Genomic DNA, 56,661 nt, shown 5'->3' on the forward strand with positions numbered 1-56,661 from the left:
CCACCGTGGAAAACACCCTGTTTGAGGACGGTGAGCAGGCCAACACCTTCAAGGCGTTCGAGCCCACTCAGGAAGAAGAGACCTATTCCATGGTCACCGCCAACCGCTTCTGGAGCCAGATCTTCGGTATCGCCTTCTCCAACAAGCGCTGGCTGCACTTCTTCATGCTGTTCGTGCCTGTGATGGGCCTGTGGACCAGCTCCATCGGCATCATCGGCTTGGCCCTCAACCTGCGCGCCTATGACTTCGTGTCACAGGAAATCCGTGCTGCAGAAGATCCCGAATTTGAGACCTTCTACACCAAGAACATCCTTCTGAATGAAGGTCTGCGTGCCTGGATGGCACCGGCTGACCAGCCGCACGAAAACTTCGTCTTCCCTGAAGAGGTTCTGCCCCGTGGTAACGCTCTCTAATCCCGGTCTTGGCGCCACTGGCGGCAAAGACCTCTCCTCCACCGGGTATGCCTGGTGGTCTGGAAACGCCCGTCTGATCAACCTGTCAGGCCGTCTGCTTGGTGCCCACGTGGCCCACGCTGGTCTGATGGTGTTCTGGGCCGGCGCAATGATGCTGTTCGAGGTGAGTCACTTCACCTTTGACAAGCCCATGTACGAGCAGGGCTTCATCTGCATGCCCCACGTCGCCACCCTTGGCTATGGCGTGGGACCCGGCGGTGAGGTCACTGATCTCTTCCCCTTCTTCGTGGTCGGTGTTCTGCACCTGATCAGCTCCGCCGTGCTCGGTCTCGGCGGCCTTTATCACGCCCTGCGTGGTCCGGAGATTCTGGAGAACTACTCCTCCTTCTTCTCCCAAGACTGGCGTGACAAGAACCAGATGACCAACATCATTGGTTATCACCTGATCCTTCTGGGCGTCGGCTGCCTGCTGCTGGTCTTCAAGGCCATGTTCTTCGGCGGCGTATACGACACCTGGGCCCCCGGCGGCGGTGACGTGCGCCTGATCACCAACCCGACTCTCGATCCGGGTGTGATCTTCGGCTACCTGTTCCGTGCCCCCTTCGGTGGCGAAGGCTGGATCATCGGTGTGAACTCCATGGAGGACATCATCGGTGGTCACATCTGGCTTGGCCTGACTCTGATCTTCGGTGGTATCTGGCACGCCATCACCAAGCCCTTCGGTTGGGTGCGTCGCGCCTTCATCTGGAACGGTGAGGCCTACCTGAGCTACAGCCTCGGCGCATTGAGCTTCATGAGCTTCATCGCTTCGGCTTACATCTGGTTCAACAACACCGCCTATCCCTCCGAGTTCTGGGGCCCCACAAACGCTGAGGCTTCCCAGGCACAGAGTTTCACCTTCCTGGTGCGAGACCAGCGCCTCGGCGCCAACATCGGTTCCGCCATGGGCCCCACCGGCCTTGGTAAGTACCTGATGCGCTCACCAACGGGTGAAATCATCTTCGGTGGTGAAACCATGCGCTTCTGGGACTTCCGTGGTCCCTGGCTGGAGCCCCTGCGTGGCCCCAACGGTCTCAGCCTCGACAAGCTGCAGAACGACATTCAGCCCTGGCAGGTGCGCCGTGCCGCTGAATACATGACGCACGCCCCCAACGCCTCCCTGAACTCCGTGGGCGGCATCATCACCGAGCCCAACTCGGTGAACTACGTGAACCTCCGCCAGTGGCTGGGTGCAGCGCAGTTCGTGCTCGCCTTCTTCTTCCTGGTTGGTCACCTCTGGCACGCAGGCCGCGCTCGCGCTGCTGCTGCTGGCTTCGAGAAAGGCATCGACCGCAAGGCTGAGCCTGTGCTGGGCATGCCCGATCTCGACTGATCCACCGGTTCAATCCAAACGATCGTCAATTAACCCCCGCCTCACGGTGGGGGTTTTTTATTGGGCGGGGGGAGGCGATTTCTTAGCCTGTTCGGATCGACGGATCGTCCGTGAACACAGGTCTGAACACCCGCGTGATCCACCACGGCGACAGCTACGCGGACGGCACCGGCACGGTGATGCCGCCAATCTTTCCCACCAGCACCTTCGCCCATGGCAACCCCGGTGGGTTTGATTACACCCGTTCCGGCAACCCCAACTTCCGCATCCTCGATGGGGTGCTCGCCTCGGTCGAGGGCTGCGCTCACGCCACCGTCTTCGCCTCCGGCGTCAGCGCTATTACCGCTGTGGTCTCCCAGCTAAAACAGGGCGATCTGGTGCTGTGCGAAGAGAACCTCTACGGCTGCACCGTGCGTCTGTTCGAACAAGTCTTCGCCAAGTTCGGGCTGAAAACCGCATGGGTGGACTTCACCCAGCCGGAAGCGCTGGAGGAGATCCAATCCCGCAAGCCCGCAATGGTGTGGCTAGAGAGTCCCACCAACCCGCTGCTCAAGGTGATCGACCTGGAGGCGGTCTGCGCCATCACCCAAACCCTTGGGATCCCCGTGGTGGTGGACAACACCTTTGCCACCGCACTCGTTCAGCGTCCCCTGGATCTGGGCGCCACGCTCTCGCTCACCAGCACCACGAAATACATCAACGGCCACTCCGATGCCCTCGGTGGAGCCGTCTGCACCAACGACCCCGACTGGCACCAGAAGATGGTGTTCTCCCAGAAGGCTCTGGGCCTGCAACCCTCCCCCTTCGACTGCTGGCTGATCACACGCGGCATCAAGACCCTGCCGCTGCGGCTCAAGCAGCAGATGGCCAATGCCGCTGCTCTCGCGGATCAACTGGCCCAGCACCGAGCGGTGAACTGGGTGCGCTACCCCCACCGCAGTGATCACCCTCAACATCAGGTGGCGACCCGTCAGATGAAATCCGGCGGCGCCATCGTGACGGCGAGCTTCAACGCCAGCCAGGAGCAGACCTATGCCCTCTGCAAACAACTGCGCTGGTTCACGATGGCAGAAAGTCTGGGCGGCATCGAAAGCCTGATTTGCCACCCTGCCACCATGACCCACGCCGCTGTGTCTGCAGAGGTGAAAGCCAAGCTGGGCATTGACGATGGCCTGGTGCGCTTCTCGGTGGGCTGTGAAGACCTCGCCGATCTGCAGGCTGACCTGCAACAGGCCCTGGAGCTGCTGGCGTGAGTGCCCGCAACCTGCTCAACGATCCGGCCTGGCAGGGCTGCGATCTTGGCCATCCTCTGCCGGACTCACCCCATGCGGTGTCCGTCGCGCTGCCGCGCTGGCTTGATGTGGTTGCCTACGAAGAGAACGATCCGGCCTGCCGCGATGCACTGAAGACCGTCTATCCCCGCTTCGGGCTGCATCCACTGATCCGACAACTCACTCAACCGTCCGAGATTGCGGGCAGCACGGTCTGGCCCTACCCCACGGCGGCAGCAGCTCAGGCGGCCCTGGCCCACTGCCGCCGCAAGGCACCAGACAGCCGTTCGGAGTTGATTGCTATCGCGAGCGTCTCCTGCCTGCGCAGCGATACATCGGCCACTCCCCACGCCAAAGCGTTCTGGCAGCACACCGGCCTTGGGCTGTCGTCCCGCCAGGCCGCGATCGCCCTGGGGCAGGAAGCGCCTCCCACAAGCGAAGACGGCGAAGCCGCACGGCGTGCCATTCGACAACGCCTAGCCGACATCCACGACGTGGGGCCTGACCACATCAGCCTTCATCCCTCCGGCATGGCGGGGCTCCATGCAGCCCTCACTGCGGTGCAAAACCTGCGGCCAGGACGCAGCACACTGCAACTGGGCTTTCCTTACGTGGATGTGTTGAAGCAACCGCGGGTGGTCTTCCACGGCGGAGACCTGCTTCAACCGCAAGACATGGCGGACGTTGAAGCAGCGCTGGATCAACTGGAGCCTGCCGCCGTGATTGTGGAGCTTCCCAGCAACCCGCTCCTGCGCTGTGTTGATCTGCCTGCCGTATCGGCCTTGGCCCGCGTCCGCGGCATCCCTGTGATCGCCGACGACACGATTGGCACCGGAATCAACCTCAATGCCTTGCCCTATGCGGATCTGATCTTCACCTCCTTGACCAAAAGCTTTGCTGGGCGTGGTGATGTGATGGCTGGCAGCTTGTTGGTGAGTCCCCAGTCACCCTGGGCCAGGACATTGCTCACCGCCTGCACGACGGTGGCTGGGCTCGGCGATGCCGATGCCATTGCCTTGGAGGAAGCCAGCCGAGATGTAAAGGAACGGGCACCAAAGCTGGATGCCCACGCGCTCCTTCTCGCCGAACGGCTGAAAACCCATCCAGCCGTCGAACGGGTGCTTCATCCCAAAGACTGCCCCAATTTTCGAGCTCTGATGCGCAGCGGAGCGGGCTATGGCTGCCTGCTCTCGTTCGAACTGAAGCAAGGTCGTCAGCAGGCACAGGTGGTGTACGACGCTCTAAGCGTCAGTAAAGGGCCCAGTCTTGGCACCAATTTCACCTTGGCTTGCCCCTACACCCAGCTTGCCCACTACGACGAACTGGCCTGGGCCGAGCGCTGTGGCGTCGCCGCTGATTTACTCAGGGTGTCGGTGGGTTTAGAAGACCCTGACGAACTTTGGATGCGCTTTCAGCGAGCCTTGGATAGCTAAGAGTCCGGTGAGACTCTGAAAAAGCCCTTAACAACGGAGGGGGGAGCCGCTCAACATCATTAGTTTGTTTTCTTCGGGCCCCTCCTACAGCAGCAGCTCAATGTCCCGCATTTACGACGACAACAGCCAGGCCATCGGCAACACCCCGCTGGTGAAGCTGAACAACGTCACCAAAAATTGCAAGGCCACCGTGCTGGCCAAAATCGAGGGGCGCAACCCCGCGTACAGCGTCAAGTGCCGGATCGGCGCCAACATGATTTGGGACGCTGAAAAAAGCGGAAAGCTCACCAAAGGCAAGGTGATTGTTGAACCCACCTCCGGCAACACCGGCATCGCTCTGGCCTTCACTGCGGCTGCCCGGGGTTACAAGCTGATTCTGACGATGCCTGAATCGATGTCGATCGAGCGTCGTCGGGTCATGGCGGTTCTCGGCGCCGAACTGATCCTCACGGAAGCCGCCAAGGGCATGCCTGGCGCCATCGCCAAGGCCAAAGAAATCGCCGATAGCGACCCGGCCAAATACTTCATGCCTGGTCAATTCGACAATCCCGCCAACCCTGAAATCCACTTCAAGACCACTGGTCCGGAGATCTGGAACGATTGCGATGGCGCCATCGATGTGCTGGTGGCAGGCGTCGGCACGGGCGGCACAATCACCGGCGTCTCCCGCTACATCAAAAATGAAGCCGGAAAAGCCATCGAAGCTGTGGCCGTCGAACCGACCAACAGCCCGGTGATCACCCAGACCATGAACGGTGAGGACATCAAGCCCGGTCCCCACAAGATTCAAGGCATCGGCGCCGGCTTCATCCCCAAAAACCTCGATCTTTCCGTGGTCGACAAGGTGGAGCAGGTGACCAACGAGGAATCCGTCGCGATGGCCCTGCGCTTGGCCCAAGAGGAAGGGCTGCTAGTCGGCATCTCCTGCGGTGCTGCCGCCGCTGCGGCGATTCGTCTGGCCGAGAAAGATGAGTATGCCGGCAAAACCATCGTGGTGGTGCTGCCTGACCTGGCTGAGCGTTACCTCTCGTCTGTGATGTTCGCTGAGGTGCCGACCGGCATCATCGAGCAACCGGTGGCTGTCTGAGTTCACTCCGCACCACAAGCACCAGCCCCGTCAAGGACGGGGCTTTTTTATTGCGTTGCCAAGCCAGTGGGCGCCGCATGGGGCTGCACCGCCGCAGCATCAATCCACATGGCATCGCCATAGGAGAAAAAGCGATAGTTCCTCTCAATCGCTTCCGCATACAGCTTCAACAAGGTTTCCCGGCCGATGAGGGCACTCACCAACAGAAGCAAAGAGCTTTTGGGCAGATGAAAGTTGGTGAGCAAGGCTTGAATCACCTTGAACTGATAGCCGGGCTGAATCACCAGATCCACCGGCCCCGTATACGGCATCAGAACGCCGCCATGGGCCTGAGCGGCTCCCTCCAGAGCACGAACACTCGTGGTGCCCACGGCAATCACGCGACCCCGACAAGCCTGCACCGCTTTCACCACAGCGGGGCTGACATCGACCCATTCGCTGTGAAGCTCCAACGCGGTGAGATCTTCCGTTTCGACGGGACGAAAGGTGCCAAGGCCCACATGAAGGGTGATCCGAGCCAGGTCAACCCCTTTCTGCTGCAAGGCCTCCAAGAGCTCATCGCTGAAGTGCAGTCCAGCCGTCGGCGCAGCCACAGCCCCGGGACGATCGGCATAGCGAGTCTGATAACGCTGGCTGTCACTGGGATCGTGCCGTTCGATATAAGGCGGTAGAGGCACTTCGCCCACTTCATTCAGCAAACCCTCAATCGTTTCAGCATCGCTGCAATCACTTGGGAACTGAACCACCCGTCCACCGCTCGCTGGATCTTCAGCGAGCACCTTCAGACAGATCGAGGTTCCCTCAATCGTGAGGCTGTCTCCTGGCCGCATGCGCTTGGCGGGGCGCGCCAGACACAGCCAGCGTCCCTCCCCCCGCGGCTCAAGCACCAGCAATTCGGACAGCCCACCCCCGGAACGACGCACCGCCAGTCGCGCCTTCAGCACACGGGTGTCATTCACCACCAGCAGATCTCCGGGCCGCAGCTGCTCGAGCAGATCCCACACCGTGCCATGAGCTGCTGCCGTTGATGGCTCACCCTGGGGGGGAACCATCAACAACCGAGCACTGTGACGGGGCTCGACCGGTGCCTGGGCGATGCGCTCTGGCGGTAGAGGGTAGTCGTAGCTGCTGAGTTGATGGTCCCTGGGGTCAGGCACGCGGACGACCGATCAGAGCGCCAAGCTCTCCGGACGGGTCTCGATCAGTTCAGCGAGATCCTTCAGGAATGCAGCGCCATCGGCGCCGTAAATCACCCGGTGATCCGCCGTCAGGTTGACCTGCATCTGACGCTTGACGGCGATGGACCCGTCTTTGCCCGCCACCACCGTGGGCCGTGAGGCTGCAACAGCAAGGATGGCTCCCGTGCCTGGGGGAAGGATCGCGTCGAAGCGATCAACCCCGAACATGCCGAGATTGGAGAGGGTGAAGGTTCCCGTGGAATATTCCTCGGGCTGCAACTGCTTACTGCGGGAGCGCTTGACCAGATCGCCCCACTGACGCGACATCTCATAGAGGTCGGTGCGATCAGCGTTGCGCAGCACAGGTGTAATCAAGCCACCATCTTCCATCGCGACAGCCACGGCGACGTTGACCTCAGCGGGATAGGCCATGCCAGCCGCGGTCGTGGCGGCATTCACCTGAGGGTGACGCGCCAAGGTGACGGCCACCGCCTTGGCAAGCAACGCCGTCATCGTGACGCCCTTCGGCTTCACCTGTTTGTAAAAGGCATCCAGCTTGTCGGTGGTGATGGCGTAGCCGACGCGGAAGCAGGGAACCGCCAGGCTCGCCTCCATGTTTTTGTTCACCGCACCCTGCATGGTGTTGAAGGCCACGGTCTCGCCGGGCCGACCAAAGCTGTTTCCAGCGGGCGCAGCAGGGGCCGAGGATGCAGCCGCAGGCTGACCCGTAGCCGCAGGAGCGGAACCCTCCGCCACACGGGGGACAGAGATGGGCTGTCCAGAGGCTTGTTCAACGTCTTCGGCCTGAATCCGGCCATGGGGCCCGCTGCCACGCACCGTGGCCAAATCCACACCCATCTGGGACGCGAGCTTTTTGGCCCGGGGGCTCGCCACGATGCGGCCATCGTTCACAACCGGCGCCGACGGAGCAGGGGCGGCGATAGGTGCTGGAGCTGGAGCTGGAGCAGGCGCAGGAGTCGGAGCTGAAGCCTGAACCGCAGCTGGTGTGGGAGCCGGTGCAGGGGCTGGTGCAGCCGCAGGGGCGCTGGGAGCCTTGGCCTGCGCGTCAGCAATCTCGGCTTCGGTTTCGACAATCAGACCGATGGTTTCGCCCACCGGTGCCGTGCTGCCGGCAGGCATCAAGACGGCGGCGAGATAACCGTCCTGAAACGACTCAACGTCCATATCTGCTTTGTCGGACTCAACGACAAGGACAGACTCACCCCGAGCAACCTTGTCGCCGGGCTGTTTCAGCCATTCCACGATCTTCCCCTCCGTCATGGTGGAGCTGAGGGCAGGCATGAAGATGTCCGTGGTTGCCAAAACCGTCTCCGAAGGGGCAGATCAGGGGAGTTTACGAGTCAGCAGAAGGAAGCCGATCAGGCCTCCTCGATCGACTGAACAACGCCGTCCTTCACAACGATGGCCACCTGCATCTTCTGAACCAGGTTGTCGCCGACCTTGAGCTCACATGTGCTCTCCAGCTGCCCCTGCTCAACGATCTGATCCATGTCCAGTTCACGGACCTGGGCCTGCTGCTGAAGCAAGTTGCGCTTCTGCTCCTCCAGTTCGGCACGCTTGGCCGCCACCTGCTGTTGAATCTGCGCAACCTGATCCTGCACACGGGGATCCAGCGGATTGGCGCTCTGACGACGCACCTGATCCACGATGTCCTGACCCTCCTGTTCCAACTGCGCCAGCTGCTGGTCAGCAGTCGCAATACCGCTGCTGAGCTCGCGCTCTGCTTCCTCTTTCCAGGTGGGCGTCACCACGGCTCGGACGGTGATCGGACGCTTGATCGTCAAGGAGGTGCCGTCGGACATGGATTCTTGGGAGACGGCCAAAGCGTGTCAGCACTTCCGCGTGTGGTCAATCACCGGTAAACCGACCGCCTCACAAGCGTCTTAAGCCGCGTTCAACGTCCGTAGAGAGCATCGATCAAGTGCTGATCGCGGCTGGTGATGCGATCACGACGCTGCTTCAGGGTCTGGGTCAAAAGTCCGTTCTCGATGCTGAAGAGACTCACCAGCACCACCCCGGTCAAGCGCTCATCTCCCCGAGATCCAGCCCTCTGCTTCAGCAACCTGTTGCATTCGCGCATCAAGAGTTTGAGCAGGGCCGGTTCTCCAGGCTGGCCGCCCAGATCTTGAGCAACGGTCACTCCGGCTTCTGCCGCCCAGGCAAGGATCGCCTCCGCACGAGGCACGATCAAAGCACCGAGCTGGCGTTCGTCCTGACCCACCAACATCACCTGCTCGATGAGGGGGCTGGCCATCAAGGCCTCTTCCAATGGGCCTGGCTCGATGTTCTCGCCACTGCTCAACACGATGGTGTCCTTGGCCCTACCGGTGAGTGCCACGGAACCATCCGGCAGGAGCATGCCCAGATCACCGGTGTCGAACCAACCCTCTGCATCAAGAACTTTGGCGCTGGCCTCAGGCTTCCCGAGATAACCCGCCATCACCTGGGGACCCCGCACCATTACCCGACCCCGTTGCCGGAAGCCCAAAGGCTGACCGTTGTCGGGATCCACAATTCGGAATTCGGTCTGTGGCATGGGTAGCCCCGAACTGCCACGAATGTTGCGCCAAGGCCTCCTACAACTCACCACAGGGCTGGTTTCCGTAAGGCCGTAACCCACCAACAGTTCAATCCCCACGGCTTCAAAGAACGCATCGATGTGAGGAGCGATGGCACCGCCACCGCTGATCGGATAGGCAAGCTGACCACCACTGAGCTGCCGCCGCAGCTTGGGCCAGATCAGGGCCGAAGCCAGAGCATGCATGGGCCAGCGCAGCGCAGCAGAACCGAAGGCACGCAACCGTCCGGAGGCTGAAACCGGATCGAGCAGGAGGTTGCGAGCCGTTCGCATGGCGTTGCGCTGGGCAGCACTGTTGGCCAACGCCGCCCGAAGCAAGCGCTGTCGAGACGGAGGGAAGGTCTTGAGCACATCCTCAAATCCGGCTTGAACTGCCTCCCACAGCCGGGGGACGGTGGCCATCGCAATCGGCCGGACCCGCGGCAGATCCTTCTTCAGTTGCTTGATGGTTGTGTAGGTCTGCGTACAACCGCAGGAGAGAAAGTAGTAGCTGGCGCTGCGCTCGTAGGCATGCCAGATGGGCAGCACACTCAGCACCGGAGCACCGGGCTCGGGATAGGCCACGCAAGCCAGTGAGCTCATCTGATGCAGCAGGTTGGCGTGGGTCAATGGGACCCCCTTGGGCTGCCCGGTCGTCCCGGAGGTATACAAAACAGTTGCGACGGCCTCTCGCCCCCCAGCCGGGCGAACGGGATCACATCCAGCACCCGACGACAGGAACATTTCCCAGCCGATAGTCCCCTCGGCTGGCTCCCCTTCCAGCTGAAGCACAAAGCGCAACAGAGCCCGTTGTTCTGGGGGAAGGTCCAGACGACGCCACACGTCTGCGTTCTGAACAACCAGGGCTGTCGCCTGGCAATCCAGAAGGATGTAACGCAGCTCCTCCACTGGGGCAGAGGCACCGCGCACAGCATCAGCGGCGCCGGCACGCATCAAGCCTTGATCGGCCACAAGCCAGCGGGGGCTGTTCTCAGCAAAGAGAGCCACCACATCCCCTTCCTTGACGCCATGGCGCCGAAATGCAGCGGCGGCGGTGGCGATGCGCTCAGCCAGTTCGCCGAAATTAAAGCTTTCGGGATGAGCCGCATGGGGCGCATCCACGGCAGCAATGACCCCATAGCGGTCAGCGAGCCAGGGCCAAACCGCATCAACCCTTGGCAACGTCTGAACATGGGCGTGACGTTGCAGAGCATCCGTCTCGCGGGCTATCGGGCTCCAGCTGGCCGTCATCCGATGCAGGGGTTCAAACAGCTCAGGTCTATCTCGCTTCGTCCTCCCAGACCAGACCGAAGCGATGGGCCAGTGCCTGCCGCAGCAGCGGCTGCACCTCAGCCATCGTTAGTCCCGGCAACCAGTCCGCCAGCCTTCCCACAGCACGACCGGTGAGACCACAGGGGGTGACCTGCTCAAACCCCTGCATCGCGCAATCCACGTTTAGGGCCAGGCCGTGCTGGGTGATCCAGCGGCGACAGCCAACACCGATGGCGGCGACTTTGCGGTTGTCTAACCAGAGGCCTGTCAATCCCGGCAAACGCTGACCCTCCAAGCCCAACTCCGACAGAACATCCAGCACGACCTGCTCCAGCTGACGCAAATACCAGTGCAAGTCGGGAGTGCGCCGCCGAAGGTCCAATACCGGATAGGCCACCAACTGACCGGGAAGGTGATGGGTGACCTCACCGCCCCGATCAATCCGGTAAAGGGGTGCGGGTGGATCGACAGGGTCAAAATGCAGGTGCTCCTCACTCGCGCCGCGGCCGAGGGTGTAGCAGGGCTCATGCTGAAGAATCCAGACCGCCTCGGGCGCCAACGAGTCAGCCAAAAGGCTGCTCTGCCAGCGCTGTTGCGCTGACCAAGCCGCATCGAACCGAACCGGATGATCGGGCTCGAAAAGAAATGCACGCTGGGGGTGGGCCGAATCGTGCGCCGTATCTAGCTTGCCGATGACAACCGGCACAGGAGCGAGGCATGAAGTTGCTGATCCATGGTCGCAACCTCGAGATCACGCCTGCATTGCGGGACTACACCCAAACCAAACTGGAGCGGGCAACAGCGCACTTCGATGGTGCTGTGCGGGAAGCGGACGTCCATCTCTCGGTAGCCCGCAACCCCCGCGTCCCGCAGCAGACTGCCGAAGTGACGGTCTTCGCCAACGGGACCGTAATCCGGGCCCAGGAACGCAGTGAAAACCTCTACGCCAGCATCGATCTGGCCGCTGGCAAACTCGCCCGCCAGCTGCGCCGCTGGAAGGAACGCCACAGCGATCACCACCACAGCCATGGCCACAGCGCCAGCCACACCCCCAGCACGGATGTCGTCAACGACGACATCCCGGTTGAGGAATCCCTGTTGCAGGGGCGACAGGCGGAACTGCCGGATCCGGGTGTCCGACGGAAATATTTCGCCATGCCACCGATGAGCCTGGACGACGCTCGTCGCCAGTTGGATCTCATCGACCACGACTTCTATCTCTTCCGCGAGAAGGACAGTGACCAACTGCAGGTGATCTATCGACGCAACCATGGAGGATATGGCGTGATTCAGGCTCGTGACTGACCGCTTGGCCCGCCATGGCTGATCCAGCCCAAGAGCTCCCCGACCTACCGCCAAGGCTTGATCAGGCGATCCTGGACCCGTTGCTGCCCCGAGACCAACTCCAAGCCCTTTCTGACTCCGGGGTGCAGGAGGGCGTGCGTGCCATCTGCACCACTCCGCGGCAGTTGCCGCTGCTGCGTGAACGACTCGGGGGCACCGACTCGGGCCCTCGCCTGGTGGCCGCCATTGGCTTCCCGTTCGGTGCTATTCCAGCCAATCTCAAGCTGGCGGAAGCGGAGTGGTGCGCCGCCCATGGCGCCCAGGAGCTCGATGTCGTTCCAGACTTCCTTGCCTTGGCAAACGGCGATTCAGGAGCATTTGCCGAAGAGCTCTCGGCTCTCTGCGACCTGGGGCTTCCTGTGCGGACCATCCTCGACATGGCACGTCTTGAAACGGAACAACTGGAGCTGGCCGTGGAGGCCGCCATTGATGCAGGCGCTGCTGGTCTACAGACCGGAAACGGCTTTGGTCCGGCGTGTCATCCCGATCAGATCCGTCAGTTGAAGCAACTGAGCCGCAAACGCTGCGCGATCAAAGCAGCCGGTGGTATTCACAGCCTGAGCCATGTGGGTGAACTGTTGTTGGCGGGGGCCGATCTACTGGGCACCAGCAGCGCCCCTGCTCTGCTTCAGGCCCAACGCCGCCCCGCTGCCTAAATGGCAGAACGACGCCTCACAGGACTCGCCCTCAAGGTGGGACCCCTGGGCGAGCATGACCGCCTGCTGAGCCTGCTCAGTGATGGGGAAGGTGTCAGCCGCTTCGCCGTTCCCGGAGCGCGCCGGCCCAAGAGCAGTCTCGCTGCCGCGGCACCCCTCACCCTTTTGGAACTCCAAGTAGGAGGACGCAGTGGCCTGGCACGAGTGCGTCAACTGCGGGTTCTGCGCAGTTTCTCCGGTCTCGGACAACAGCTTGAAACCCTGGCTGCGGCCCAGGCTCTGTGTGATTTATGCCTTCAGCTGGCGGCGCAGGACCCCGTGGAAGGCTTGCTCGCCACGATGCAACTGCACCTGGAACGTCTCGAGAGCCACCGAGCCGAGCCTGAGCTGGTGCTGGCCGGCACGGTCCAGGCCTGCATCCATCTGCTCACCCTGGGCGGTTATGGATTGCCACTGCAAACCTGCTGCATAACGGGCAATCCCCTGGAACCACCACTGGGTCAGTGGGACTGGCGCTGCAGCCTGCTACCGCAGGACGGCTTTGCCATCGACGAGCAGCCTGGGGCGGCTATCCAGCTGAATCCCTCCGAACTAGCGCTGCTGCAGCGGCTGACCCGTGCCGATCTGCCCCGACGCCGTGACGGCAACCTGATGGGTCCACCGGCCGTGTGGCGTCGCCTGCTGAGCGTGGTCGACATCTGGAGCCGGACGCATCTCAACCGCCCGAGCAAAGCCCTGGCGATGCTGCGGGAGACGCTGCTGGCAGGTGCGTGAGCCATCATGGCCGCGATGCAGTTACCCCTTGAGCGGACCCAGCCTGTCCACCCCTGAACCCGCTCTGCCCACCGGCAGCAATCCCGAAGGGAAACGCGGGTTGGAAGCCGTGCTTCGACTGAACGATTTCCGCAAGCTGTGGCTGGGCCAGATCTTTTCCCAACTTGCGGACAAGTTCTACATCGTGTTGATGGTCTTTCTGATCGATCAACACCTGCTGCTGAAGGGGCAGGGCAATGGCGTGCTGGTGGAGATGGCGTCGGATTACGGCCTGGACATCAGCACACGCACTCAGGTGATCACCCTGCTTGCCACAGGCATCTTTGTTGCCAACACCATCCCCGCCATGGTGCTTGGGACAGTGGCTGGGGTCTGGGCTGACCGCTGGCCCAAGCGTCGGGTGATGGTGGCCAGCAATGCCCTGAGAGCCCTTCTCGTGGTGTTCGCACCGATCTGTCTCCTCTCAGGCCCGGTTTGGCTCGGGCTTCCCTGGGGCTACTGGGGGCTGGTGGGAATGACCTTCCTTGAGTCGATCCTGACCCAGTTTTTCGCCCCCTCTGAACAGGCCACCATTCCCGTTGTGGTGCCTGGGGAACACCTCTTGGCCGCCAACTCCCTCTATCAAGCCACCAGCATGGGAGCCACGATCCTGGGCTTCGCCCTGGGGGAACCAATTCTTCGAACGCTGCACAGCAGCCTGGCGTCCCTCGGCATCGATGGCGGCGAGTTTCTGTTGCTTCCTCTTTGTTACGGCCTCGCTGCCCTCAGCCTGTCGCGCCTGAAACTTCAAGAAGCCCCCAAGCCCCCCTCCAACACCTCGGTTTGGACAGAGATCGGTGAAGGGCTGCAGGTGCTGCGACGGGTTCCCTCCGTACGGGGCGCCATGATTCATCTGGTGCTGCTCTACAGCCTGTTGGCGGCGCTCTACGTGCTCGCGCTTCAGCTCGCTGCCCTGATCGACAACCTGGGCCCCTCGGGGTTTGGCGCACTCCTGGCCATGAGTGGGCTGGGAATGGCGATCGGAGCCGTCGTGATCGCCCAACTGGGACATCGGTTCAGCCGACGTCGACTCACAGCCACAGGCCTGGGAACCATTACCTGGACGTTGGTGCTGCTCAGCCAACTTCAGGGCTCCCTGATCTTCACCCTGAGCCTCTGCGGCATTCTCGGAATTGGAGCAGCTCTAGTAGCGATTCCCGCTCAGACCACCATTCAGGAGGAAACCCCCGAAACAGAGCGGGGAAGAGTGTTCGGACTCCAGAACAACTTGATCAACATTGCCCTGAGTCTGCCGCTCGTTCTGGCAGGGACCCTGGTGAGCAGCATTGGCCTGCAACCAGTGCTGTGGCTGCTGGCTGGATTGGCACTGGTTGCGGCTTTGATCGAACGACCGTGGCAACGCTGCTAACTTGCCGGTTCGCATGAAGAGGCCTAACCCGCTTGGCGCAGATTGCCTGGCTCGGCAAGAAGTCTCCCTTCTGCGGGAATGTGTCCTACGGGATCAGCACCACCGAAGCGCTGCGGCGTCGCGGGCATCAGGTGCACTTCATCCATTTCGACAACCCGCGCAGCCCTGAGCGTGACAACACGTCACTGCTGGCCAACGACCCTGACGTCAGCCTGCCCTATCTGGTCAAATCGCAGGTTTACACGATTCCCTCCCCTGGAGCACAAAGGGAGCTGAGGGAATCACTCGAACGGCTGCAGCCTGACCTGGTTCACGCCAGCCTCACCCTTTCGCCTCTGGATTTCCGTCTGCCGGAGCTCTGTCAGCAGCTAGGCGTCCCCCTCGTCGCCACCTTTCATCCCCCCTTTGATGCGGGCCTACGCAATCTGACGGCGGGAACCCAACAGCTCACCTACCAGCTGTATGCACCGGCTCTGGCCCGCTACGACAGGGTCATCGTGTTCTCGCAGCTTCAGGCGGATTTCCTGGAGCGCCTCGGCGTTCCAGGAAATCGTCTGACAGTGATCCCGAATGGTGTTGATACCGACCGCTGGTGCCCAACAGCCCCAGGGACCCTTTCGCTGATGCATCAACAGGTTCGGCAGCGGCTGGGCCGAGAACGAATCGTGCTTTATATGGGGCGATTGGCGACGGAGAAGAACGTCGAGGCCCTGCTGCGAGCCTGGCGTCTTGTCTCCCCAGAGGGGTGTCGACTGGTGATCGTTGGCGACGGACCGCTTCGCAACAGCTTGATGAACCAGTTCAACGACGACCGGATTCTCTGGTGGGGCCATGAGCCGGACCAGGACACCCGGGTGGCCCTGCTCCAGTGCGCTGAGGTCTTCATCCTTCCGAGCCTTGTCGAAGGCCTGTCGCTGGCCCTGCTAGAGGCGATGGCCACCGGAACAGCCTGCGTTGCCACCGATGCTGGTGCCGATGGCGAGGTCTTGGAGCAAGGAGCGGGGATCGTGTTGAGCACGCAAGGAGTCACCACCCAGTTGCGCACCCTGCTCCCAGTGATCAGAGACCAGCCGGTGCTGACAGCGGAACTGGGCCGGCAAGCCCGCATCCGCGCGCTGGAGAGATACACGATTTCGCGCAACATCGATGCCCTCGAACAGCTTTATTCAGATCTGATGCTGCGCAGCAGAGTCGCCGCCTGAACTTGTCGATCAGCGCCAGTCGAGACCCGGCATCCAGCCGACAATCGCCGGAGTGACCGCGGCGTATTGGGTGTAATTCGGATGCACCGCCCTTAAACCCTCCTCCTCAAAGCGGGCTTTACCCCGCAGCACCACCGCCAAACTGAACAAGAGCAACAGATGCAGCAAGCTGCCGGTGGCCAGCACAACACCTGCTGAACAAAGCAACAGGGCCCGGTACAGAGGATGCCGACAGATGGTGTAAGCCCCAGTAGCAATCAGTTGATTCGACAGCTTGGGCGCCGGCAGCGGCGAGAGGCTGGCCCCAAGAGAACGAAGGGCCTCGATGACCCGAAACAGACCCAAAGCCAGCAACAGCAAGCCAAGCCCAAACAAGGGCAAGGGCCAGATCAGCAGACCGAAGCTGGCCGGGGAAGGCCAGACAGGGAGCAGATGGGCCGTGATCAGCAGCAGCTGAGCCAGAAGCCACCACTCACCGCGGCGGTTGTCCAACCAGCCACCCCAACTGAAGCCCCAATCCGAGAACATTCACTCACTCACCACCAATGTTCGGACGTTACGGCGCTGCACAAGGCCCGCCAGGGCCTGCATGTCCTCCCAGCGAATCAACCCCACACAGCCCAGCGTGCCGCTGTTGGCATTGCGGTTGGCGCTGGGATCGAGATGAATGCCCAAATGTCCTCGCCCTGTTGGAAACTCCGGTTCAATCCCGATCCAGATCGGCCCGAGCTCGCTCGGATCAGCGGGACCCAGGGCTTCCACCGGCCCGAGGCTGTAACGACCGGCAGGAAGCGGCGCACGGGTGCCGGAGCGATGACGATCGGCGTTCTGACGGTGGGCTCGACCGCTGACGGCATCAAAGTGCTGCACAGGCTCGCCAGGGGTTTCAAGACGAAGACTCCAGATGGGATCTCGAGTGTGTGTGAGCGATCGCATGGTGCGGTTCAGCACCAGAACCGACTCACCAGTGGATGGGGGAGTGGATGGGGGAGTGGATGGGGAAGTGGATGCAGAGGCCAGATCCATCTCAGCCGCAGAACATGGCACCGATAACAGCGCCAGCAGATTCAAGGCGAGACAAGATCGAACGACCACAGCAGCCAGGCAAGGAGGCCGGAACCCTATGGGCGGTTTTTATTCGCTGAGGAAATAAAAGCCAGCCGTCTCACCGTCCCCTTCTGAGACCCGCCACGAGAAGAGCTCAGAGTTCGTTTCCAGCGAGCTGCAGCGCTTCAGCCTCCCTCTTGGGATCCAAGGCACAGCTGTCATCAAGCAAGAGCTGAAGGCGTGGGCTCACGGCCTCCACCAGGGGGTTGGTCAGCACACCCCGGCTGATGCCCAGCTCCTCCAGCGTGTTGACCAGCGCTTGGTTGGCTTGGCTGCGTCGAAGACGTCCCTTCTCCACGAGGCAATCGCTGCTGGCCTTGGCCATGGCGGCATAACTTCGAATTCTGCGGGCCAGCACCACCACGGCGACCCGCCGTTGAACCTCTGGTGCCAGGGGAGCATCCTCTGCGGCATCAGCCATCACTCCGGCGACAGCCATCACTGACGCCAGGGGCAGACCCAAGAGCAGCCCAGCGAGAGATCGGGGGAAGTGCATCAACCTGCCTGGAAAGCTCACTCAGTCAAGCCTGGGAAAACGCTGGGCGATGGTGCTGCCGCTGTACTGAGCCACCCATCCCTCAGGATTATTGAACCAACGCACGGCACAGAACCGGGGGCGCTGGCCCATATCAAACCAATGACGGGTCCCTGCCGGAACACGAATCAGGTCGCCCTGTTCACAGAGCACGCTGAGCACCTCAGAACCGATGTGCAACACAAACAAGCCGCACCCTTCCACAAAAAAGCGCACCTCGTCTTCAGCATGGGTGTGCTCCTCAAGAAACTTGCAACGCAGAGTCTCGCGATCGGGGTGATCCGGGGTCATCCGAATCGCATCGACCGTGGCGTAGCCGCCATCGCGCTGAACCCGGGCAATGGCTGCGGCATAAACCTCAAGGATGGAGGCTTGATCAGCACCCTCAGGAAGGGGCTGATCGGCGGGCCATTGCTCAAAACCGATGCCCCGGCGCTGAAGTTCCGCCTGAATCACCGCTGGATCACCGCTCTCCAGCTCGGGTAGAAGCCCATTCGGGTCATTTTGTGCTGTTTCGTCTGGAAAGATGCTGAGACGACTCATCGTCTGGACCCCGGGCGCATCGACTGCTGACCATCATCGATCCCACCATGACTGGGGGTCTCACGCTGGTGGGAGTCGGCCCGGGCGATCCATCTCTGCTGACCCTCGCCGCCGTTGAGGCCATCCGCCAAGCGCAGGTGGTGGCCTACCCGGTCGGACGACCGGGAGCCGACAGCATGGCCGCCCGCATCGCCACCGATTGGATCCGCAGCGACCATCAGTGCCTGCCGCTGTTATTCCCGATGGTGGAGGCCGCCGAGCCACGTCGAGCCGCCTGGGAGACGGCGGCGCAACAGCTGCAAAACATCGTCCGTTCTGGCCAGCGAGTTGCGCTGCTGTGTGAAGGCGATGCGTCTCTGTTTGCGAGCTGCAGCTATGTCCTGCTGGCCATTCTCCAGGAGTGGCCCAACTGTCCCGTCACGGTGATTCCCGGTATCACCTCGTGCTCCGCCGCGGCCGCTGCCGGCCTCTGGCCCCTCGCCCTGCAGCAGGATCAATTGCTGGTGCGCCCCTGCCCCGACACCCCTGAAGAGCTGGGGGTGGTTCTGGACACCGCCGCCACCACAGGGCAGGTGCTCGCCCTGCTGAAACTGGGGCGACGCTGGAGTTGGGTGCAACCCCTGCTGAAGCAACGCTCGCTGCTGGATCAAGCACTGTTCGCCGAGCGAGTCGGTTGGCCGGAACAACGCATCTGTTCAGCGGATGCCGTTGATGCCGAACCACGCCCCTACTTCTCACTACTGCTCATTCGTCAGGGATGGCCTGATGTGTTGCCCTAAGCCAGCTCCCGACTGCGTTCCGCGGCTGCGATGACAGCTTCGATCAAGGCGGAGCGCAGACCGATACGTTCCAAGGCACGAACGCCAGCAATCGTCGTTCCCGCCGGTGAAGTGACCATGTCCTTGAGCTGGGCAGGGTGCAAATCGCGACGATCCAGCAGTTCAGCCGTTCCAGCCAGGGTTCGGTGGCTCAGCCGCAACGCCAGATCCCTTGGCAGACCGGCAGCCACCGCTCCATCAGCCATGGCCTCAGCCACCAAAGCCACAAAGGCTGGACCCGAGGAAGTCAACGCCAAGAAGGCATCAAGCTTGGCTTCAGCCAGCTCAAGCACTTCGCCCACATCGGCGAATAGCTGCTGCACCTGATCCCGTTGCGCTGGAGCGATCCCTTCACCCCAGGCCAAAGCCGTCAAACCGGCTCCTACCAGCGCAGGGGTATTGGGCACCGCCCTCACACAGCAGTGGCCAGGAAACAGATGCTGCAACCGAGCCAGAGACACTCCCGCCAAAACAGAAATGAGCAGCGGCCGATCCGTGACGGGTGGAGCTGCTGCAGCAACGGAATCCAATTGCTGCGGCTTCACCGCAAGCAACTGGACCGGTGCGGTCCAAACCTTGGGAGCTGAAGGATCGTCAGCAGAAACCAGTCCGATGCCAGCCGGCAACTCCAAGCGGCGTTGCTCCAAGGAGCCGCTCCCCCCAACAACGGCCAACAGCTGGTGAGCCGGAATCCGACCACTCTCCAGAAGTGGAAGCACAAGGGCCTGAGCCATGCGGCCCAGACCGATTACACCGAAAGCTGGCTGCACAGGAGAATTCAGAGAGCGGCGGCTCCCCAAGCGGGCGAAGGAGCGCTGGAGGATTCCCCAGCATCTGCCACATCGGCCTCACGGCTCACAACCGTGGGGGCCGAGGCCTCGTCCTGGCCCGTGTTGGTGACGGTGACGCAACTTGGGGCGAACAGGAAGATGCTCTCTCCGACGCGCTCCTGATGACCATCAATCGCGAAGGTGCCACCAGCAACGAAGTCAACGGCACGCTGCGCCTGGTCGGGCTCCATCATCGTGAGGTTGAGAATGACCGTCTTGCGTTCTCGCAGGGCCTGGATGGCCCGAGGCATTTCATCGAAACTGCGAGGTTCCATCACATTCACCTCAGCAGACGCAGTGCTGATGCCCGGCATCCCGATCACATTGGATCCAGGCAGGTCACTACCGAGATCAAATGGGTTGGTATCACCAATGGTTGCCAGTGCACCACCATCAGCCTGCATGGCGCGCTGGTCCTGGTCGTCTTGCTCGTCTTCGTAAGCGAAATCATCCAATTCGCCATCGAGATAGTCATCGCCAGCGACGACAGCACGGAGACGGGAGATCAGCGACACCTTGGGATTCCTCTCGGTCTGAATGTGGTTCGAAAACCATGTCCCTGGATACCGTTTTCGCCGGTGCGGGGCAAGTCAATTAGCAGAGTCTGTTGACACCAATCTCGGGCCGAACAGTGCCGAGCCAACCCTGAGCCAGGTGCTGCCCGCCTCCGCAGCCTCTTTCCAGTCGCTACTCATCCCCATCGAACACTCCGCCAAGTCGAACCGATCCGCCAGGGAACGGCAGTCGGAAAACAACTCTTTGCGCTGCTTCGCGGCCATGTCGAATGGCGCCATGGTCATCAGGCCCGAGATCCGCAACCCCGGCAGAGCTTGCAGGTCTGACCAGATAGCGCAGAGTTCATCGGCAGACAGCCCCCCTTTACTGGGATCTGGGCGCAGTTTGACCTGAAGCATCACATCGGGCTGCCGGGCCTCCTCCACAGCAATGCGCGACACCCGTTCAGCGAGCAGCAAAGAATCGACGGAGTGGATGAAATCGAAGGCCTTCACCACGGGCCGCACTTTGTTGCTCTGGAGGCGGCCGATGAAATGCCAGCGCAGCTGCAGATCGATCAGCTCCTTCTGCTTAGGCAGCGCCTCCTGAACACGACTTTCCCCGAAATCAAACTGACCGAGCTTTGCCACGGAACGGACGGCCGATGCCGGGTGGCCCTTGCTAACCGCCAGAAGCCTGGCGGAGGAGGGGCGGTCAACTTGGAGCGCCTGCCAACGCGCAGCGAATGAATCCGTCAAGAGTTCAGATGAACGTCTGATCGAATAGCTGAGTCCAGGAGTTCAGGTCCTCTGACCGGTCCCGCCGGCACCGGCCCAGATGCACCTCAGCGTGGTGACGTGCGTCGCCGTAGGGGATCACTTCGAACTGGGCGCCACGGGGCTGCAAGGTGACCAGGAAGAACATTCTCTGGGCATACAACGTGGCGTAAACGTCACGCCCCTCACCAGCCGGAGCTACCCGATAGAGCATCCCGAAGGTGGGGTGATTCAGATATCGCTCGGACGCCATGCCGTGATCAGCCTTGATCAGAGGTCATAGAGCACCGTACTGACCCCTGAGCCCGATCACCAACAAGAGCAATGTCATCGCCAGGCCATTCAGCAGGTGAGCAGGACGTTCAGGAGGCATGCGGAAATACGAAGGGCCAAGAATCCGACCCCCACGGGCCACCAGTGCATCCGCTCCCTGCTCAGCTCTTAGAAGGATGTTGGCCAACAGCCTCTCTCCCACGGCCAGCACCAAGCCGAAGCCGGCCTTGAAACCCAGCTGGCGCAGATTGACGGCACGACTGGCAAGAGATCGCAGCAGATTCTGGAGCTCTTCCTGAACGAGAGGCAGAAAACGAAGGGCCAACAACAGTTGAAACCCCAACCGCTCCACAGGACACCCCAGCCACTTCAAAGGAGTCAGACACCAACTGAGAGCCCAGACCAGATCCTCCGGAGGGGTTGTGATCAACATCAAATTGACGCTGTGAATCACCGTGAAGATCAAGGTCGACGTCCGCAGCCCCAGCACTGCAGAGGCGCGGTCCACCACCAGAGGACCCAGCTTGAGACCACCCAACTGCAGGGGGCCTAGGCGCAGCAGATCCCAGGAGGGTCCTTCCGTCTCGAGCCCAGGAAGCTCGGCCGGATTACGAAGGGGGAAAGCCGCAGGGGGATCAACAGCAGGCAACAGCATCGACAACAGGCCCACCACAAGCGCCAACGCCGTCAGCAGAAGAACAGACCGCCACCACAGCGACCGGGCCAGACCACTGGCCAGGGTGATCACCACCAGAGCAACCACAAGAGCGACGCGCCACAAGGGGCCGGCCAAAACAGGTGTGAGCAGAAAGACGAGGGACCAGGCCAGCTTCAGTCGAGGGTCCAACCGCCTGAGCCAACCACTGGAGCCATCGACGTATTGGCCCATCGGGACCTGACGTAACCAGTCCATGACTCAGCCTTTACGGCTCTGTTGACGGGCCAGATCGCGTTCAGCGTCGCGCTGTTGCTTGCCGCGCCAGAACAGACGCAACGGACTTCCATCGAAGCCGAGGCCCTCGCGGATCTGGCGCTCGACATAGCGCCGATAGGTCTCCCCGAAAAGTTTGGGGTCGTTGACGAACAGGGTGAAGCTGGGGGGTCGACTTGCGACCTGCGTGCCGTAATACAACTTGCCTTGACGCCCCCCTCGGGTGGTGGGCGGACTACGCCAGCTGAGTGCTTCCTTCAGCACCTCATTCACAACGGAGGTGCTAACACGGCGACGATGCTGTTCAACCGCCAAGGCGGCCAGAGCGAAGATGCTGTCCACCCGTTGGCCGGTGAGTGCCGATGTGAACAACATCGGAGCCCAATCGAGGAAGTACAGCTTGGAGCGCAGCTCTTTTTCCATCGCCGTCATGGTGTGGCTGTCCTTCTCGACGGCGTCCCATTTGTTGACAACCACCACACAGGCTCGTCCGTCCTCTTCAATGCGGCCCGCCAGGCGCTGATCCTGCTCGGTCACGCCATCCATGGCATCAATCACCAGCACGCAGACATCGCTGCGTTCGATCGCCTTGAAACTTCGGTTGATCCCGAAAAACTCCGGCCCGTAATTCACACTGCGCCGCCGGCGGATGCCCGCTGTGTCCACCAGACGCCAGGGGCGTTGCTCCCGGATGATGCTGGTGTCGATCGTGTCGCGCGTGGTGCCGCGAATCGGACTGACGATGGCCCTCTGCTCTCCACAGATGGCATTGAGAAGACTGGATTTCCCGACATTCGGCCGGCCGATGATGGCCATCTGAATCGGTTCCTCCTCCTCCCCCTCTTGATCCTTCGGCGGGAGAAACGTGAGCACCTGATCAAGGAGTTCACCGGTTCCGGCCCCGTGGATGGCCGAAATCGGATGGGGCTCACCAAGCCCAAGACTCCAAAATTCGCCGGCCATGGCCAGGCCCTGTTCAGGCGACTCACACTTGTTCACCGCGAGAAGCGTGGGACAGCGATGACTGCGCAGAAATTCAGCGATGGATTCGTCAGCGGCCGTTAGTCCCTGCTGACCATCCACGATCACCAAGGCCACACTGGCTTCCTCGAGAGCAAGAGCCGCCTGCTCCCGGATCTCAGGCAGAAATTCACTGTCGTCATCAAACACCAGTCCGCCGGTGTCGACGACCTTGAATTCCCGATCACCCCAATAGCCGTCCTGATAGGTGCGATCACGCGTCACGCCGGGCTCATCGTGAACGATGGCTTCTCGGCTGCGGCACAGCCGGTTCACAAGGGTCGACTTACCGACATTGGGGCGTCCGATGATTGCGACGACGGGACGCGCCAAGGGTCTGTTCAGGCCAATCATTCACCCTACAGAGACGCCTTTAGTGCCGATGAGCCTGGTGCCCATCGCGAGCAAAACCGAAATTCTTTCCGGGCGAGACAAATGAGTCTCAGCTGAGACAGCTAGGGCGGGTGAAGTGTGTTCCCTCGCCATGCTCGAGCTCGTCGCCAGCCTTGTGGTCGACCTCTCCGACCAGCGCCTGACGGTTTACAACAGCCAACAGGAAGTCGTCCGCGTGATCCCCGTCAGCACCGGCAAGGCCTCAACGCCAACACCGACCTTCAACAGCAAGGTCTTCACGAAGTACCGCTCCACCACGATGTACGGACGCACCTACACCGTTCCGGGCGTGCCTTACACGATGTGCGTCAGTGCCAACGAGGCCATCTGCCTCCATGCAGCGCCCTGGCAGGAGAACGCCGGGCAACCCTTCGGCGTCCCCCGCAGCCATGGCTGTGTGCGCATGCCCATGACCCACGCCCGCTGGTTGTTCCACAACACGCCGAAGGGCACGCCGATCACCATTCAGGCCTGAATCACCCCACCGGCAGATCGCCGGGGTGCCCCTGCACCGGATCGGCTGGAGCCGGAAGCTCTGGCCCTAAAGGCCCCTGTTCCGGCAGGGGCTCCCCTTGCTGTGCCAGCCAGGCCAAGAGCCAGTTCACCGCCGTGGCACGACGGGTCCGTCGGGGGAAAAGCTCACCGATCCGGTAGCCCGCAAAGTTGAGCTGCTGCTTCAGCAGCTGCTTGTATTCCTTGGGAATCGATCGGGTCAAACGAACCGATGCCGGCCGCTCGGCGATCAACTCGGGAGCCAAGGGGAAGGCATCCGCCCAATCCGTTGGCGTGTCTGGACCGGCGCACCATTGGAGTTCATTGGGCCGGTATCCCAAGCGTTCCCAAACCCTTTCGCAGACAAAGCGATCACTGCAGCGGTCCTCCAGGATCTGCAAGAGCAACGAACGACTCAGCGGCCAGGGCATGTCGATTGCGTTGTGCAGCATGGACCCATGATTGCTTCATCCCCTCTGCAGCTTCCCGGCAATGGAATCGCACGTCAGCTGCGGTGCCGTGTTCTGCAATCGCCGCTTGCGGGGGTGAGCGACCGGGTGTTTCGTGGCTTGGTTCGACGATGGGCTCCTGACGCCCTGCTCTTCACCGAAATGGTGAATGCCACCAGCCTCGAAATGGGGCATGGGCGCTGCAAGGTGGAGTCACTGGCCGACGAGTCCGGACCCATCGGCGTGCAACTGTTCGACCATCGCCCCCAGGCCATGGCCGATGCGGCACGGCGGGCCGAAGCCAGTGGAGCCTTCCTGATCGACATCAACATGGGATGTCCCGTTCGGAAGATCGCTCGCAAGGGGGGTGGTTCCGGATTGATCCGTGATCCCGAACTGGCGATCCGGATCGTGGAAGCGGTGGCGGATGCCGTGGCATTGCCCGTCACCGTGAAGACGCGCCTGGGATGGTGCGGAGGTGATGCTGATCCCGTGCGGTGGTGCCAGCAACTGGAACGTGGAGGAGCTCAACTGCTCACGCTGCATGGACGCACCCGCGAACAGGGCTTCAAAGGCCCTGCCGACTGGAGCGCCATCACCCAGGTCCGTGAGGCCCTCACGATCCCCCTGATCGCAAATGGCGACATCAACACTCCCGAGGATGCGCTGCGCTGCCTGAATCAAACCGGCGCAGCCGGCGTGATGGTGGGCCGAGGGACCATGGGGTCCCCCTGGCTGGTGGGACAGATCGATGCCGCGCTGACCGGTCGTGCCATCCCCTCTACGCCCAACCCGACGGCACGGCTTGCGCTGGCTCGGGATCAATTGGACGATCTTGTGAAGGATCGCGGCGACCATGGGCTGTTGATCGCGAGAAAACATATGGGCTGGACCTGCACGGGCTTCCCCGGGGCATCGCGACTGCGTCATGACCTGATGCGGGCCCCCACACCCGCCCAGGCCAGGGACCTGCTCAATCAGCAGATCGACGCCCTTGCCGCGTCCGCTTGACTGGACGCTCCGACGGTCAGGGCGTGGCGCCTTCAAGCGGCAAGGACAACACGCTTGATGCCAATGCCTGGGAGCGCTGGCGGTCTGGCCTCGCCAACGCCGAAGAGATCGAGCGTTGGCAGCAACAGCTCCACCAGCAGCTGCCCCAGCTCCCGCAAGAGCTGCTGGATCCGTCTCTGCTGCCCATCGCCCTATTGCGCGACCCGATCCATTGGTCCCCCGAAGACAGCGGGCTGGATCCGGTCGATCTGTTGGCATCCCACAGGGATCTCACGCACGCCAACCAACTGCTTTCCAGCGGCCGCCTGCGCGACATCGCCCTCGGCCACCGCAGCCTGTTCACTGATCTGCCGCCGGTTCACCTCCAGGCCTACCGGGATGGGCTGAGACCAGGGGCATGTCAGGACGGCCTCAGCGCCCTGGAGCACCTGGGCGGCATCGGCCGTCAACGCTTCCAGCGAGGACTGCCCCTTGGCAAGGATCTCGATCGGTACCAGCCCCCCGCTCCAGACCCAGCACCAAGCGAGTTCATTCCCTCAGCGGCCTCGATGCTGGTGGTTCTCCACCAAACACAAGCGGAGGTCGAGGCCGACCACATCCAGCCAGGGCAGGGGTGGGGCCAGATCCGCCACGCCTCTCTGGAGGATCCTTCCGGTTGGATGAGCGAGCCAATCCTCGATAGCGAAACCCTGGTCAGCTTCTGCCATGCCAGTGATCAGCTGGATCCCCAGGCGGCCCTGCGCATGGCGCAGTGTGCGATGAAACACCCTGCAGCGGTCTTGCTAACCAGTGATGAAACGCTGCGCTGGAGCGACGACCCAGGGATTCCGGCGGGGAACCGCCAGAACAGAACCGCAATTACACCGTTTCGTCTGCTCTGCAGGGGATGCCTAGGCGGCCTGGTGACAATCCGCTGGTCAACGCTGCAACAACTGACGCTGCTGGCGTCCACCGGCTCGCAGCACGCCCTGCTCCTGGATCTGGCGCTGCAGGTTTGCGAACGCGGGGACGCCGTCGCCCACTGTTCAGAGGTGTTGCTGCAGCGATCGATTCGGGCGAACCCGACCGTGCCCGACGTGGCCTCGCCGGCCGACCGCCATTGCTGGCCCCCTGAGCTCAGCGCTGAGATCCTGGCGATCACCCAGCGACACAGCCCAAGCTTTCTGGTGCCCGGTGGGCAGCTCACTCCCGTTGATTCGCTGAGCGCCTGCCATCAGCTGCAACTCCGCACCGAAACCACCGTTCTGGTGTCGGTTCTGATCCCGTTTCGCGACCGGGTCGACCTCACACAAAGCTGCGTCGCCTCCCTGCGCCGCTGCGCCGGAGCTGTGGCCTATGAGCTGATCCTGATCGACAACGGCAGTGAGGAATCCGCCACCCAGGCCTGGCTGGACGAACAGGCGCAGCTCGACGACGTGTGCGTGGTGCGGGTGGACGAACCGTTCAACTATTCGCGTCTCAACAACATCGGCCGACGCCATGCCCGTGGCAGCCATTTGTTGCTGCTGAACAACGACATCGAATTCCGATCAGCTGAGGTGCTTCAGGCCCTGCTGGACCCGTTCGCGTACCGAGGCACCACTGCCGTGGGGGCGAGGCTGCACTACCCCGACGGGAGCATCCAGCATCAAGGGGTCGCCGCGATAAAGGGGGAACGGCGCTGTGTGGTTGAGCCCGGAAAACACCTGAACAGTGCCCCTGTGCTGGCCACGCTCACCCCCTTGCTGGTGCAGGAGGAGTTCACCGCAGCGACAGGGGCCTGCCTGATGCTCCGCTGCAGCGATTTCGATCGCATCCAAGGGTTCGATGAAGATCTCGCCGTTGTATTTAACGATGTGGATCTCTGCCTGCGCCTCAGGCAGAGCGGTGGTTCGGTCGCCGTGACCCCCTTTGTGGAGATCGTTCATCACGAATCGATCAGTCGCGGCAAAGACCGCGAAGGCACCGCTCTGGCCCGGCATCAAAGGGAGTCCGGTCACCTGAGGGCCAAGCACGCCAGGTTGTTCGCCGAAGGTGATCCCCTCATCAGTCAGGGCATTCACCCCCACAGCAATCGCTACCAACCCAGGGAGACAGCGCCGCGATCGAAAGGGCCGGTTGCTGATGCCGTGCTGATGCACTGGAGGAATTCAAACTTCCAGCCCAGCCGCCAACGACCAATCGTTCTGCTGGCGCATTTTTCAAGCAATAACCGGTTTCGGGACGACCTCTTCCCACTGATTGATGAGTACCGACGCTTCGCCGATGTGATCGTTGTGTCTTCGGCCAGCGGGTTGCGGTGGCACCCGAGAACGCTTCATCGGCTGCGCCAACGCTGTGCAGCCATCGTTATTCGACGCAACCAGGGGTATGACTTCGGCAGCTGGAAAACAGCACTGAACCTGCATCGGCAGGACATTGAGCAGGCAGCATTCCTGGTGCTTACCAACGACAGCTTCTGGGGACCGGTTACTCCCCTCGACGACCTATTCCAACGCCTGCATGCCAGTTCAGCGGACGTTATTGGGCTGACGGACGATCTGATGTACGAACCCCATCTGTCGTCAGCCTTCACTGCTTACAAACCCAAGGCACTGCAGTGCCCAGCCTTTGGCCGTTTCTGGGAGACGTTGCAGATCTGGCCCCGCAAACGTGACCTGGTCAAACATTGCGAAGTCGGCCTGCCGGTGCAGCTACAGGCAGCGGGGCTGAGGCTCGAGAGCCTCTACACCCACAACGCCAACGGCAATGTTCTGCACTACGACTGGAAGCGCTTGATTGAGCAACGCGCCTTCCCCTTCCTCAAGGTGAGCCTTCTGCGGGACAACCCGACGCGACAACCCGTCGACACCTGGCCCGATGTGATCGGCCAACGCAACCCTCAGCTGGCGGCCAGCATCCAACGACAACTGTGGCCCAAACCAGGATTGCAGCGGCTGCTGGAACGGCTTCGCCGTCGAGGGAACGGAAGTGATTGCAAGGGGTCTCGTGCTGTAATGGCGCCGACTTCACGCCGGTGAGCCAGCTGATGAGCACCGCATCCAAGCGACGGGGAATCATCCTGGCTGGCGGAAGTGGCTCGCGGCTGCATCCGATCACCCAGGCCGTCAGCAAACAGCTGTTGCCGGTTTACGACAAGCCGATGATTTATTACCCGCTCAGCACCTTGATGCTGGCGGGGATTCGCGAGGTGCTGATCATCACCACCCCCCACGACAGGGAGTCTTTCCAGCGCTTGCTCGGCGATGGCAGCCGCTGGGGCATGACGATCGAGTACGCCGTGCAACCAAGCCCGGACGGATTGGCCCAGGCGTTTCTGATTGGTGCCGACTTCCTGGCGGGCCACCCCGCTGCTCTGGTGTTAGGGGACAACCTCTTCCATGGAAACGATCTGGTGCCACAGCTGGTAAACAGCAACGCGCAAGCCCAAGGGGCGACGGTCTTTGCCTACCCCGTCAGAGATCCAGAGCGTTATGGCGTGGCCGAGTTCGATGCCGATGGCCGCGTGCTGAGCCTGGAGGAAAAACCTCAACAGCCCAAGAGCCGCTACGCCGTAACGGGGTTGTACTTCTACGACGACACCGTGGTGGAACGAGCCCGCCAGGTGAAGCCTTCCGCGCGCGGCGAGCTGGAGATCACCGATCTCAATCAGATGTATCTGGACGAAGAGCTGCTGCGGGTGGAGCTTATGGGCCGTGGCATGGCCTGGCTCGACACCGGCACCTGCGACTCCCTCAACGATGCAGGCAGCTACATCCGCACCCTGGAAAACCGTCAGGGGCTCAAGGTGGGGTGCCCGGAGGAGGTGGCCTGGCGCCAGGGCTGGATCACAGCGGAACAGCTGAATCAGCTGGCTCAGCCCTTGAAGAAGAGTGGATATGGCTCATATCTGCTCCAGATACTTGAGGAGAATTTGAGCGATCACACTGCTCTGAAGTCCAGCCTGGAGGTGAACCATGCAGTTTGAAGAACTCAAAACCACCAATGGCCAGACTGTGGAGGGACCACTACTAATGACTCCCAGATGCTTCGGTGATGACCGTGGCTGGTTCTTCGAAAGCTGGAACCGACGCTCATTCGATGAGGCTGTTGGCGAAACAGTGGTTTTCTCGCAAGACAATCACTCCCGCTCGATCCAGGGAGTGCTTAGGGGGCTGCACTACCAGCTCACACCGGAACCCCAAGCCAAGGTTGTACGAGCCACTGTTGGAACGATCTACGACGTAGCCGTCGACATCCGGCGCAACTCGCCCACCTACGGCGCTTGGGTGGGTGCCGAACTGAGTGCCGAAAACAAATGCCAACTTTGGATTCCCGAAGGCTTCGCCCATGGCTTTCTCACCCTCAGCAGCATTGCTGAAGTGCAGTACAAGGCAAGGGGTTTCTGGAACAAAGCTTGTGAACGGGCCATCGTCTGGAACGACGCGGATCTGGCCATTGCCTGGCCGATCGATCGCCTGGAGGGCGGAGAGGTGAGCCTCTCTGGCAAAGATGCCGAAGCGCCGGGGTTCAAAGCCGCTGAAACCGCGGGAGACGTTTTCCCATGAAGGTTCTGCTCACCGGAGCTGGCGGACAGCTTGGCCAGGCCCTGATCGCCTCCGTGCCCAATGGACTCGAGCTGGTGGCCACCAGCCGTCAGGATCTCGACCTGGCTGACCCTGAAGCCTGCCGTACGGCCGTTGAGCAGTATCAGCCTGACTGGGTGCTTAATGCAGGTGCATACACGGCCGTGGACAAAGCCGAATCGGAATCCGACCTGGCCCATGCCGTGAATGCCGGGGCACCGGAAGCCTTCGCCCGCGCTCTGGATCAACAGGGGGGCCGCCTGCTTCAGATCAGCACCGACTTTGTCTTCAATGGAACCCAAGGAAGGCCCTATCAACCCATGCAGGCCCGCGACCCTCTCGGGGTTTACGGCGCCAGCAAAGCAGCCGGAGAAGCAGCGGTGCAAAGCGTTTTCGGAACGAGCGGACGGGGCTTGATCCTCCGCACCAGCTGGGTGATCGGGCCCGTTGGCAAGAACTTCGCCCTCACCATGCTGCGCCTTCACCGCGAGCGGGATCAACTGGGTGTCGTGGCCGATCAGGTGGGCTGTCCCACCAGCACCCTGACCCTGGCTCAGGCCTGTTGGAGAACCCTCCAGATCGCTGGAGAGAGCCAGCTACCGGCTGTCATGCACTGGAGTGATGCCGGCGCTGCCAGCTGGTACGACGTTGCGGTAGCGGTGGGCCGGATCGGAGCTGAGTTAGGGCTGATCGACACGCCCGCAGAGGTTCAACCGATCACAACAGCGGACTATCCCACCCCAGCAGAGCGTCCGGCCTATTCGCTTCTGGACAGCACGAGCACCAGAGCAGCCCTGCAACTCAGCGGACAGCACTGGCAGCTCGCCCTCAGGGATGTATTGCAGCAGGCCAGAACCCCATGAAGCTCCACTGAGTTCAACGTCCCCCCTTTCCTCACAACGCCCCCACCCACTCCCTGACCAATGGTTTCGTCCATGCCTTCCGCCGCTGACCTGCTGGGAGATCGCCGCAGAGTTCTGGTGACGGGAGGTGCCGGCTTCATCGGAGGCGCCGTGGTCCGCAGGCTCCTGAGGGAGAGCACGGTGACAGTTTTCAATCTCGACAAGATGGGCTACGCCAGCGACCTGGCATCGATTGAGGAGGTGCTCAGCGAGCTGGGCGACGCGGCGAAAGATCGGCACAGACTTCAACAGGTGGATCTGACCGATGCAGTTGCTGTTGAGGCTGCGGTGCGAGAGGCCGACCCGGATTTGGTGATGCACCTGGCAGCCGAAAGCCATGTGGATCGCTCGATCTCAGGACCTGGCGTGTTCATTGAGAGCAATGTCACCGGGACCTACAACCTGCTGCAGGCAGTGCGGGGGCACTACGAAGGATTGAGTGGAGAACGACGGGAGGCCTTCCGGATGCACCACATCAGCACAGACGAGGTCTTCGGCTCACTTGGCGCTGAGGGACGCTTCTCAGAAACAACGCCCTACGACCCCCGCAGCCCCTACTCCGCCAGCAAGGCGGCGAGCGATCACCTGGTTCAGGCCTGGCACCACACGTTCGGCCTGCCCGTGGTGCTCACCAACTGCTCGAACAACTACGGCCCCTGGCAGTTCCCAGAAAAGCTCATTCCTGTGGTCACCTTGAAGGCGGCCGGAGGAGAGTCGATTCCTCTCTATGGGGATGGACTGAATGTGCGGGATTGGTTGTACGTGGAAGACCACGTGGACGCGCTACTTCTGGCCGCCTGCAAGGGTGAATCTGGCCGCAATTACTGCGTGGGTGGTCACGGTGAACGCACCAACAAAGAAGTCGTTCACGCCATCTGCCAGCAGTTGGATCAGAGCTGCCCAGCATCAGCTCCCCATGCAGATTTAATTACGCCGGTGACCGACCGACCTGGCCACGACCGCCGCTACGCGATTGACCCAGGCCGCATCAGTTCGGAACTTGGCTGGAGCGCACGCCATAATGTTGAGCAAGGGTTAGCGGAGACAGTGAATTGGTACTTGTCTCATCAGGATTGGTGCAACAAAGTGCGAGAGCGAGCCGGATATGACGGCAGCAGATTAGGAATGAAACCAATTCAAAAAAAAGCAAGCGAATGATAAGTTGCGACTTGCTTTTTTTAAACATGACAGATGAGCGGCATGCCTAAAAAACGTCATCCGCTTTCTGCTATTTCGCAAACGGCCCGAGAACTGTTGAAGCGATCTGCTTCTGCGGCGGGAAGGCAGAAAATGCTTCCCAAGGCGCTGCGAAAGCAACTCAGTCGCCTGGGAGGAGCCAGACGGCCAAGTCCGCCCAACAACAGGCGCAAAAAAATTACTCCTGAACTGCAGGAGTACATCAAAGACCTACAAAGCAAAGAAATAAACAAAAAAATAATTCGTGACTTTCGCGAATTAGCCCATTATGCATACGTCTTTGACATTGAACACTATAAAACTCAATTAGAGATTGAAGAAGCAGAAGGGCTTCAAAGCATCGGCGACGTGATTCTTCATTACTGCAGCCTAGGAAGCCTGGAGGGCATCGACCCGAGCAATTTATTCGACACAGAAAATTATTGCAGCAAATATCCCGACGTCAAAGAGAGTGGACTCAACCCGATGGTTCACTGCTTCAAGTTTGGGATGAACGAACGCCGCTATTCGATGGATAACATCCATTTCATGCGGAAGATGGCTGATATCAAAAAGCCTGAACCAAGCGCTCTAAACACGGCCATAGAAGATCTAAAGACTAAAAAAATTGGCGTTTTCCTACATATCTTTTACCCCGAACTAGGCGAAGAAATTGCCACCCGCCTAAAGAACATCCCGTGCAGCATCGATATCTTCATTTCCACAAAGGAAGATTCTGTCCAGTCGCTGCAAAATATTTTTGACCGGATCGACAATGCCCAGAAAGTAGAAGTCAGACATTTCAGCAATATCGGACGAGACGTCGCTCCGTTCATCGTTGGCTTCAAGGATCAAATCCTCAACTACGACCTCATCCTTAAGCTCCACTCCAAAAAAAGCCCTCACAGCAATGCACTCAGCGGCTGGTTCCTTCACTGCTTGGACAACCTGATTGGCAGCGAAGTGATTACAGCCACCAATCTCAAAGCTCTTCAATCACCAGATACAGGCATTGTCTATCCGGTTGAGAACTACGCTCTCAGCCTCGGAATCAAACACGATTCCTGCTGGGGCCATGAAGATGGCAACTACACAAAGGCCAATCCATTCCTAAAACGCTTCAATCTCGACCACATCACACGAGACAGCCAGTTCCGCTTCCCCACTGGGACAATGTTCTGGTGCAAGCCTGAGCTCCTCAAACCTATCCTTGACTGGGATCTCGGCTGGAATGACTTTGATGAAGAAGGTGGGCAGATCGACGGGACCATCGCCCACAGCATCGAACGCCTCATCGGTCTTTCGACCACTGAAATATTCAATCAGACACTGCAAACAACGTACTGCGGATACTTCCTTTCGAAGCAACATCAAACAGACAAGTACATCATTGAAGGCAGAAATAAGCTAAAAATCCAGGGCTTTGAAAAGGTGATTCAATTCAAACCCCAGCAACTCGATCCGAACTGGTCACTAAAAAACAATATCAACTCCAAATCTCTACAAATCCATTGGGTTATCCCGAATTTCACACCTGGCCTCGGTGGCCACATGACCATTTTTAGAACCATTGATTACCTAGAGCGATGTGGTCACCAATGCACAATCTGGGTTCATTCCGAACTCAAAGGGAATGACAAGCCAAGTCGACTCAGCAGTCTGCATAAACGTGTTATCGATCAATCCTTCATTTCACTGCAGACAGATCAGGTCTACATGCTGGGGAACAACCAGGAAGACCTTGATCAAGTGAGCGGCGACATTGTCATCGCCACAGATCGCATGAGCACCTATCCCGTGCTTGGCATGAAAAAATTTCAGAAGAGATTTTATTTTGTTCAGGATTATGAGCCCTATTTTTTCGCGCGCGGAAGCTCCAGCATCCTCACCGAACAATCGTATGCATCTGAAAATAACTTTTCCTGCATTTGTGCCAGCCCTTGGCTTAAGCAGAAGATGGAAAGCTTTGGCAATTCAGCCATCTCTTTCCCACTAGCAGTCGACCATAGTGTTTACCACCCCAACAACGGTCAGAAACGCAGCAGTCATGCCATTGCCTTCTATGTGAGACGCAGCACGCCAAGACGGCTCTATGAACTGGGGCTGCTTGCTTTAAGAGCTTTGTTTGATCTGGGCGACGACTTCGAGATCATCACCTTCGGCGAAAAAGATCTACCCGATCTTGGAATTCCTGTGAAAGTGAGGCACGCAGGGATTCTTGAGGCCCATGACTTAGCGAACCTGTATCGCCAATGCACAGTTGGATTCGTGCTTTCGGGAACCAATTACTCCTTGGTTCCCAATGAAATGATGGCCTGTGGGCTGCCTGTGGTTGATATTGATGCCGAACACACGCGAGTCTCCTATCAACCGGAAACAGCGGTATTGGCCGAAGCGACGCCAGTGGGCCTGGCCTCAGCATTAAGCCGCTTGTTGAATGATGCGTTGTTCAGGGAAAGCATCGCCAAAGCTGGACTCGCCGCCACCGAACACCTCAACTGGGATAACTCCAACAAACTGATTGAGGCTTTCATTCAGGAGTCGCTTCTTCCATGTGAGTCATCAACCTCGCAACATGCTCAGGCATCGACTCCTTTGGTGACGGTAGTAATCCCCGTTTACAACGGGGGCACGATGCTCAAAGCCGTCGTTGAGTCCTGTCTTGCGCAGGATCTCGATCAGGCATTTGAAGTGTTGTTGATCGATAGTGCGTCCAGCGATGGATGCCTGGAGACACTGCCACAGGACGAACGACTCCGACTCCACAGGATTCGCAAGGAGGATTTCGGCCATGGGCGCACCCGCAACCTGGGAGTGGAGCTTGCCCGAGGAGAGTACGTCGCTTTCATTACGCAGGACGCCATACCAGCGAATCGTATGTGGCTCATGAACCTGATCGCCCCACTGCAAAGCGATCCAAGTGTCGCCGGGGTCTTCGGCTGCCATATCGCCCATACCGATCATGGAGAACTCACCGCCCATGACCTTGACCAACACTTCAATCGTTGGATATTTAGAAGCCATCGCCAACCGATCGAGCTCGATGCTGATCGACAGACCTCCAACGGCGTTGTCTCAACCCATGAACGCTTTTACTCCGACAACAATTCCTGCTTAAGGAAATCTATTTGGAAAACTGTTCCACTTCCCGATGTCGTATATGGCGAAGATCAATTGTGGGCACGCGAAATTCTTAGAAAGGGTTATAAAAAAGCCTATGCCTCAACAGCAGTGGTTCGCCATTCCCATGAATATGGCTTCCGGGAAACAGTCGTACGCGCCAACACGGAATGGCATTTCTATGACCAAATGCTTGGAGAAAGATTGCCTGCGACCAAACAACAGGTTCTACAAATGGTTGAACGATCTTGTACAAACGATCGCGCAGCCCAGAAGTTGTACCCAAACATCAGCGAGAACGAACTTGTACGACGCCGACGGCTTCATTTTGCCAGGGCCTGTGGCTACTATTTAGCTGGCAAAGGACACGGTTCAATACGGCCTTGAATGAATTAATCGTGTGTGAACTAGATATCAGCTCTTCCGCATTGCGTTGAGCAGGAAGCCACCAACGCCCCAAGCCACAATAATAATCCCGACAGATGCAAGAAACGCCTGCCACCGCCAGTTGTGATCCGGTTTAACAGGCAATTGGGGTTGACTGAGAACAACCACAAATTTCAGCTGACGTTGACTCTCGCGACGACTATTATCTGAAGCAAGGCGAGCTGATTGCAAGGTTTGAGTCGCAAACTCAACATCAGAAATCAAACCAGCTTCTTCAAGTGCAAGAGTATTCAAATCTCGTCCATTTTTACTTACAGCACGATCTCTCTCCTCACGAATCTGAAACTCAAGTTCACTCACCTGGTCTGCAATAAACGCGACTTCCGGTGCATTGGGGTCTCTGTATTGGCGACGCAACGCGGCTTCTTGAACTTTCAAGTCAACCAGTTGAGATTCAAGCCCAGAGATATACGAACTGGCTGCTGATTGTTCAGTCAGCACACTTAGGTTTCCATGCTTTTCCTGGAAGAGCTCAAGACTTCTCTTTGCTCCCTTGAGACTAGTCTCGGCTAGTTCTACCTCCTTTCTCGCAAATTGATTCTGGTCAGCATTAATGGATTGATTTACCTCATTCACAAAGCGACGAGACTGCTTCAGCAACTCGTTGTTGAGATTTAAAGCCTGCTGGGGTGAAAATCCAGATGTCGTTAGAATAACTGAGCCACTCAAGGGCTGAGGGGCCACAGTCAATTGCTTTCTATAGAAGTTAAGCTGTGCTGGAGCAGTACTATTAGCGGGCAATCCAGTCCGAAGATCCGGAAGCTTGATGCGGTAATCCTGCTCAAGTTTTTTCCCGTCAGGGAACAATCGGGTCTTGACATCAGCCGACGCGAGATAGACCTGGAGGTACTGCCCGTCTACAAGAGAAGTCAATACCTGAGGCGCAGAGGCTGCTCCCGACAACACTGAAGCTGATGATGTCTCGAGAGGCAAGGCCTGTTGAATCACAAACTCGGAAACGGCCGTATAGCGATCCCGCCCGATTACAAAGCAATAGAAAGCCGAGGTTGCCAGAAAGACCGAGATCAGAACTCTGGGCTTCGCAATCCTGTCCAAACGCTCTCGCCAGACCGATGTTGGCTGATCGGAAACCAGGGAATTAGAAACCCGAAACGATGATGGAATCTCCTTTTGGGGAGGAGTGGAGGAGCTGGAATGAGGGATTGATTCAGGCATAACTAAAATTAACCCAAGGCAAACGACTGGACAAGGATCAGGTGCTAATCATCATTAGCCTCCAGGAGCACTGACTCGTTGGTTCGGTAAAGAATCAAAGAGAAGCCTAGAAGAATCATAGAGCACCAAATCAGATACGATAAAGAAATATCAGGTATCGGATATTCGTTATTCATCGAGTACCTGAACAACTCAACAGCATGGAGGATTGGATTCCAAGTCACAAATGGCCGCGTGTACGAAGGGAGCTCAAAAGTCGCGAAGAATATTCCAGAAGTAAAAATAATCACTCGCTGTAAAATTCGCTTAAGAATCCTCGTAACCCATTTATTCAATCTGCCAAGAAATACAAGGCAAATACCAAAACCAAGCGCCATGAATACCGTCAACAAGTAGACGCTGATTGCCAAGCCAGGACTATCGAGCTGAAAACTCCAAGTAAAGTACCAAACGAGTCCCAGAATTCCCAGAGAGATAGTAGATATAGCCCTCATATCATTGACCAATGTAGCCAAAAGAATATCCAATGGCTGAATTCTTTTATAATAAAGAGGAGCCCTCAACTTCAAGCCGGCAAGAGCCTTTATTGCGCCTTGCCTAAACAGAAATGCAATCGAGAATCCAGTAGCAATAAAAACAACAATATTGAAGTACATGTCCGTTGAGCCACCTGCCGCAAACCTATTACTACCCCTTAAATAACTAAATCCCACACGCATGGCGATAAAGAACAGCATAATCTGCAGAGGCGTAACAATGCTCTCCCAGGCGCCAATTGAAGTCCCCGTCGATTTTCTGTTGTTATCGTAAGTAGCGATCGCAAGAACAATTGCAATCTGACGCCAAATTGCGTTAAAAAGCCTTCGCAAAAAATTCATGAAATAAAGGCCTCCTCAACCGAAACCATCATCAAATCCATCATCAGTAGATTCCAAATTAAGAAGATTTTGACCCGTCACAAGATGATCGTCATCTGATTCTGACACATCAGATGCATCAAGATATTGATCAGCCCATTCAATCGACTCTGAAAGCCCACCTGAAAAAAGAATCTGGCCTGAGGAGCCCAGAACAAGGCCCTCGGTACAAAATTCGCTTCGAAAGCGATTGTTGTTCGCAGTGGCAAAAAGGGTCTTTCCCTCAAGCTGCTTTAACAAAAGTGATCGTAGCGGCTTCGCAGGCCTAGTCATTAAAAACCTTGTATTTGATATTAAATAGCAGTCAAACGAGAAGAGAACAGATAACGCCAAAAAGAAGAAGTCTTTTTGGTCTTTCGAAAGCTCTTTGATGATTAAGCTGGGGTATATCTCCTTTCCTGACAACAGGTCCCAAAACTCATCCAAACCAACGCGAGATTTTTCAAGACAGTCGCTATAGACAGTAGAGAGAAAGTTGAGCGCGTGGGAAATCCGCAACTTGCTATCCAACCCGCCTTCCGCGCCAACAGGCCAGCCAATTACCCCATCACTAACGATTTCACCGGATACTGGAGGAACGAGGCCAGCAAGAGCGGCAGTCAACTGGTATCGCAAAAATGAACTGTTTGTAATCACAGCAATTCTCTTTGCCTGCAGAAGCTCCCAATTCCAAGGAGTCTGAAACGTAATTTGAGGGTTCGATTTATCGCAGCGAAGTGAGAGGTTCCGGAACGTCAACACCGGCGTGGCTGAACCCGTCGCATCCACCACCACAACAGCCGAAGAACGTCCCAAGAACGTGACGATACCACCGTGAAATGAAGCAGATTCAGGAGTGGCTTGCAACCCAATCAAGAGCACCTTTGATCAGTCCGGTACGACAACGCTTCTCCAAGCGATCCGTCACCAAATCCAGAGCGAGATACCCAGTGCGTCTCATCAGCGGCTGCGGCAAAAGTGCCGCGGCTCCACTCGGTGAGAGCTCAAGACTGAGATCAGCCTTTGCCATCAGGCGTTCCGGCTCTGGACGGATCCATGCCTGGCACTGGAACTGAACCAGATCCTGCAACCGGCCGAGCCCATGAATCGTGCAATGTTCAAAGACGATCGAGAGTCGATCACCATCCCAATTAGAGCGAAACATCACCTCGGGCTGCAGCTGGAAATTCAGCAGCTGATAGGGCCGAGACGCATAGAGGAAACGGCCGTTCTGCAGCCGCTCCACTCTTTTGCGATTCAACAGTGCCTTCATCGGACGGCCAGGCTGCGAGAGGTATCCCTGCAGCTGGGCCAGGGATGCATCGGGCAGCTGAAGAGCGATGCCATGGGAACGGTGAACCTGCACCGGACAACAAGGAAACGGTTGATGCGGAACGATGGCACGTCTGACGGAAGGTGATCACGGATGATCGATTCAACGCTCGATCGCGCCGAGGCCCCGATGACGCAGCCGTTCAGGATTGAAACCGACAGCCTGGGTGGCATTGAGGTGGCATCTGAGGCGCTCTGGGGGGCCCAGACCCAGCGGTCGCTTCAGAACTTCGCCATCAGCAATGAACGGATCCCCCTCGAAATCATCCAGGCCCTGGCCTGGATCAAGCGCTCCTGCGCCACGGTGAACGGCCAGCATGAGCTTCTGAGCCTTCAACAGGTGGAGCTGATCTGCACGGCGGCCGATGCCATTGCCGCCGGCCAGCACAACGATCAGTTCCCACTTCGGGTCTGGCAGACCGGAAGTGGGACCCAGACGAACATGAACATCAACGAGGTGATCAGCAATCTGGCGTCCAAGGTGTCAGGCACCGCCCTCGGCAGTCACTGTCCGGTGCATCCCAATGACCACGTCAATCGATCGCAATCCACCAATGATGTGTTTCCCGCTGCCATCCATGTCGCCGCGGCCAAGCAGCTAAGGGATGGGCTGCTGCCAGCACTCGATGCCCTGGTGCATGCCTTCGATGCCAAAGCCCAGGCCTGGATGCCGATCGTCAAGATCGGCCGCACCCACCTGCAGGATGCGGTGCCCCTGCGCCTTGGCGATGAAGTCGCCGCATGGCGGGATCAACTCAAACAATCCCAGGGCTGGCTTGAGAACTGCCTGGTCAGCCTCGGCGACCTGCCCCTTGGGGGAACCGCGGTTGGCACGGGGTTAAACACCCCCCCGGGCTTCCGCCATGCCGTCGCGGACGAGCTAAGCCGGGTCGCTGGAGTTGATGTCCGTCCTGCGGAGAATCTGTTCGCGGTCATGGCCGGCCATGACGCCCTCGTCCATGCGATGGGGCAGCTTCGCCTTCTATCCGTGGCCCTCCTGCGCATCGCCAACGACGTCCGTCTGCTCGGATGCGGCCCCAGGGCCGGTCTGGGCGAGCTGCAGCTCCCCGCCAATGAACCGGGCAGTTCGATCATGCCGGGAAAAATCAATCCCACCCAATGCGAGGCCATGGCGATGGTCTGCACCCAGGTGATCGGACTCGACGGCGCCGTAGCGGCCGCCGGCGCAGGCGGCCATCTGCAGATGAATGTCTACAAACCCTTGATCGGCTTCAACCTATTGCAGTCGATTCGGATGCTCAAGGACGCCATAACCAGCTTCCGCCTGAACCTGGTGGAGGGATTGGAGCCGGATCTGGAGCAGATTCAAAGGTTCGTCGACCGCTCCTTGATGCTGGTCACCGCTTTGACCCCCAGCATCGGTTATGAGAAGGCAAGCGCTATCGCTCAACATGCCCACCATCACGGGCTGACGCTGAAACAGGCGGCCCTGGAGCTCGGTCACATCACTGAAGCGGACTTCGATCAACAGGTGGATCCAAGCGCCATGGCCACTCCTGATGCCTGAGCTCAGGCTGCCCGCTCTGTTGCCGGGTTGAGAGCAGCGGAGGATGGAACCAGATCCTCAGCCTCGGCCACCGGGAAGCGATTGATGGCTTTCAAAGCCTGCCGGGCATGGCTGCGCAGCTGCTCGCTGATGGCCTCGCAATAGGGAACCTGGGCAAGCAGATCCACGGTACGGCGCATGATGCGCACCACATCGCCCTCGTCTAACGACGTATTGGCAATCAAATCGCTCCAGGTTGTTCCCCTTGCCCAGGCATCCACCAAGCCCATCAACTCTGGTTCCCACCAAGCTGGTACCACCACTCCTGCGCGTTCCTGGGCCCTCAGCAGCTCGCGACGTAAGCCAGATAAATCCTGAAGGGCCTCCTCTGCCGCAGCAGGCGGCGGAAAGCCACTCCAAAGGTCAGGGCGATTGACCTCCGTGCTGATCGCCTCAAACACCGCCGCCAGGTCAGGGGGTGAGAGGTCATCGAGATGACCACTCATCAGTGCCAGCCCAAGCCACAGCTCGTTGTCGCCCCGCAACGCGGCAACGGTGCGGCCAATCTCCGTGGGATCCAGCTCGTCGAGACATCCAAACTGTTGAAGGATGTCCATCAAGGCCAGGAAGGTCTCCCAGTGACGGTTGGCCCGTTGATGCAGCACCTGCTGACGTTCAGCGATCTCGAGTTCCAGATCCTCCATGCGGCGGCGGTGCTTCTTGAGCTGCTTGCGATCCCCCCAGCGATGGGCCGGATGCTGCTCCTGCTCCTGTTCGAGATCTCGGACCAGCCGGGCTTGGGTCAACACTTCCCCGGCCAAGTCGTATTGCGGGGTGGTCATGTCGTGGCGCCGGGCCATATGGGCTACCGCCAAGGCCAAACCACCACTGGCCTGATCGCCATGACGCAATTCTCCCGAGCGGGTCAACTCTGGTAACGCCAGCCCATCCACCTGAAGACAACTGAGCTCTGCATGGATGCTCACCACGGCCTGACAGGGGAGCAGGATCCAGACGTTGTCATCGGTCAGACAGAGCAGCAGCGGAAACTGACCCGGACCCTTCACCTTCTCGACAATCACCGCTGGTGCGACGCGCCCTCGTAGCTGTGGCGACTTCAAGCTGACCAAGGTGCCGGTGCTGGCGAACTGAAGGGCCATCGTCAGCTCGTTGGCCAGCGTTTCCTCAGCCTGTTGCTGGAGAATGCGAAGCAAGCGCCGCTCTTCACGGAGCCGCCCACGCATTTTCTCGTAGTCCTCAAAGTCTTCCCAGGGGATATCGCCAGCAACTCCCTCAAGCTGGCTGAGTTGCAGCCGCAGTTGCGAGAGATTGTCTTCGTCCTCCACGAGGTCGAGCCCCGCCAGGTAACGGCCAAAACTGCGTTCCACCAGCTCCCTGGCCTTCGCCAGGTCATGGCGCTGAAGCAGGTTGAGAACCATCCCGTAGCTGGGGGTGAACTGGCTCACCAAAGGGTCGGCAGGACTCGTCGCGAGTTGTCCGGCCTCACGCACGCCCTCGAAGCGGCTCTGAACCGTCACGACGTAACCCTGGGAATCGAGACCACGCCGTCCGGCACGACCGGCCATCTGCAGAAACTCACTGCCCATCAATGGGCGATGCCCGCGTTCGGTTCGCTTGGACATCGCAGCGATCACCGTGCTGCGTGCGGGCATGTTGATGCCGGCGGCCAAGGTCTCCGTCGCGAAGACCACTTTCACCAGCCCTTGCTGAAACAGCTCCTCAATCAACTCCTTCCAGGCGGGAAGAACACCAGCGTGGTGTGCTGCGATGCCCCGTAACAGGGCGTCGGCATGGATTCCATCCCGGACAGCCTCAGGGTTGTCGTCGCTATAGGCCGTCAAGCGAGCCTTGATCCGCGCCTGCTCCTCCTTGGTGACCAGACACTGCACACCAAGATCCCGAACCGACTTGTCACATCCACGTCGACTAAAGATGAAATAGATCGCCGGGAGCATCTGCCGCTCGGCCATCTGGGCCACAACAAAACTGATTGGTGGTGGTTCCGGTTGAGGCGGTCTCTGGGAGCGTCCCTTGCGCTTTTGCCCCTTGGGCGCTCGCCAGACCTTGCAGTTGGGATGCAGTCCGGTTCCAGCATCATTCAGCAAAGGGTGCAAACCCTTGGCGCTGCAGAAACTGAACTGAAGAGGCACCGGTCGGTGATCACTCATCACCAAGGTTGTCGGACCATGAACCTTTTCGATCCAGTCGGTCAGCTGGCCTGCATTCGCCACCGTGGCGGAGAGAGCCACGAGCTGCACCGGCGGGGGGCAGTGAATGATCGACTCTTCCCAGACCGTGCCGCGCTGGGAGTCATTCATGTAGTGGCACTCATCCAGCACCACAGCTTCCACATCAGCCAGGGGATCATCGTGCTCATCCGCCTCGGCGTAGAGCATGTTGCGGAAGATCTCCGTGGTCATCACCACGATGGATGCCTCGCGATTCATGCTGAGGTCACCGGTCATCAGCCCTACGTTCTCAACGCCGAACTGAGCACGGAAATCTCTCAATTTCTGATTGGACAGGGCCTTCAGTGGTGTGGTGTAAAAGACCTTCTGGCCGTGGGCCAGGGCGCGATGGATGGCGTATTCCCCGATCAGCGTCTTGCCAGATCCTGTGGGGGCACTCACCACAACCGAGTGCCCCTGATTGAGGGCATCCATGGCCTCAAGCTGGAAATCATCCAGCGGGAATGGAAAGATTTCTGAGGGATTCAGTGCTGCACTGCGATCGACATCGGGCTCTGATGAAGGCGTGGCCGGTGTCGATTGGTTCATCGAACAATCCTAAGGAGGCCTGCTGAGCCTTCCCTTCAGCTAAGCGATAAGCCAGGCCAATGCCATCAATTAGATGTGCCGACATCCTTTGACGGAAGCGACCTGGATCGTGAAAATAACAGGGAGAATGCTTCGAGCCTTGGTGAGCCCACCGGGGCTTTTTTTATGCCATGAAACCCAGCTTCAAAAGGGTGACAGAGGCACACCGCCGGTGCCATGACAGAGGGAATGAAACGCACCCTGCTGTGACCACCACCCAGCTCAGCAAGCCGCGGCCGGCTGAAGACACCCTGATTGATGCACTGCGTGGCTGCCGCGACGTCAAGGAGCTGAAGGCCCTCGAACAGCGCCTGGCCTCCAGCACCGATGCCCCACCGCTGTTCACCTGGATCTGTGATCTGCTCGTGGCACGACGCATCTCCCGCGGGCTCGCCGCCCGTCTGCTGTTCGAACTCCACGGTGGGGGCTTGACTTAAGACGACTAACGAAGGGAAGGAGTTGGCCGCCGCCTCCAGAGGGCGGCAAGAGCGCTGCCGATCAAACAGTGAATGACAGCGGAAATGGCGCCCGGTAACGCCGTGAGGGGACTGGCGAACCCTCCACTTCGAGCGAGCACTACCGCCAATCCCGAGTTCTGCATCCCCACCTCAATGCTGATGGTGCGCTGGGCCTGCACGGTTTGGCCCATCAGCCGCGGAATCAGCCAACCCAGCAAAAACCCGCCGCCATGCAATAGGAGGCAAGCCAGGATCAACACGGGGCCCTGTTGACGCAGCACCGCTGTCTGACTGCCGACGATGCTGGAGACGATCATCACGATGGACATCACTGCCAGAGGGGGCATCACCGGCTCAATCCGCTTGGCCACACCGGGAAGACCACGCTTGAGCACGACCCCGACGGTGACGGGCAGCAGCACCACCTGAAGCACAGTCAAGAACAGAGCCCAACCGTCCACCGGCACGTACTGACTGGCGAGAACCTGCGTGAGACGTGGAGTCAGCACAACAGCAGCCAGGGTGCTGATGGTTGTCATGACCACCGAAAGCGCCACATCACCGCGGCCGATCAGTGCCACCACATTGCTGGCGGTACCCCCCGGGCAACAGCCGACAAGAATCAAACCCACTGCAATAGGTGCGGGCAGATGCAGGGCCGCCGCAATGGCTGCTGCAAGGGCCGGCATCACCAGGAACTGCGCCAGCACCCCGAGCAGCATGGCGCGCGGCCTGCGACCAACGCGCAGGAAGTCTGCCGGCGTCAGCCCCACGCCCATGCCCAACATGATCACGCCCAGTCCAAGGGCAATCAGTGGCCCCCTGAACCAGACAAAGAGGGGTGGATGCACCAGGGCCAGAACAGCTCCCAGCAACGTCCAAAGCGGAAAAAGCAGAGTAAAACGCTCCCAGGTCATGACGATCAGAGGACTGCGGCCATCCTTGATCAGGGCGGGTTCCAAACTGTTGTGATGCGGGACCAGGCTTCTCCCATTCACCCGGCGCGCCGCCGTCGCCTGCGGAGCTGGGACTCCGGCCGGGAACCCTGGCAACTGCGAGATCCGTCTGGAACGCGCCAACTTCTCGATCTGGCCAGCAACGACTACCTCGGCCTCAGCCGGCATCCCACTGTCGTCGCGGCGGCGATGGAAGCCATGGCCTCCGATGGGGTCGGCGCCGGTGGCTCTCGACTCATCACAGGCACCCGACCACGTCATCTGGAGCTGGAGTCGGCCCTCGCCGCCTGGTTGGATCGGAATCGGGTGCTGCTATTCCCCAGTGGATTTCAAGCCAATATCGCCGCCGTAACAGCCCTGAGTGAACGGCACACCACCGTGTTGGTGGACCGGCTGATTCACCACTCGCTGCTGGCAGGCATCCGCACGAGTGGGGCACGGCTGCAACGATTTGCCCACAACGATCTTCAGGATCTCGACCAGCGTCTGCAGCGGCTGAAGCACGCAACGACAACACCTTTGGTCGTGACCGAAAGCCTGTTCAGCATGGAAGGCACCAGTCCCGACCTGAAAGGCATGGCCGACCTGTGTGCCCACCACGGTGCACATCTGCTGGTCGACGAAGCCCATGGCCTAGGCGTGCTGGGTCCAGAAGGCCGCGGGCTTTGCCATGGACTCCGACAGCCTGTGGCTTTGGTCAGCGGCACCTTTGGGAAAGCTTTCGGCAGCGGAGGCGCTTTTCTCGCAGGGGATCACAACACGATGGAACGGCTGCTTCAGACCAGTGGAGCCTTCCGTTACACCACGGCCCTGGCGCCACCACTGGTGGCTGGGGCCCAAGCCGCCCTGAACTTGATCCAGTCCAACCCGACCTGGGGATCCGAGCTGTGCCAACGGTCTGAATTCTGGAGAACAGCACTCATGAACCAGGGCTGGCCGCGCCCCCAAGGGAGCGGACCAGTTCTCCCCTTGCTGGTCGGTGGGGACCAAGACGCGCTCGACCTTCAGCAAGAGCTGGAGCAGGCCGGTCTGCTTTCGGTCGCGATCCGACCACCCACAGTGCCTGAAGGCACCGCCCGGTTGCGCCTGGTGCTGCGGCGGGACCTGCCGGAGGGCACATTGGAGCAACTGCTCGCAGCCCTCTGCGCTCGATGATGCAGATCCTGGCAATGCATGGTTGGGCAGGCCACGCCGGCGCGTGGTCCCACTGGCGAAAGCACTTCGAGCAGGGGGGGGCCATCTGGAACGTCGCCGAACGGGGCTATGGCAGTGAGAAGCCCATTCCACCGGCATGGACCACCTTCCCAACACGAAACGGCCCAACACGAAACGGCCCGGAACAAAACGTGCTGATCGCCCACTCCCTGGGGCTCCATCTGCTGCCAGCATCCGTCCTGGAGAAGGCATCGGCAGTGGTGCTGCTTGGCAGCTTCACCAGATTTGTGCCGGATGGGCGAGCAGGGCGCTCTATCGGGGCCGCTCTACAGGGAATGCAGGCAGCCCTGGGCACTGACCAGGAACTGCTGATGCTGGAACGATTCCTCGACAAAGCAGCTTCACCTCATGCCCTCAGCGCCCTGCCCCCCAACCCCCTGCTGCAGGGCCTGACGACACTGGGGCGCCAGCGTCTCCAGCAGGATCTGGACCTGCTGGCGGACTGCCGGACTCTGCCGACGGGGTGGCCAGACACCGTTCCTGTTCTGGTGGTGCAGGGCGAACGGGATGCAGTCGTGCCTGCAGAGTCAGCGCAACAGCTCATCGATGCGCTGGGGCATCAACCGCTGACCCTCCATCGCGACCCGACATGGGGTCACGCGCTGATCACGCCAAGGGTCTTCGTGGTGGTACAGCGATGGCTGGAGGGCCTGTGATTCGCTCCGACCAAGTTCTGGAGCGGTTCAGTCGCGCAGCACCGACCTACGCAACCGACGCCCTGCTGCAACGGGCAATGGCCTGGCGTCTCGCCCAACTCAGCCGACGCTGCGCGATCCCGCGCGGCCTTTGGGCTGATCTAGGCAGCGGTACCGGTCATCTCGCCGCGGCCCTGGAGGCCTTTCACCCCGGGCAGGAGGTGATACGCATCGATGGGAGTGCAGCCATGCTGAGAAGCCATCCCAGCGGGGCGCAGATCCTGCGGCATGACCTGAGCAGCGGACTGCCGGACTTGCCAGTACCACCTCAACTGCTGGCCTCCAGCTTTGTTCTTCATTGGTTGCCGGATCCGGCGCAGCAACTTCGGACCTGGGTGGATGGGCTAGCGGACCAAGGCTGGCTGGCCCTAGCGGTGCCGATTGATGGCAGTTTTCCGCAATGGCAGCAGGCCGCCCAAAAAGCCAGTCAGAACTGCACCGCCTTGACCATGCCAGTGCGGGATCAACTGATGGAGGCCCTCCCCGATGGCGTGGTGCAACTGGAACAGTGCCTGAGCTTCACCCAGCACGCCGCCAATCCGCTGAAGCTGCTGCGACCCATGAGCAACGTTGGCGCTTCGGCAACCAACGCTGGCCAACTCACCCCAGGTCAGTGGAAGGCCGTCTTCCAGGCTTGGCCCCAATCCGATCAGTCGCCACAGTTCGCCCTGACCTGGAAGATGTTGATCCTGATGGTGAAGCGATGAACAGCAGCTTCAGTCGACTGGTGGTTTGCGGAACGGACACGGACGTTGGCAAAACCGTGGTGAGTGCATGGATGGTGCAGGGACTTGAAGCCAGCTATTGGAAACCGGTACAGAGCGGTCTTGAGGGCGGTGGTGACCGGGAACGGGTGCGCCAGCTCTTGGACCTCCCTCCGGAACGGATGCTGCCCGAGGCCTATGCCTTCCAAGAGCCGGTCTCCCCCCACTGGGCCGCCGAACTGGACGCAACTGTTCTCGACCCGGCCCAACTCCAGATTCCCAACCATCGGGGGGCCCTGGTGGTGGAGACAGCTGGAGGCCTGATGGTCCCCCTCACCCGCAGCTGGCTCCAGATCGATCAACTGGTGCAGTGGCAGTTGCCGATCGTGCTGGTCGCCCGGAGTGGGCTTGGAACCCTTAATCACACCCTGCTCAGCCTGGAAGCATTGCGAAAACGCAATCTCACGGTGCTGGGACTGATCCTGAACGGCCCTCTGCATCAGGACAACCCCGGCACCCTCGAACAGTTCGGTGATGTTCCGGTGCTAGCGCAACTCCAACCGCAAGCCTCACTCTCAGCAACAGTTCTGGAGCGGCTTTGGCATGAGCAGGATCTCAGCACTAAATTTCAACAGGTGCTGAACCGAACTTCCCTGTGACTTCACGTCAAACCCTGGCGACTCTGGCTGTTTCAGCACTGTGCGTGGGCATTCTGGTGCTGTTCACCGATATCGAAGTGCAGCTCGTGCGCTGGGTGAACTGCAGCGCCATCGCCACAGAGGCAGAAAAGAACAGTGATGTGTGCCGTTGAGGGATCAGCCCAGGGATTTTGAACCCGTGGGGCAGGTACCTAACCGCATCGCTGCATGGCGTACTGCGATCCGCAGGGGCCAGCCCTGACGGAGTTCCGCCTGAATTATCTCCAGCTGGGAAGACGACCAGCCCCGCAGCTCAAGATCACTGCGGATCGATTGCCAGTCGCCCTCCGGAAGGACAAGGCGTCGCGTCATAGGGCCACGCACTGCTGCCCCCTCAGGCCTGCTTGGGACGGCAAAACGCTTGGACTGACGACGGGTGCGTGTGGCAGCCATCCAGGGCATCAGTAACAGCTCCAGATCCAATATGGCAAAAGCTACAGCTGCTGCCATGGGGCCAATACGACATCCAAATCTTTGGCCCCCCTTCACGCAGATGGCCAAGGCAGCCAGCTCTCAACGGGTGGTCTCTGGGGACGGTGCCCTGCTGATCCGCGAGGAAGGAGAGCCCCTGATCGATGCCATCAGCAGCTGGTGGGTCACCCTGCATGGCCATGCCCATCCGGAGTTGGCCAAAGCGATCGCCGATCAGGCCGCCTGCCTCGAGCAGGTGATCTTTGCCGACTTCACCCACGAGCCCGCGGAGCAACTAGCGGTGCGACTGAGCGGAATCTGCGGTCTACAACGCCTGTTTTTTTCCGACAACGGGTCAACCGCGGTGGAAGTGGCCCTCAAGATCGCTTGCCAGTGGTGGGCCAACCGGGGACAACCTCGCCATCAGATCGTCGCCTTCGACGGGGCGTACCACGGAGACACCTTCGGAGCGATGGCCGTTGGTGAACGCAACCTGTTCAGCGCGCCCTTCGAAGACAAGCTCTTTCCCGTCGCCCGTGTTCCCTGGCCAGCTACCTGGTGGGACGACGACGACGTGGAGGCCAAGGAATCGGCGGCGCTGGAGGTGCTCGAACGCGTGCTGGAGACGCCGACAGCGGCAGTAATTCTCGAGCCTCTGCTTCAGGGAGCCGGCGGAATGGCCATGGTGCGGCCTGAATTTCTGCGGCAGGTGGAAGCACGAACCCGCCAGGCAGGATCGCTGCTGATTGCCGACGAGGTGCTGACCGGCTTCGGACGCTGTGGCGACTGGTTCGCAAGCAGGCGGGCGGGCATCCGGCCAGATCTGATGGCCCTTTCCAAAGGGTTGACGGGTGGATGCCTGCCGATGGGCGTCACCATGGCCAGTGAAGAGGTGTTCGAAGCCTTCGTCGGTGAAGACCCCTGCTTGACCCTCTGGCACGGCCACAGCTTCACCGCCAATCCACTGGGATGCGCCGCGGCCAACGCCAGCCTCGACCTGCTGGAGCGCAACCCCGCTGCATTTCAACAGTTCGAAGAACGGCATCGACCGCACCTAGAGCAGCTGGCACGGCATCCGCGGGTGCAGCACCCTCGATTGACGGGGACTGTCGCCGGCTTCGATCTCGTCGTGGATGGGACCTCCGGCTACCTCAACCCGGCGGGTCCGAAATTGAAGCGACTGGCCATGGAAAACGGAGTCTTCCTGAGACCCCTGGGCCAGGTGGTCTATCTGCTGCCACCGCTCTGCATCAGCGATGCCCAGCTGGAACGGTGCTACGCGGTCATCGCGATGGCCCTTGATCAGCTCTGAGCTCTTTTGGCCTCAAGGACCCGCCTGAATCGCCGCTTCGACATCGGCTCGGGAGAGGCCGTAAGGCAGAGAACACTGCACCATCGCTTCCAGCGAACCGGGGTGCCAAATCACTTTGAGATCCTCCCGCTCAAGCAGCAGCAGGGCCCTCCATTCAGAACGCTCAAGCATCCACTGGCAGGGGTTGTCATCCATGCGAATCGCACCCATCTGATGAAGCCAGGCCTCAAGCGCCCGGAGAGAGTGCTGATTCAGCGGGGTGCTCTCCGGGGGCAGGGCGGCCATCAGTCAGCGAACGCACGGTTGTTCTTTGAGTCTGCTCATCCGCCAACCAGCTGGGTGACACCTGCCAGTCGCGCCCCTGCGCAAGAGCTACCCCCAACCCCAGCACCAGGCTGAGCAACAGAGCAATGCTCAACAACAATAAGGAAAACCATTCACCGCCAGACAGAGGTCGACGTTGACCGATGCCCTGCCAGGCATCAGGGCGGGATTGGCTCTCCAGAGGCGGTGCCGTTGGCACTGCTGGTGAGTCCAGGTTGAGGGTTGATTGACTCTGGCGCAGCAACGCGTCGTAGGACTCCTTGAGCTGCTGGAACGCAATGCTGGCCTGCTCTGGCGGCAGTTGCGTCGTGTCGGGATGCAGGGCCTTGGATTGACGTCGAAAGGCCTGACGCAGGGTTTCAGCGTCGACCCCTGGGCGCACGCCAAGCCGTTCGTGATGGCTGAGGCGGGCTTCGGACACAGGGGACGGCCGGTCCTTCATCCTAAGAAGAGTTGTTGCTCCAGCCATGGCCGCCACCGCGCCTGAACCGGCGTACTGGGACGCACTGGGATGGCAGCCATCGCAAGCGCAGCGCGACCAGCTGGTCGCCCTTCAGGGCCTGCTGCAGAGCTGGAATCAAAAGGTCAACCTCACGCGCCTGGTTGATGGTGATGATTTCTGGGTGGGTCAGGTCTTTGACAGCCTCTGGCCGCTGACGGGAGAACTGCAATCACCGGAACAGCCGTTGCACTGGATTGATGTGGGCACCGGGGGTGGATTCCCCGGGCTGGCCATCGCCATTGCCCTGCCCAATGCACGGGTGACCCTTCTGGATTCAGTTGGGCGCAAGACAGCCGCCGTTGAAGCCATGGCCAACACCCTGGGGCTGGCTGATCGAGTGCGCGTCCGCACCGAGCGGATCGAGACCACCGGTCGCGACGGCACGTTCCGCGGCAGTTTCGATCGAGCCGTGGCCAGGGCCGTGGCGGCAGCCCCTGTGGTGGCCGAATACCTCGTGCCCCTGCTGAACACGGACGGGCAGGCCTTGCTCTATCGCGGCCAGTGGAATGACACCGATGTCGTGCCGTTCAACAAGGCCCTGCGCCTGCTGCAGGCCCGCCTGGTTGAGGTTCAGCACCGGCAGCTCCCCAACGATCGCGGCACACGCCATCTGTTGCGGGTACAACCGACCGGGCCCTGCCCCCGCAGCTACCCGAGGGCCGTGGGAACGCCGAGCCGTGAACCCCTTGGGACGTAAGCCGACCGTTCAGACGCTCGACAGTCGCATCTGGGATGCCCCTTTGAGCCTGTCCTTGAGGCTGAGCAGGATGTCGGGGATGCGCTCACGCCACGGACTCGCCTGCAGAACGGTTTGTAACTCCTGCGCACTGACCTCCCCATCAAAGGCATCGGCGTTGGCACCGGCGAACCAGTGCCCTCCCGAGCCCAGCAGCCGATAACGGGCCTTGGCATAACTCTCGAGATCCCAGGCTTCAAGCAGGTTGTACAGCCAAAGCAACACCGGCAAATTGATGTCCCCCGGCGTCGCATGCCAAGGCGGCAGCCCGACGAACCAGGTGGTCATCCAGTCACGACCCAGCGCGTCATCGGCCGCACGCCGCAGCCGCTGGTCCACCGGGGCAATCAAAGCCGTCGCATCCGGCAGCAATTGCAGCGCCTCCAGGTGAAGGTCAAGATCCTCTGGCCGTGAGGCTCCGACACTGATGGTGTGCACCCGCGGATCCTGCAAACAGAACAGATCATTGAACACGATGGGATGCAGTGGTGCACACAGCTCCAATAGCCGTTGGGACGGCGTGTGCAGATGGCCGCCTTTGTCCGTGGGACTGATGATGAACACCCCCATGTCCTGACGGCGGGCAGCATCCAGGGCTGGACTGTTGTCCTGACGGATGTAATACCAGTGCAGGTTCACATAGTCGAAGGCACCTGAAGCGCAGGCATCAGCGATCAACGCCGTGGGTCCATGGGTTGAAAAGCCCACATAGCCGATCCGTCCATCCGCCTGCCAGCGGCGCACCACCTCCATGCATCCCCCAGGCTGAAGGGTCTGGTCGAGATGCTCCGGCAGGTTGATGCCATGGATGGCCAGCAGATCCAGGCGATCACAACCCAGCCGCTCAAAGCTGAGCTCCAGTTCCGCCTCAAACGCGGCGGGATCTGGCCGGGGAGGCACCTTGCTCTGAAGCAGACGTGAAGGGTCGGGCGTACGCGGCAGGGCCCAACCAAGCTGACGCTCGGAACTGCCGTAGTGCCGCGCCGTTTCAACGTGATGAAAGCCCAGATCCACCGCTCGCTTCAGGGTCGTTTCGACCTGGGTCTGGGAAGCGGGAGTGATTTCGTCTGGGGGAAGGTCGGTCCAGCTCTGCTGAAACCGCATTCCACCCAGAGACAACAGGGGAATCTCGAGCTCCGTGCGGCCGAATCGACGGGTGGGCAGCGACATCAACCCTGAGGACGAGGTTGAAGATTCTGGCGAATCAGGTTCTGCTTCAGCGTTTCAAGCGACTCGAAGGGAACCCAGTGAATGCAATCAACGGGGCAGGTATCGATGGCCTCCTGGATGCATTCAGTGGAGTCACCGTCCTGTCGGATCGCTCTGGAGCGTCCTAGATGTGGCTCAACAACAAAAGTGTTGGAAGCCACGTGGGCGCAATAGCGACAGCCAATGCAGACGGCCTCGTCAACCCAGACAGCCTGGTCTCGCATATCTCCGCCGAGCAAGGGCTCGCGCCCTGTTGGTTGCTCCTGCGGCCGAGCGGGGGCTGAGAAGGCGTAAGAAGAAGGATCAGCCAGGTTTCAAGCGTCCCAGCGGGTCACCACGAGTTCAATCGAACCATCCTGTGCCTGGGTCTGTTCTGCGACCTGAAAACCTTCTTTTGAGGTGGCTGCCAAAACAGAGTTCAAGGCGTAGCGCTGGGTGAGCTTGGAAAGGAAGCGTTCCACAGGAATCTGTTGCTTCCAAAGATCTAGATCGGTCACCAGCTCGTAGGACTCAGATGCGCTGTTCCAGCGGAAGCCGATGTCGCCTCCCTCTTGCACTGCGATGGCCAGATCGGCCGTGACGGTCTGACCGCGATAGCCACGCACGGGACGTTCCCCCTGATCAGGGGCATAGCCCATATCTTCCAGGGCTTTGACCAGAGGCTCGAGCTGACGCAGTTCGGTCTTTACGGTGCTGAAATGCGACATCAGTTCGTATGAGCGGGAAGAATCTGGGACTGGACCTCAGGCTGCAGAAACGCTTCGGATGTGGACTCCTGACGTTCAACCGTTCCAAGTGCAGCTTCAACTTCTTCAGTGAGCTGCTGGCACGCCTCACCAGCAACCCCCTCGACCCGCTCTTCCACACGACCATCGGGCCGAATGGTGAAACGAATGGTCTTCTGGGGCATCGAAGCGGCGTGATTTGCGCAGCAATCTAGTGGGGGTCACCGCTGATTGTTGCCTTCCTCGTTACATAGCCCTGTTACAGGATGAATCCATCGTTGATCAACGTCTGCAGACGTTCCAGCACCAGCGGATCCTCCAGTTGTTCGAGAGCGGTTCTGGCCTCATCACGCACGGAAATCTCACCGTCGTGGAGCAGGGCACTGACCAGAGCTTCAACGATCTCGGCTTGCCGCGGTTGCACCAGCTGATCGATCAAACGGCCCAAGGCCCAAATGCAGTTGCTGCGCACCACCGCTTCGCTGTCGATGCGCAGGCTTACAAGCAGTTGCCCCGCAGCGGGGTCTGCCTTCACCGGTGAACGGCTGCCGGCCTCAGCTAACGAGCCTGGACACCACAGGCGAACAGCAGCGACATCCGTCTGCAAGGCACGGATGAGCGGATTGAGCACCGGCGCATCCGGAAAATTGCCCAGACTCCAAGCCGCGGCCTTACGGACGTAGGCATTGGCATCCATCTGCAGCAGCTGCAGCAGCGGTTCAACGGCCGGAGGCGATGGATTACGACCCAAGGCGTAGACCGCACTCATCCGCTCCACTGGACAGGAGTTCTGCAGCAGAGGCAGCAGCAAGGCGATCGCCCTGGGGTCGCGGTATTCGCAAAACACTTGCAAACCCTGCAAACGTTCTCCGTGTTTGCCCCGCAACCAGATCAGAGCCTGGTCACAGGCCCTGGCAATCTCCAGGGAGGAATCCTGATCGGTGTTGTCGAGCTGGATCGCATCAAGCGGATCCACGTCCTCTTCGGCCGCCAGCTCGCGCGCCAGAAGTTCAGGATCCACGGAAAGGTTGGAGAGCCCCTGGTCCTTCTGTTGGCTGCGATCGTCAGTCATGGATCGATGCTACGGGAGGCATTCCAGGGCTCAACCCATCGGAGCTGGAGCCAGCATGTCACCGGGGAGCCAGATCCGCGCACTCACGGCCACCAACGCCAGAACGAACAGAAGAACAATCAGAGCCGGCAGAAGGGTGGAACGAAAAAACGACACCGGAACACTGCAACCAAGGCGCCATTCTGCTCAAGACGGCACGGCATCGACACGCCGCCGCAGTTGCCAGATCGAGAGGATCAGAACCGACAGACCAATCCAGCCAGTCCACTGCTGGTGCAACAGAAACCCACCCGTCCCGAGCAAGCCGCCGAACAGCACACCGCAAGCGAGAACGAAGCGACGCAACATCGCAGGTAGGGACTCCATGGGCATGACGCCAAAGCGCTGGCGAAGACGTGCCCAACCAGGTCCCGGAGGGCGAACCGTCCGCACAAACTGCTCCAAGACAGCATCCGATTCCGGAGGCGTGGTCAGCATCACAGCCAACCAGACCACCGCTGAGAGGCCGGTGATCACCGCAATGCGAACCCCGTAATCCTCAATCCGAACCAGGGGAACCACAGACGTGAACACACCCACAAAAAAGCCGCAAAGCATGGCCGACAGCTCAGCCGCTGCGTTGACCCGCCACCAGAACCAGCGCAGCACCAGGACCACACCCGGGCCTGAACCGATGGCGATCACCAGGCGGAACACCGCACCGATGCTGTCGCTGATCAGGGCTGTAATCACGCCCAGAACAAGCAGCAGAACAGTGGTGAGTTGCCCGATCAGCAACAGCTCCCGCGGAGTGGCGGAAGGACGAACAAACCGCTGATACAGGTCGTGGGTGAGGTAGCTGGCACCCCAATTGACCGATGTGCTCACGGTGCTCATGAACGCCGCCACCAGCGAGATCACCACTAGGCCGAGCGCCACGGGGGGCAACAGTTGCACCGCAAGGGCTGGATAGCCCAGCTCCAGATCAGCGCCGGCCGGCAACAGCACCAGAGCCGCCAGAGCAACGACGATCCAGAGCCAGCTGCGCACGAGGTAATTCACCACAAGGAACACCCAGCCCGCCAACCGTGCCTGCTGCTCATCACGGGTGGCCAGCATCCGCTGGATGAACTCACCCCCCCCATCGCTGCGGCGGAAACTCCACCACTGCACAGCGATATAGGCCGTAAACATCGGGATGCTGATGCCACTGCCCTGCAACCAACTGAAGCCAGACTCATCCCAGGTCCAAGGCACCAGAGACAGCAGCTCGGGCCTTTGCAAGGCCTGCAGTTGCTCCAGAAGAGCCGTCATTCCGCCTGCTGCATGCAGGGCAGCCACGGCCACGGCCAGGGCACCCGCCAACGCCAGCACAAGCTGGACCAGATCGGTGACCACAACAGCCCAAAGGCCACCGGCAACGGTGTAGCTCATCACGAGCAGGGCCACGACCATCAACAACCAGACCGTGTCTGTGAGCCCCAGGGCAGCAGGTTGACCGGACACCAGGCCCAGGGCTTCCACCACCTTGCGAAGCGCGAGGAAGGCATAACCGATGCCGATGCAGTTGACCGGCACGGCCAGTAGGAAGGCCTTGATGCCTCGCAGCCATGCCGCCGCCGGACCGCCGTAACGCAACTCGGTGAAAGCGGCATCGGTCAGCACGCCACTACGCCGCCAGAGGGGCGCAAACACAACAGCCATCGCCACATGGGCCAAACCAAAACTCCACCACTCCCAGTTCCCCGCCAAGCCGCGTGCGCCCACGAGGCCAGCGACGTACAGCGGCGTGTCGATGGAGAAGGTGGTGGCGGCCATCGATGCACCAGCGAGCCAACCGTTGAGACGACGGCCGGCCACGAAATAATCCTCTTCGCCGCTGTTGCGGCGCGAGAGCCACAACCCCAACATCAGGGTGAGGGCGAGGTAGGCACCGAGAAGCAGCCAGTCGATTGCTGTCATTCGAAGACCCTGTTCAGCAGCAGTCTGCTGATGAACACGCCATCAGCCCACCGTTCGTCCCAACGTTCAGCTCTCTGCGGAGCTCGAGGTCATCTGCTGACGCCG

The 56,661-nt window shown here is 60.1% G+C and carries 61 protein-coding genes (1 of these 61 only partly in view); 28 read left to right on the forward strand and 33 right to left on the reverse strand.

Annotation, left to right across the window (positions count from 1 at the left end; all coding sequences use genetic code 11):
• From NCN06_RS09775 to cysK, 5 genes are all read left to right on the forward strand, one after another.
• The coding region (locus tag NCN06_RS09775; protein WP_502988835.1) for a photosynthetic reaction center family protein at positions 1-413 on the forward strand (413 nt) is incomplete at its 5' end.
• On the forward strand, positions 397-1,785 hold the full coding sequence (gene psbC, locus NCN06_RS09780) for a photosystem II reaction center protein CP43 (protein WP_115022594.1): 1,389 nt from the start codon (positions 397-399) through the stop codon (positions 1,783-1,785). The genes NCN06_RS09775 and psbC, both read left to right, overlap by 17 nt.
• Before the next feature lie 110 nt (positions 1,786-1,895).
• Positions 1,896-3,038 (forward strand): trans-sulfuration enzyme family protein, encoded by a 1,143-nt coding sequence (locus NCN06_RS09785; RefSeq protein WP_226398722.1) that lies wholly within the window; start codon positions 1,896-1,898, stop codon positions 3,036-3,038.
• The gene (locus NCN06_RS09790; RefSeq protein WP_250398890.1) at positions 3,035-4,489 is read left to right on the forward strand and encodes a PLP-dependent transferase; all 1,455 of its coding nucleotides are present in this window, start codon (positions 3,035-3,037) and stop codon (positions 4,487-4,489) included. The genes NCN06_RS09785 and NCN06_RS09790 overlap by 4 nt, the downstream gene beginning before the upstream one ends.
• A gap of 100 nt (positions 4,490-4,589) precedes the next feature.
• The gene (gene cysK / locus NCN06_RS09795) at positions 4,590-5,576 is read left to right on the forward strand and encodes a cysteine synthase A (RefSeq protein ID WP_226398720.1); all 987 of its coding nucleotides are present in this window, start codon (positions 4,590-4,592) and stop codon (positions 5,574-5,576) included.
• Between the two features lie 47 nt (positions 5,577-5,623).
• On the opposite strand, the gene queA is transcribed toward cysK, so the two are convergent.
• The 5 genes from queA to lipB all read right to left on the reverse strand — a co-directional run bounded on the left by queA (position 5,624) and on the right by lipB (position 11,310).
• Positions 5,624-6,733 carry a tRNA preQ1(34) S-adenosylmethionine ribosyltransferase-isomerase QueA gene (gene queA, locus NCN06_RS09800; RefSeq protein ID WP_226398719.1) on the reverse strand — a complete coding sequence of 370 codons (1,110 nt, stop codon included), beginning with the start codon at positions 6,731-6,733 and terminating at the stop codon, positions 5,624-5,626.
• A 12-nt stretch (positions 6,734-6,745) separates the two neighbouring features.
• Entirely contained in the window at positions 6,746-8,077 is a 1,332-nt protein-coding gene (locus tag NCN06_RS09805; protein WP_226398718.1) for a dihydrolipoamide acetyltransferase family protein, read from the reverse strand.
• A gap of 56 nt (positions 8,078-8,133) precedes the next feature.
• The gene (locus tag NCN06_RS09810) at positions 8,134-8,577 is read right to left on the reverse strand and encodes a YlqD family protein (protein WP_250398891.1); all 444 of its coding nucleotides are present in this window, start codon (positions 8,575-8,577) and stop codon (positions 8,134-8,136) included.
• A gap of 92 nt (positions 8,578-8,669) precedes the next feature.
• A complete protein-coding gene (locus NCN06_RS09815) occupies positions 8,670-10,583 on the reverse strand; it encodes an AMP-binding protein (protein WP_226398717.1) in 1,914 nt (637 codons plus the stop codon).
• A gap of 28 nt (positions 10,584-10,611) precedes the next feature.
• Complete coding sequence (gene lipB / locus NCN06_RS09820) at positions 10,612-11,310, reverse strand: lipoyl(octanoyl) transferase LipB (RefSeq protein ID WP_226398716.1); 699 nt, start codon at positions 11,308-11,310, stop codon at positions 10,612-10,614.
• An 11-nt stretch (positions 11,311-11,321) separates the two neighbouring features.
• Here lipB and hpf point away from each other — a divergent pair, with 11 nt between their 5' ends.
• Genes hpf through NCN06_RS09845 form a run of 5 tightly spaced genes read left to right on the forward strand, consistent with a single transcriptional unit; the run spans position 11,322 to position 15,988 of the window.
• A complete protein-coding gene (gene hpf / locus NCN06_RS09825) occupies positions 11,322-11,909 on the forward strand; it encodes a ribosome hibernation-promoting factor, HPF/YfiA family (protein WP_226398715.1) in 588 nt (195 codons plus the stop codon).
• Positions 11,910-11,923: 14 nt separating this feature from the next.
• The gene (locus NCN06_RS09830) at positions 11,924-12,604 is read left to right on the forward strand and encodes a beta/alpha barrel domain-containing protein (protein WP_226398714.1); all 681 of its coding nucleotides are present in this window, start codon (positions 11,924-11,926) and stop codon (positions 12,602-12,604) included.
• Positions 12,605-13,378, forward strand: a complete 774-nt coding sequence (gene recO / locus NCN06_RS09835) for a DNA repair protein RecO (protein WP_226398713.1) — start codon at positions 12,605-12,607, stop codon at positions 13,376-13,378. It begins immediately after the preceding gene.
• Between the two features lie 28 nt (positions 13,379-13,406).
• Positions 13,407-14,786, forward strand: a complete 1,380-nt coding sequence (locus NCN06_RS09840; protein ID WP_226422305.1) for an MFS transporter — start codon at positions 13,407-13,409, stop codon at positions 14,784-14,786.
• Between the two features lie 32 nt (positions 14,787-14,818).
• On the forward strand, positions 14,819-15,988 hold the full coding sequence (locus tag NCN06_RS09845) for a glycosyltransferase family 4 protein (RefSeq protein WP_226398711.1): 1,170 nt from the start codon (positions 14,819-14,821) through the stop codon (positions 15,986-15,988).
• Positions 15,989-15,997: 9 nt separating this feature from the next.
• On the opposite strand, the gene NCN06_RS09850 is transcribed toward NCN06_RS09845, so the two are convergent.
• From NCN06_RS09850 to NCN06_RS09865, 4 genes are all read right to left on the reverse strand, one after another.
• Positions 15,998-16,516: a methyltransferase family protein gene (locus NCN06_RS09850; RefSeq protein ID WP_226398710.1), complete on the reverse strand. Its 519-nt coding sequence runs from the start codon at positions 16,514-16,516 to the stop codon at positions 15,998-16,000.
• Complete coding sequence (locus tag NCN06_RS09855) at positions 16,517-17,035, reverse strand: L,D-transpeptidase (RefSeq protein ID WP_250398892.1); 519 nt, start codon at positions 17,033-17,035, stop codon at positions 16,517-16,519.
• A gap of 154 nt (positions 17,036-17,189) precedes the next feature.
• A complete protein-coding gene (locus NCN06_RS09860) occupies positions 17,190-17,591 on the reverse strand; it encodes a hypothetical protein (RefSeq protein ID WP_226422303.1) in 402 nt (133 codons plus the stop codon).
• A 21-nt stretch (positions 17,592-17,612) separates the two neighbouring features.
• Entirely contained in the window at positions 17,613-18,173 is a 561-nt protein-coding gene (locus NCN06_RS09865; protein ID WP_226398708.1) for a 1,2-dihydroxy-3-keto-5-methylthiopentene dioxygenase, read from the reverse strand.
• A 47-nt stretch (positions 18,174-18,220) separates the two neighbouring features.
• Here NCN06_RS09865 and cobI point away from each other — a divergent pair, with 47 nt between their 5' ends.
• On the forward strand, positions 18,221-18,952 hold the full coding sequence (gene cobI / locus NCN06_RS09870) for a precorrin-2 C(20)-methyltransferase (RefSeq protein ID WP_226398707.1): 732 nt from the start codon (positions 18,221-18,223) through the stop codon (positions 18,950-18,952).
• On the opposite strand, the gene proC is transcribed toward cobI, so the two are convergent.
• The 6 genes from proC to der form a co-directional block, all read right to left on the reverse strand.
• Complete coding sequence (proC, locus tag NCN06_RS09875; RefSeq protein WP_370631237.1) at positions 18,949-19,725, reverse strand: pyrroline-5-carboxylate reductase; 777 nt, start codon at positions 19,723-19,725, stop codon at positions 18,949-18,951. The two genes, cobI and proC, sit on opposite strands and share 4 nt — an antisense overlap.
• 44 nt (positions 19,726-19,769) lie before the next feature.
• Complete coding sequence (locus NCN06_RS09880) at positions 19,770-20,336, reverse strand: cell division protein SepF (RefSeq protein ID WP_115022174.1); 567 nt, start codon at positions 20,334-20,336, stop codon at positions 19,770-19,772.
• 75 nt (positions 20,337-20,411) lie between these two features.
• Positions 20,412-21,074, reverse strand: a complete 663-nt coding sequence (locus NCN06_RS09885; protein ID WP_226398705.1) for a YggS family pyridoxal phosphate-dependent enzyme — start codon at positions 21,072-21,074, stop codon at positions 20,412-20,414.
• 4 nt (positions 21,075-21,078) lie between these two features.
• Entirely contained in the window at positions 21,079-21,345 is a 267-nt protein-coding gene (locus tag NCN06_RS09890; protein ID WP_115022177.1) for a PipX family protein, read from the reverse strand.
• A 24-nt stretch (positions 21,346-21,369) separates the two neighbouring features.
• Entirely contained in the window at positions 21,370-22,278 is a 909-nt protein-coding gene (locus tag NCN06_RS09895; protein ID WP_226398704.1) for a CbiQ family ECF transporter T component, read from the reverse strand.
• A 3-nt stretch (positions 22,279-22,281) separates the two neighbouring features.
• Positions 22,282-23,649 (reverse strand): ribosome biogenesis GTPase Der, encoded by a 1,368-nt coding sequence (gene der / locus NCN06_RS09900; protein WP_226398703.1) that lies wholly within the window; start codon positions 23,647-23,649, stop codon positions 22,282-22,284.
• Between the two features lie 151 nt (positions 23,650-23,800).
• Here der and NCN06_RS09905 point away from each other — a divergent pair, with 151 nt between their 5' ends.
• Complete coding sequence (locus tag NCN06_RS09905; RefSeq protein WP_115022181.1) at positions 23,801-24,184, forward strand: L,D-transpeptidase; 384 nt, start codon at positions 23,801-23,803, stop codon at positions 24,182-24,184.
• A gap of 1 nt (position 24,185) precedes the next feature.
• On the opposite strand, the gene NCN06_RS09910 is transcribed toward NCN06_RS09905, so the two are convergent.
• Complete coding sequence (locus NCN06_RS09910; RefSeq protein WP_115022182.1) at positions 24,186-24,653, reverse strand: DUF1823 family protein; 468 nt, start codon at positions 24,651-24,653, stop codon at positions 24,186-24,188.
• 6 nt (positions 24,654-24,659) lie between these two features.
• Here NCN06_RS09910 and dusB point away from each other — a divergent pair, with 6 nt between their 5' ends.
• From dusB to NCN06_RS09945, 7 genes are read left to right on the forward strand one after another with little or no spacing between them, the layout of a single operon-like run.
• Positions 24,660-25,661: a tRNA dihydrouridine synthase DusB gene (gene dusB, locus NCN06_RS09915; RefSeq protein ID WP_226398702.1), complete on the forward strand. Its 1,002-nt coding sequence runs from the start codon at positions 24,660-24,662 to the stop codon at positions 25,659-25,661.
• Positions 25,658-28,660: a rhamnan synthesis F family protein gene (locus NCN06_RS09920; RefSeq protein WP_226422300.1), complete on the forward strand. Its 3,003-nt coding sequence runs from the start codon at positions 25,658-25,660 to the stop codon at positions 28,658-28,660. Before dusB ends, NCN06_RS09920 begins: the two co-directional genes overlap by 4 nt.
• Before the next feature lie 8 nt (positions 28,661-28,668).
• Complete coding sequence (gene rfbA, locus NCN06_RS09925; RefSeq protein ID WP_226422299.1) at positions 28,669-29,607, forward strand: glucose-1-phosphate thymidylyltransferase RfbA; 939 nt, start codon at positions 28,669-28,671, stop codon at positions 29,605-29,607.
• A complete protein-coding gene (gene rfbC / locus NCN06_RS09930) occupies positions 29,597-30,187 on the forward strand; it encodes a dTDP-4-dehydrorhamnose 3,5-epimerase (RefSeq protein ID WP_226398699.1) in 591 nt (196 codons plus the stop codon). Before rfbA ends, rfbC begins: the two co-directional genes overlap by 11 nt.
• Positions 30,184-31,068 (forward strand): dTDP-4-dehydrorhamnose reductase, encoded by an 885-nt coding sequence (rfbD, locus tag NCN06_RS09935; protein WP_226398698.1) that lies wholly within the window; start codon positions 30,184-30,186, stop codon positions 31,066-31,068. Before rfbC ends, rfbD begins: the two co-directional genes overlap by 4 nt.
• Positions 31,069-31,128: 60 nt before the next feature.
• Positions 31,129-32,265 carry a dTDP-glucose 4,6-dehydratase gene (gene rfbB, locus NCN06_RS09940; RefSeq protein ID WP_226398697.1) on the forward strand — a complete coding sequence of 379 codons (1,137 nt, stop codon included), beginning with the start codon at positions 31,129-31,131 and terminating at the stop codon, positions 32,263-32,265.
• Positions 32,266-32,298: 33 nt separating this feature from the next.
• A complete protein-coding gene (locus NCN06_RS09945) occupies positions 32,299-35,790 on the forward strand; it encodes a rhamnosyltransferase WsaF family glycosyltransferase (RefSeq protein ID WP_250398893.1) in 3,492 nt (1,163 codons plus the stop codon).
• Between the two features lie 27 nt (positions 35,791-35,817).
• Here the strand turns inward: NCN06_RS09945 and NCN06_RS09950 are convergent, their stop codons facing one another.
• The 4 genes from NCN06_RS09950 to NCN06_RS09965 are packed head-to-tail and all read right to left on the reverse strand — an operon-like array spanning position 35,818 to position 39,288.
• Positions 35,818-37,026 (reverse strand): KpsE/RkpR family capsule polysaccharide export protein, encoded by a 1,209-nt coding sequence (locus NCN06_RS09950; protein WP_226422296.1) that lies wholly within the window; start codon positions 37,024-37,026, stop codon positions 35,818-35,820.
• 44 nt (positions 37,027-37,070) lie between these two features.
• Complete coding sequence (locus NCN06_RS09955) at positions 37,071-37,904, reverse strand: ABC transporter permease (protein ID WP_226398694.1); 834 nt, start codon at positions 37,902-37,904, stop codon at positions 37,071-37,073.
• A gap of 15 nt (positions 37,905-37,919) precedes the next feature.
• Positions 37,920-38,789, reverse strand: a complete 870-nt coding sequence (locus tag NCN06_RS09960) for a P-loop NTPase family protein (protein ID WP_226398693.1) — start codon at positions 38,787-38,789, stop codon at positions 37,920-37,922.
• On the reverse strand, positions 38,773-39,288 hold the full coding sequence (locus NCN06_RS09965; RefSeq protein WP_226398692.1) for a DUF1997 domain-containing protein: 516 nt from the start codon (positions 39,286-39,288) through the stop codon (positions 38,773-38,775). The genes NCN06_RS09960 and NCN06_RS09965 overlap by 17 nt, the downstream gene beginning before the upstream one ends.
• A gap of 60 nt (positions 39,289-39,348) precedes the next feature.
• On the opposite strand from NCN06_RS09965, the gene NCN06_RS09970 reads away from it, so the two are divergent.
• Complete coding sequence (locus NCN06_RS09970) at positions 39,349-40,782, forward strand: class II fumarate hydratase (RefSeq protein ID WP_226398691.1); 1,434 nt, start codon at positions 39,349-39,351, stop codon at positions 40,780-40,782.
• A gap of 2 nt (positions 40,783-40,784) precedes the next feature.
• On the opposite strand, the gene NCN06_RS09975 is transcribed toward NCN06_RS09970, so the two are convergent.
• Positions 40,785-43,559, reverse strand: coding sequence for a DEAD/DEAH box helicase (locus NCN06_RS09975; RefSeq protein ID WP_226398690.1), 2,775 nt, complete (start codon positions 43,557-43,559; stop codon positions 40,785-40,787).
• A 245-nt stretch (positions 43,560-43,804) separates the two neighbouring features.
• On the opposite strand from NCN06_RS09975, the gene NCN06_RS09980 reads away from it, so the two are divergent.
• Positions 43,805-44,035: a hypothetical protein gene (locus NCN06_RS09980; RefSeq protein WP_226398689.1), complete on the forward strand. Its 231-nt coding sequence runs from the start codon at positions 43,805-43,807 to the stop codon at positions 44,033-44,035.
• Positions 44,036-44,040: 5 nt separating this feature from the next.
• On the opposite strand, the gene NCN06_RS09985 is transcribed toward NCN06_RS09980, so the two are convergent.
• On the reverse strand, positions 44,041-44,973 hold the full coding sequence (locus tag NCN06_RS09985; protein ID WP_226398688.1) for a bile acid:sodium symporter family protein: 933 nt from the start codon (positions 44,971-44,973) through the stop codon (positions 44,041-44,043).
• A gap of 54 nt (positions 44,974-45,027) precedes the next feature.
• Here NCN06_RS09985 and NCN06_RS09990 point away from each other — a divergent pair, with 54 nt between their 5' ends.
• The 5 genes from NCN06_RS09990 to NCN06_RS10010 are packed head-to-tail and all read left to right on the forward strand — an operon-like array spanning position 45,028 to position 48,437.
• On the forward strand, positions 45,028-46,167 hold the full coding sequence (locus tag NCN06_RS09990) for an aminotransferase class I/II-fold pyridoxal phosphate-dependent enzyme (protein ID WP_226398687.1): 1,140 nt from the start codon (positions 45,028-45,030) through the stop codon (positions 46,165-46,167).
• Positions 46,167-46,883, forward strand: a complete 717-nt coding sequence (locus NCN06_RS09995) for a serine aminopeptidase domain-containing protein (RefSeq protein ID WP_226422294.1) — start codon at positions 46,167-46,169, stop codon at positions 46,881-46,883. The genes NCN06_RS09990 and NCN06_RS09995 overlap by 1 nt, the downstream gene beginning before the upstream one ends.
• On the forward strand, positions 46,817-47,629 hold the full coding sequence (locus NCN06_RS10000) for a methyltransferase domain-containing protein (RefSeq protein ID WP_250398894.1): 813 nt from the start codon (positions 46,817-46,819) through the stop codon (positions 47,627-47,629). Before NCN06_RS09995 ends, NCN06_RS10000 begins: the two co-directional genes overlap by 67 nt.
• The gene (gene bioD / locus NCN06_RS10005; RefSeq protein WP_226398684.1) at positions 47,626-48,285 is read left to right on the forward strand and encodes a dethiobiotin synthase; all 660 of its coding nucleotides are present in this window, start codon (positions 47,626-47,628) and stop codon (positions 48,283-48,285) included. The genes NCN06_RS10000 and bioD overlap by 4 nt, the downstream gene beginning before the upstream one ends.
• Positions 48,282-48,437 (forward strand): hypothetical protein, encoded by a 156-nt coding sequence (locus NCN06_RS10010; protein ID WP_170951106.1) that lies wholly within the window; start codon positions 48,282-48,284, stop codon positions 48,435-48,437. Before bioD ends, NCN06_RS10010 begins: the two co-directional genes overlap by 4 nt.
• 4 nt (positions 48,438-48,441) lie before the next feature.
• Here NCN06_RS10010 and NCN06_RS10015 read toward each other — a convergent pair whose 3' ends face one another.
• Positions 48,442-48,717 carry a hypothetical protein gene (locus tag NCN06_RS10015; RefSeq protein WP_250398895.1) on the reverse strand — a complete coding sequence of 92 codons (276 nt, stop codon included), beginning with the start codon at positions 48,715-48,717 and terminating at the stop codon, positions 48,442-48,444.
• A 31-nt stretch (positions 48,718-48,748) separates the two neighbouring features.
• Here NCN06_RS10015 and bioA point away from each other — a divergent pair, with 31 nt between their 5' ends.
• Positions 48,749-50,047 (forward strand): adenosylmethionine--8-amino-7-oxononanoate transaminase, encoded by a 1,299-nt coding sequence (bioA, locus tag NCN06_RS10020; RefSeq protein ID WP_226398682.1) that lies wholly within the window; start codon positions 48,749-48,751, stop codon positions 50,045-50,047.
• Between the two features lie 12 nt (positions 50,048-50,059).
• Here bioA and NCN06_RS10025 read toward each other — a convergent pair whose 3' ends face one another.
• Together NCN06_RS10025 and NCN06_RS10030 are read right to left on the reverse strand one after the other, a co-directional pair.
• Positions 50,060-50,257, reverse strand: coding sequence for a DUF3143 domain-containing protein (locus tag NCN06_RS10025; RefSeq protein ID WP_350223191.1), 198 nt, complete (start codon positions 50,255-50,257; stop codon positions 50,060-50,062).
• A gap of 16 nt (positions 50,258-50,273) precedes the next feature.
• Positions 50,274-50,813 (reverse strand): J domain-containing protein, encoded by a 540-nt coding sequence (locus NCN06_RS10030; protein ID WP_250398896.1) that lies wholly within the window; start codon positions 50,811-50,813, stop codon positions 50,274-50,276.
• 25 nt (positions 50,814-50,838) lie between these two features.
• Here NCN06_RS10030 and rsmG point away from each other — a divergent pair, with 25 nt between their 5' ends.
• The gene (rsmG, locus tag NCN06_RS10035; RefSeq protein ID WP_250398897.1) at positions 50,839-51,570 is read left to right on the forward strand and encodes a 16S rRNA (guanine(527)-N(7))-methyltransferase RsmG; all 732 of its coding nucleotides are present in this window, start codon (positions 50,839-50,841) and stop codon (positions 51,568-51,570) included.
• 9 nt (positions 51,571-51,579) lie between these two features.
• Here the strand turns inward: rsmG and NCN06_RS10040 are convergent, their stop codons facing one another.
• The 8 genes from NCN06_RS10040 to rlmN form a co-directional block, all read right to left on the reverse strand.
• The gene (locus tag NCN06_RS10040; protein WP_250398898.1) at positions 51,580-52,779 is read right to left on the reverse strand and encodes an aldo/keto reductase; all 1,200 of its coding nucleotides are present in this window, start codon (positions 52,777-52,779) and stop codon (positions 51,580-51,582) included.
• Positions 52,779-53,129: a ferredoxin gene (locus tag NCN06_RS10045; RefSeq protein WP_226398724.1), complete on the reverse strand. Its 351-nt coding sequence runs from the start codon at positions 53,127-53,129 to the stop codon at positions 52,779-52,781. Before NCN06_RS10045 ends, NCN06_RS10040 begins: the two co-directional genes overlap by 1 nt.
• A gap of 3 nt (positions 53,130-53,132) precedes the next feature.
• Complete coding sequence (locus tag NCN06_RS10050; RefSeq protein WP_115093245.1) at positions 53,133-53,525, reverse strand: DUF1257 domain-containing protein; 393 nt, start codon at positions 53,523-53,525, stop codon at positions 53,133-53,135.
• Entirely contained in the window at positions 53,525-53,728 is a 204-nt protein-coding gene (locus NCN06_RS10055; RefSeq protein WP_115022223.1) for a DUF2997 domain-containing protein, read from the reverse strand. Before NCN06_RS10055 ends, NCN06_RS10050 begins: the two co-directional genes overlap by 1 nt.
• 74 nt (positions 53,729-53,802) lie before the next feature.
• Entirely contained in the window at positions 53,803-54,615 is an 813-nt protein-coding gene (locus NCN06_RS10060; RefSeq protein WP_115022225.1) for a HEAT repeat domain-containing protein, read from the reverse strand.
• 30 nt (positions 54,616-54,645) lie between these two features.
• Complete coding sequence (locus NCN06_RS12800; RefSeq protein ID WP_255453122.1) at positions 54,646-54,771, reverse strand: DUF8624 family small hydrophobic protein; 126 nt, start codon at positions 54,769-54,771, stop codon at positions 54,646-54,648.
• Positions 54,772-54,801: 30 nt separating this feature from the next.
• Positions 54,802-56,556, reverse strand: a complete 1,755-nt coding sequence (locus NCN06_RS10065) for a sodium:solute symporter family protein (RefSeq protein ID WP_226398677.1) — start codon at positions 56,554-56,556, stop codon at positions 54,802-54,804.
• A 66-nt stretch (positions 56,557-56,622) separates the two neighbouring features.
• Positions 56,623-56,661, reverse strand: the final stretch of a protein-coding gene (gene rlmN / locus NCN06_RS10070) for a dual-specificity RNA methyltransferase RlmN (protein WP_226422289.1). 1,020 nt of this gene lie beyond the right edge of the window; 39 of the gene's 1,059 nt are visible here — the last part of the coding sequence; its start codon lies off the right edge, out of view; the stop codon is at positions 56,623-56,625.

This window comes from Synechococcus sp. MU1648 (assembly GCF_023630615.1).
Taxonomy (GTDB): Bacteria; Cyanobacteriota; Cyanobacteriia; order PCC-6307; family Cyanobiaceae; genus Parasynechococcus.

Bases quoted from the DNA above. Each gene is read 5' to 3' on its own strand.
- cysK (WP_226398720.1), top strand. From the start codon at position 4,590: ATGTCCCGCATTTACGACGACAACAGCCAGGCCATCGGCAACACCCCG.
- NCN06_RS09810 (WP_250398891.1), bottom strand. From the start codon at position 8,577: ATGTCCGACGGCACCTCCTTGACGATCAAGCGTCCGATCACCGTCCGA.
- NCN06_RS09815 (WP_226398717.1), bottom strand. From the start codon at position 10,583: ATGACGGCCAGCTGGAGCCCGATAGCCCGCGAGACGGATGCTCTGCAA.
- hpf (WP_226398715.1), top strand. From the start codon at position 11,322: ATGAAGTTGCTGATCCATGGTCGCAACCTCGAGATCACGCCTGCATTG.
- NCN06_RS09830 (WP_226398714.1), top strand. From the start codon at position 11,924: ATGGCTGATCCAGCCCAAGAGCTCCCCGACCTACCGCCAAGGCTTGAT.
- recO (WP_226398713.1), top strand. From the start codon at position 12,605: ATGGCAGAACGACGCCTCACAGGACTCGCCCTCAAGGTGGGACCCCTG.
- NCN06_RS09850 (WP_226398710.1), bottom strand. From the start codon at position 16,516: ATGTTCTCGGATTGGGGCTTCAGTTGGGGTGGCTGGTTGGACAACCGC.
- NCN06_RS09860 (WP_226422303.1), bottom strand. From the start codon at position 17,591: ATGCACTTCCCCCGATCTCTCGCTGGGCTGCTCTTGGGTCTGCCCCTG.
- NCN06_RS09865 (WP_226398708.1), bottom strand. From the start codon at position 18,173: ATGAGTCGTCTCAGCATCTTTCCAGACGAAACAGCACAAAATGACCCG.
- cobI (WP_226398707.1), top strand. From the start codon at position 18,221: ATGACTGGGGGTCTCACGCTGGTGGGAGTCGGCCCGGGCGATCCATCT.
- proC (WP_370631237.1), bottom strand. From the start codon at position 19,725: ATGGCTCAGGCCCTTGTGCTTCCACTTCTGGAGAGTGGTCGGATTCCG.
- NCN06_RS09890 (WP_115022177.1), bottom strand. From the start codon at position 21,345: ATGGCGTCCGAGCGATATCTGAATCACCCCACCTTCGGGATGCTCTAT.
- NCN06_RS09895 (WP_226398704.1), bottom strand. From the start codon at position 22,278: ATGGACTGGTTACGTCAGGTCCCGATGGGCCAATACGTCGATGGCTCC.
- NCN06_RS09905 (WP_115022181.1), top strand. From the start codon at position 23,801: ATGCTCGAGCTCGTCGCCAGCCTTGTGGTCGACCTCTCCGACCAGCGC.
- NCN06_RS09910 (WP_115022182.1), bottom strand. From the start codon at position 24,653: ATGCTGCACAACGCAATCGACATGCCCTGGCCGCTGAGTCGTTCGTTG.
- dusB (WP_226398702.1), top strand. From the start codon at position 24,660: ATGATTGCTTCATCCCCTCTGCAGCTTCCCGGCAATGGAATCGCACGT.
- rfbA (WP_226422299.1), top strand. From the start codon at position 28,669: ATGAGCACCGCATCCAAGCGACGGGGAATCATCCTGGCTGGCGGAAGT.
- rfbC (WP_226398699.1), top strand. From the start codon at position 29,597: ATGCAGTTTGAAGAACTCAAAACCACCAATGGCCAGACTGTGGAGGGA.
- rfbD (WP_226398698.1), top strand. From the start codon at position 30,184: ATGAAGGTTCTGCTCACCGGAGCTGGCGGACAGCTTGGCCAGGCCCTG.
- rfbB (WP_226398697.1), top strand. From the start codon at position 31,129: ATGGTTTCGTCCATGCCTTCCGCCGCTGACCTGCTGGGAGATCGCCGC.
- NCN06_RS09945 (WP_250398893.1), top strand. From the start codon at position 32,299: ATGAGCGGCATGCCTAAAAAACGTCATCCGCTTTCTGCTATTTCGCAA.
- NCN06_RS09950 (WP_226422296.1), bottom strand. From the start codon at position 37,026: ATGCCTGAATCAATCCCTCATTCCAGCTCCTCCACTCCTCCCCAAAAG.
- NCN06_RS09955 (WP_226398694.1), bottom strand. From the start codon at position 37,904: ATGAATTTTTTGCGAAGGCTTTTTAACGCAATTTGGCGTCAGATTGCA.
- NCN06_RS09970 (WP_226398691.1), top strand. From the start codon at position 39,349: ATGATCGATTCAACGCTCGATCGCGCCGAGGCCCCGATGACGCAGCCG.
- NCN06_RS09975 (WP_226398690.1), bottom strand. From the start codon at position 43,559: ATGAACCAATCGACACCGGCCACGCCTTCATCAGAGCCCGATGTCGAT.
- NCN06_RS09985 (WP_226398688.1), bottom strand. From the start codon at position 44,973: ATGACCTGGGAGCGTTTTACTCTGCTTTTTCCGCTTTGGACGTTGCTG.
- NCN06_RS09990 (WP_226398687.1), top strand. From the start codon at position 45,028: ATGCGGGACCAGGCTTCTCCCATTCACCCGGCGCGCCGCCGTCGCCTG.
- NCN06_RS09995 (WP_226422294.1), top strand. From the start codon at position 46,167: ATGCAGATCCTGGCAATGCATGGTTGGGCAGGCCACGCCGGCGCGTGG.
- NCN06_RS10000 (WP_250398894.1), top strand. From the start codon at position 46,817: ATGGGGTCACGCGCTGATCACGCCAAGGGTCTTCGTGGTGGTACAGCG.
- bioD (WP_226398684.1), top strand. From the start codon at position 47,626: ATGAACAGCAGCTTCAGTCGACTGGTGGTTTGCGGAACGGACACGGAC.
- NCN06_RS10015 (WP_250398895.1), bottom strand. From the start codon at position 48,717: ATGGCTGCCACACGCACCCGTCGTCAGTCCAAGCGTTTTGCCGTCCCA.
- bioA (WP_226398682.1), top strand. From the start codon at position 48,749: ATGGCAAAAGCTACAGCTGCTGCCATGGGGCCAATACGACATCCAAAT.
- NCN06_RS10025 (WP_350223191.1), bottom strand. From the start codon at position 50,257: ATGGGTGCGATTCGCATGGATGACAACCCCTGCCAGTGGATGCTTGAG.
- NCN06_RS10030 (WP_250398896.1), bottom strand. From the start codon at position 50,813: ATGAAGGACCGGCCGTCCCCTGTGTCCGAAGCCCGCCTCAGCCATCAC.
- rsmG (WP_250398897.1), top strand. From the start codon at position 50,839: ATGGCCGCCACCGCGCCTGAACCGGCGTACTGGGACGCACTGGGATGG.
- NCN06_RS10040 (WP_250398898.1), bottom strand. From the start codon at position 52,779: ATGTCGCTGCCCACCCGTCGATTCGGCCGCACGGAGCTCGAGATTCCC.
- NCN06_RS10050 (WP_115093245.1), bottom strand. From the start codon at position 53,525: ATGTCGCATTTCAGCACCGTAAAGACCGAACTGCGTCAGCTCGAGCCT.
- NCN06_RS10055 (WP_115022223.1), bottom strand. From the start codon at position 53,728: ATGCCCCAGAAGACCATTCGTTTCACCATTCGGCCCGATGGTCGTGTG.
- NCN06_RS10060 (WP_115022225.1), bottom strand. From the start codon at position 54,615: ATGACTGACGATCGCAGCCAACAGAAGGACCAGGGGCTCTCCAACCTT.
- NCN06_RS10065 (WP_226398677.1), bottom strand. From the start codon at position 56,556: ATGACAGCAATCGACTGGCTGCTTCTCGGTGCCTACCTCGCCCTCACC.